This is a genomic window from Thiomicrorhabdus sp. 6S3-12, assembly GCF_017571475.1.
Taxonomy (GTDB): Bacteria; Pseudomonadota; Gammaproteobacteria; order Thiomicrospirales; family Thiomicrospiraceae; genus Thiomicrorhabdus.
On record NZ_JAGETW010000004.1, the window covers coordinates 173015 to 230685 of the forward strand.

The 57671-nt window shown below is 48.3% G+C and carries 54 protein-coding genes and 1 other RNA gene (2 of these 55 running past the window's edge); 22 read left to right on the forward strand and 33 right to left on the reverse strand.

Features of this window, described 5'->3' with window-relative positions; all coding sequences use genetic code 11:
- Positions 1–814 (reverse strand): peptide chain release factor 2 gene (prfB, locus tag J3999_RS06375; protein ID WP_208127075.1). Its coding sequence is split into 2 segments (ribosomal slippage): positions 1–741 and positions 743–814, totalling 1095 coding nucleotides; it reaches 282 nt to the left of the window's first position; the frame shifts between segments, so codons are not numbered across the junction.
- A 318-nt stretch (positions 815–1132) separates the two neighbouring features.
- Between prfB and J3999_RS06380 the strand changes: the two genes are divergently transcribed.
- The gene (locus J3999_RS06380) at positions 1133–1819 is read left to right on the forward strand and encodes a DUF5610 domain-containing protein (RefSeq protein WP_243755339.1); all 687 of its coding nucleotides are present in this window, start codon (positions 1133–1135) and stop codon (positions 1817–1819) included.
- 83 nt (positions 1820–1902) lie between these two features.
- Here the strand turns inward: J3999_RS06380 and J3999_RS06385 are convergent, their stop codons facing one another.
- The gene (locus J3999_RS06385; RefSeq protein WP_208127076.1) at positions 1903–2550 is read right to left on the reverse strand and encodes a response regulator transcription factor; all 648 of its coding nucleotides are present in this window, start codon (positions 2548–2550) and stop codon (positions 1903–1905) included.
- 771 nt (positions 2551–3321) lie between these two features.
- On the opposite strand from J3999_RS06385, the gene J3999_RS06390 reads away from it, so the two are divergent.
- The 3 genes from J3999_RS06390 to J3999_RS06400 all read left to right on the forward strand — a co-directional run bounded on the left by J3999_RS06390 (position 3322) and on the right by J3999_RS06400 (position 6187).
- Positions 3322–4722, forward strand: coding sequence for an aspartate ammonia-lyase (locus J3999_RS06390; protein ID WP_208127077.1), 1401 nt, complete (start codon positions 3322–3324; stop codon positions 4720–4722).
- Between the two features lie 89 nt (positions 4723–4811).
- Positions 4812–5186 carry a thioredoxin gene (trxA, locus tag J3999_RS06395; protein WP_173284692.1) on the forward strand — a complete coding sequence of 125 codons (375 nt, stop codon included), beginning with the start codon at positions 4812–4814 and terminating at the stop codon, positions 5184–5186.
- A gap of 140 nt (positions 5187–5326) precedes the next feature.
- Positions 5327–6187 (forward strand): SDR family oxidoreductase, encoded by an 861-nt coding sequence (locus J3999_RS06400; protein WP_208127078.1) that lies wholly within the window; start codon positions 5327–5329, stop codon positions 6185–6187.
- A gap of 21 nt (positions 6188–6208) precedes the next feature.
- Here J3999_RS06400 and J3999_RS06405 read toward each other — a convergent pair whose 3' ends face one another.
- The 13 genes from J3999_RS06405 to hrcA form a co-directional block, all read right to left on the reverse strand.
- Positions 6209–6544, reverse strand: coding sequence for a thioredoxin family protein (locus tag J3999_RS06405; RefSeq protein ID WP_173284688.1), 336 nt, complete (start codon positions 6542–6544; stop codon positions 6209–6211).
- A gap of 11 nt (positions 6545–6555) precedes the next feature.
- On the reverse strand, positions 6556–7467 hold the full coding sequence (locus tag J3999_RS06410; protein WP_208127079.1) for an ROK family protein: 912 nt from the start codon (positions 7465–7467) through the stop codon (positions 6556–6558).
- Positions 7468–7591: 124 nt separating this feature from the next.
- Complete coding sequence (locus J3999_RS06415; protein WP_208127080.1) at positions 7592–8389, reverse strand: ferritin-like domain-containing protein; 798 nt, start codon at positions 8387–8389, stop codon at positions 7592–7594.
- A 119-nt stretch (positions 8390–8508) separates the two neighbouring features.
- Complete coding sequence (locus tag J3999_RS06420; RefSeq protein WP_208127081.1) at positions 8509–8862, reverse strand: hypothetical protein; 354 nt, start codon at positions 8860–8862, stop codon at positions 8509–8511.
- 250 nt (positions 8863–9112) lie between these two features.
- Positions 9113–9589: a transcription elongation factor GreA gene (gene greA, locus J3999_RS06425; protein WP_208127082.1), complete on the reverse strand. Its 477-nt coding sequence runs from the start codon at positions 9587–9589 to the stop codon at positions 9113–9115.
- A 152-nt stretch (positions 9590–9741) separates the two neighbouring features.
- Entirely contained in the window at positions 9742–12957 is a 3216-nt protein-coding gene (carB, locus tag J3999_RS06430) for a carbamoyl-phosphate synthase large subunit (protein ID WP_208127083.1), read from the reverse strand.
- A 24-nt stretch (positions 12958–12981) separates the two neighbouring features.
- Entirely contained in the window at positions 12982–14115 is a 1134-nt protein-coding gene (gene carA, locus J3999_RS06435; RefSeq protein ID WP_243755340.1) for a glutamine-hydrolyzing carbamoyl-phosphate synthase small subunit, read from the reverse strand.
- Between the two features lie 334 nt (positions 14116–14449).
- On the reverse strand, positions 14450–15247 hold the full coding sequence (locus J3999_RS06440; protein WP_208127085.1) for an NlpC/P60 family protein: 798 nt from the start codon (positions 15245–15247) through the stop codon (positions 14450–14452).
- Between the two features lie 174 nt (positions 15248–15421).
- Positions 15422–16222: a 4-hydroxy-tetrahydrodipicolinate reductase gene (gene dapB, locus J3999_RS06445; protein ID WP_208127086.1), complete on the reverse strand. Its 801-nt coding sequence runs from the start codon at positions 16220–16222 to the stop codon at positions 15422–15424.
- A 15-nt stretch (positions 16223–16237) separates the two neighbouring features.
- Complete coding sequence (gene dnaJ, locus J3999_RS06450; protein WP_208127087.1) at positions 16238–17401, reverse strand: molecular chaperone DnaJ; 1164 nt, start codon at positions 17399–17401, stop codon at positions 16238–16240.
- A 322-nt stretch (positions 17402–17723) separates the two neighbouring features.
- Positions 17724–19637 carry a molecular chaperone DnaK gene (dnaK, locus tag J3999_RS06455; protein ID WP_208127088.1) on the reverse strand — a complete coding sequence of 638 codons (1914 nt, stop codon included), beginning with the start codon at positions 19635–19637 and terminating at the stop codon, positions 17724–17726.
- Between the two features lie 198 nt (positions 19638–19835).
- Positions 19836–20417, reverse strand: a complete 582-nt coding sequence (grpE, locus tag J3999_RS06460; protein WP_371811867.1) for a nucleotide exchange factor GrpE — start codon at positions 20415–20417, stop codon at positions 19836–19838.
- A gap of 119 nt (positions 20418–20536) precedes the next feature.
- Positions 20537–21562, reverse strand: a complete 1026-nt coding sequence (gene hrcA, locus J3999_RS06465; RefSeq protein ID WP_208127089.1) for a heat-inducible transcriptional repressor HrcA — start codon at positions 21560–21562, stop codon at positions 20537–20539.
- A gap of 179 nt (positions 21563–21741) precedes the next feature.
- Between hrcA and J3999_RS06470 the strand changes: the two genes are divergently transcribed.
- Both J3999_RS06470 and recN read left to right on the forward strand, forming a co-directional pair.
- Positions 21742–22617, forward strand: a complete 876-nt coding sequence (locus tag J3999_RS06470; RefSeq protein WP_208127090.1) for an NAD(+) kinase — start codon at positions 21742–21744, stop codon at positions 22615–22617.
- Positions 22618–22735: 118 nt separating this feature from the next.
- Positions 22736–24400, forward strand: coding sequence for a DNA repair protein RecN (recN, locus tag J3999_RS06475; RefSeq protein ID WP_208127091.1), 1665 nt, complete (start codon positions 22736–22738; stop codon positions 24398–24400).
- 105 nt (positions 24401–24505) lie between these two features.
- On the opposite strand, the gene fur is transcribed toward recN, so the two are convergent.
- Positions 24506–24913, reverse strand: coding sequence for a ferric iron uptake transcriptional regulator (gene fur, locus J3999_RS06480; protein WP_208127092.1), 408 nt, complete (start codon positions 24911–24913; stop codon positions 24506–24508).
- A 351-nt stretch (positions 24914–25264) separates the two neighbouring features.
- Here fur and J3999_RS11875 point away from each other — a divergent pair, with 351 nt between their 5' ends.
- Positions 25265–25534, forward strand: coding sequence for an outer membrane protein assembly factor BamE (locus J3999_RS11875; protein ID WP_243755341.1), 270 nt, complete (start codon positions 25265–25267; stop codon positions 25532–25534).
- 83 nt (positions 25535–25617) lie between these two features.
- Here the strand turns inward: J3999_RS11875 and J3999_RS06490 are convergent, their stop codons facing one another.
- Positions 25618–25899, reverse strand: a complete 282-nt coding sequence (locus J3999_RS06490) for an RnfH family protein (RefSeq protein WP_208127093.1) — start codon at positions 25897–25899, stop codon at positions 25618–25620.
- Positions 25900–25945: 46 nt separating this feature from the next.
- Positions 25946–26389 (reverse strand): type II toxin-antitoxin system RatA family toxin, encoded by a 444-nt coding sequence (locus J3999_RS06495; protein WP_208127094.1) that lies wholly within the window; start codon positions 26387–26389, stop codon positions 25946–25948.
- A gap of 227 nt (positions 26390–26616) precedes the next feature.
- Here J3999_RS06495 and J3999_RS06500 point away from each other — a divergent pair, with 227 nt between their 5' ends.
- Positions 26617–27363: a hypothetical protein gene (locus J3999_RS06500; protein WP_208127095.1), complete on the forward strand. Its 747-nt coding sequence runs from the start codon at positions 26617–26619 to the stop codon at positions 27361–27363.
- A gap of 136 nt (positions 27364–27499) precedes the next feature.
- Positions 27500–27979 carry an SsrA-binding protein SmpB gene (gene smpB, locus J3999_RS06505; RefSeq protein ID WP_173284648.1) on the forward strand — a complete coding sequence of 160 codons (480 nt, stop codon included), beginning with the start codon at positions 27500–27502 and terminating at the stop codon, positions 27977–27979.
- A 70-nt stretch (positions 27980–28049) separates the two neighbouring features.
- On the opposite strand, the gene J3999_RS06510 is transcribed toward smpB, so the two are convergent.
- Together J3999_RS06510 and J3999_RS06515 are read right to left on the reverse strand one after the other, a co-directional pair.
- Positions 28050–29276 carry a diguanylate cyclase gene (locus J3999_RS06510; protein ID WP_208127096.1) on the reverse strand — a complete coding sequence of 409 codons (1227 nt, stop codon included), beginning with the start codon at positions 29274–29276 and terminating at the stop codon, positions 28050–28052.
- A 13-nt stretch (positions 29277–29289) separates the two neighbouring features.
- Positions 29290–29457: a hypothetical protein gene (locus tag J3999_RS06515; RefSeq protein WP_208127097.1), complete on the reverse strand. Its 168-nt coding sequence runs from the start codon at positions 29455–29457 to the stop codon at positions 29290–29292.
- Between the two features lie 199 nt (positions 29458–29656).
- Here J3999_RS06515 and ssrA point away from each other — a divergent pair.
- From ssrA to J3999_RS06555, 8 genes are all read left to right on the forward strand, one after another.
- Positions 29657–30013: a transfer-messenger RNA gene (ssrA, locus tag J3999_RS06520) on the forward strand.
- A 387-nt stretch (positions 30014–30400) separates the two neighbouring features.
- Entirely contained in the window at positions 30401–31744 is a 1344-nt protein-coding gene (locus J3999_RS06525; protein WP_208127098.1) for a V-type ATP synthase subunit B, read from the forward strand.
- Positions 31745–31746: 2 nt separating this feature from the next.
- Complete coding sequence (locus J3999_RS06530) at positions 31747–32361, forward strand: V-type ATP synthase subunit D (protein WP_208127099.1); 615 nt, start codon at positions 31747–31749, stop codon at positions 32359–32361.
- A gap of 1 nt (position 32362) precedes the next feature.
- A complete protein-coding gene (locus J3999_RS06535) occupies positions 32363–34120 on the forward strand; it encodes a V-type ATP synthase subunit I (protein WP_208127100.1) in 1758 nt (585 codons plus the stop codon).
- Positions 34108–34554 carry an ATP synthase subunit C gene (locus J3999_RS06540; protein ID WP_173284622.1) on the forward strand — a complete coding sequence of 149 codons (447 nt, stop codon included), beginning with the start codon at positions 34108–34110 and terminating at the stop codon, positions 34552–34554. The genes J3999_RS06535 and J3999_RS06540 overlap by 13 nt, the downstream gene beginning before the upstream one ends.
- A gap of 19 nt (positions 34555–34573) precedes the next feature.
- Positions 34574–35239, forward strand: coding sequence for a hypothetical protein (locus J3999_RS06545; RefSeq protein WP_208127101.1), 666 nt, complete (start codon positions 34574–34576; stop codon positions 35237–35239).
- Positions 35240–35247: 8 nt separating this feature from the next.
- Positions 35248–35907, forward strand: a complete 660-nt coding sequence (locus J3999_RS06550) for a hypothetical protein (RefSeq protein ID WP_208127102.1) — start codon at positions 35248–35250, stop codon at positions 35905–35907.
- Positions 35900–37681: a V-type ATP synthase subunit A gene (locus J3999_RS06555; protein ID WP_208127103.1), complete on the forward strand. Its 1782-nt coding sequence runs from the start codon at positions 35900–35902 to the stop codon at positions 37679–37681. The genes J3999_RS06550 and J3999_RS06555 overlap by 8 nt, the downstream gene beginning before the upstream one ends.
- A 145-nt stretch (positions 37682–37826) precedes the next feature.
- Here J3999_RS06555 and J3999_RS06560 read toward each other — a convergent pair whose 3' ends face one another.
- The 8 genes from J3999_RS06560 to J3999_RS06595 are packed head-to-tail and all read right to left on the reverse strand — an operon-like array spanning position 37827 to position 45200.
- The gene (locus J3999_RS06560; RefSeq protein ID WP_208127104.1) at positions 37827–39062 is read right to left on the reverse strand and encodes an NAD(P)/FAD-dependent oxidoreductase; all 1236 of its coding nucleotides are present in this window, start codon (positions 39060–39062) and stop codon (positions 37827–37829) included.
- A gap of 1 nt (position 39063) precedes the next feature.
- On the reverse strand, positions 39064–39468 hold the full coding sequence (locus J3999_RS06565; protein WP_208127105.1) for a RidA family protein: 405 nt from the start codon (positions 39466–39468) through the stop codon (positions 39064–39066).
- A 42-nt stretch (positions 39469–39510) separates the two neighbouring features.
- Positions 39511–39831 carry a 2Fe-2S iron-sulfur cluster-binding protein gene (locus J3999_RS06570; RefSeq protein WP_208127106.1) on the reverse strand — a complete coding sequence of 107 codons (321 nt, stop codon included), beginning with the start codon at positions 39829–39831 and terminating at the stop codon, positions 39511–39513.
- Between the two features lie 47 nt (positions 39832–39878).
- Positions 39879–40706, reverse strand: coding sequence for an ABC transporter ATP-binding protein (locus J3999_RS06575; RefSeq protein ID WP_208127107.1), 828 nt, complete (start codon positions 40704–40706; stop codon positions 39879–39881).
- Entirely contained in the window at positions 40703–41602 is a 900-nt protein-coding gene (locus tag J3999_RS06580; protein WP_208127108.1) for an ABC transporter permease, read from the reverse strand. The genes J3999_RS06575 and J3999_RS06580 overlap by 4 nt, the downstream gene beginning before the upstream one ends.
- Positions 41599–42840 (reverse strand): DUF1116 domain-containing protein, encoded by a 1242-nt coding sequence (locus J3999_RS06585; protein WP_208127109.1) that lies wholly within the window; start codon positions 42838–42840, stop codon positions 41599–41601. Before J3999_RS06585 ends, J3999_RS06580 begins: the two co-directional genes overlap by 4 nt.
- Positions 42841–42850: 10 nt before the next feature.
- Entirely contained in the window at positions 42851–44104 is a 1254-nt protein-coding gene (locus J3999_RS06590) for an NAD(P)/FAD-dependent oxidoreductase (RefSeq protein WP_208127110.1), read from the reverse strand.
- Positions 44105–44135: 31 nt separating this feature from the next.
- Positions 44136–45200, reverse strand: coding sequence for an ABC transporter substrate-binding protein (locus J3999_RS06595; protein ID WP_208127111.1), 1065 nt, complete (start codon positions 45198–45200; stop codon positions 44136–44138).
- Between the two features lie 596 nt (positions 45201–45796).
- On the opposite strand from J3999_RS06595, the gene J3999_RS06600 reads away from it, so the two are divergent.
- Complete coding sequence (locus J3999_RS06600; RefSeq protein ID WP_208127112.1) at positions 45797–46402, forward strand: TetR/AcrR family transcriptional regulator; 606 nt, start codon at positions 45797–45799, stop codon at positions 46400–46402.
- Positions 46403–46767: 365 nt separating this feature from the next.
- Here J3999_RS06600 and J3999_RS06605 read toward each other — a convergent pair whose 3' ends face one another.
- The 3 genes from J3999_RS06605 to J3999_RS06615 all read right to left on the reverse strand — a co-directional run bounded on the left by J3999_RS06605 (position 46768) and on the right by J3999_RS06615 (position 50184).
- Positions 46768–47082, reverse strand: a complete 315-nt coding sequence (locus tag J3999_RS06605; RefSeq protein WP_208127113.1) for a hypothetical protein — start codon at positions 47080–47082, stop codon at positions 46768–46770.
- 277 nt (positions 47083–47359) lie between these two features.
- Entirely contained in the window at positions 47360–49270 is a 1911-nt protein-coding gene (locus J3999_RS06610) for a diguanylate cyclase domain-containing protein (RefSeq protein ID WP_208127114.1), read from the reverse strand.
- Entirely contained in the window at positions 49267–50184 is a 918-nt protein-coding gene (locus tag J3999_RS06615; RefSeq protein WP_208127115.1) for an ABC transporter substrate-binding protein, read from the reverse strand. Before J3999_RS06615 ends, J3999_RS06610 begins: the two co-directional genes overlap by 4 nt.
- Positions 50185–50719: 535 nt before the next feature.
- Here J3999_RS06615 and J3999_RS06620 point away from each other — a divergent pair.
- Both J3999_RS06620 and J3999_RS06625 read left to right on the forward strand, forming a co-directional pair.
- Positions 50720–53719, forward strand: coding sequence for a methyl-accepting chemotaxis protein (locus J3999_RS06620; protein ID WP_208127116.1), 3000 nt, complete (start codon positions 50720–50722; stop codon positions 53717–53719).
- 156 nt (positions 53720–53875) lie between these two features.
- Complete coding sequence (locus J3999_RS06625; protein WP_208127117.1) at positions 53876–55276, forward strand: sensor domain-containing diguanylate cyclase; 1401 nt, start codon at positions 53876–53878, stop codon at positions 55274–55276.
- 83 nt (positions 55277–55359) lie between these two features.
- On the opposite strand, the gene J3999_RS06630 is transcribed toward J3999_RS06625, so the two are convergent.
- Both J3999_RS06630 and J3999_RS06635 read right to left on the reverse strand, forming a co-directional pair.
- Positions 55360–56091, reverse strand: coding sequence for a DUF4395 domain-containing protein (locus tag J3999_RS06630; protein ID WP_208127118.1), 732 nt, complete (start codon positions 56089–56091; stop codon positions 55360–55362).
- A gap of 286 nt (positions 56092–56377) precedes the next feature.
- The gene (locus J3999_RS06635; RefSeq protein ID WP_208127119.1) at positions 56378–56623 is read right to left on the reverse strand and encodes a hypothetical protein; all 246 of its coding nucleotides are present in this window, start codon (positions 56621–56623) and stop codon (positions 56378–56380) included.
- Positions 56624–57013: 390 nt separating this feature from the next.
- Between J3999_RS06635 and J3999_RS06640 the strand changes: the two genes are divergently transcribed.
- Together J3999_RS06640 and J3999_RS06645 are read left to right on the forward strand one after the other, a co-directional pair.
- Positions 57014–57256 (forward strand): hypothetical protein, encoded by a 243-nt coding sequence (locus J3999_RS06640; RefSeq protein ID WP_208127120.1) that lies wholly within the window; start codon positions 57014–57016, stop codon positions 57254–57256.
- A 324-nt stretch (positions 57257–57580) separates the two neighbouring features.
- A protein-coding gene (locus tag J3999_RS06645) for a helix-turn-helix transcriptional regulator (RefSeq protein WP_208127121.1) crosses the window boundary here: on the forward strand, positions 57581–57671 show its beginning. The gene runs 185 nt beyond the window's last position; only the first 91 of its 276 coding nucleotides appear in the window; the start codon lies at positions 57581–57583; the stop codon falls past the right edge of the window.

Below are 57671 nucleotides of genomic sequence, written 5' to 3' on the forward strand. Positions count from 1 at the left end.
AGTGACCGTATTGGTCGGCAAGTGCGTAATACGAACCGCTGATTCGGTTCGGTTAACGTGCTGCCCCCCGGCACCGGAAGCGCGATACACATCAATACGCAAATCCGCCGGATTGATTTCGATTTCAAAACTATCATCGATTTCCGGTGAAACGAATACCGACGAGAATGACGTATGGCGGCGGTTTGAAGAGTCAAACGGCGATTTACGTACCAGACGGTGCACACCGGTTTCCGTTCGCAACCAACCGTAGGCGTAATCGCCCTGAACGTGAATTGTCGCCCCTTTGATGCCGGCGACATCGCCATCGGTAATTTCGACAATCTCCGCTTTAAAGCCGTGCGAATCGGCCCAACGCAGATACATACGCAAAAGCATATTCGACCAATCCTGCGCTTCGGTACCGCCGGAGCCGGCCTGAATTTCCAAGTAACAGTTATTGGCATCCAGCTCGCCGCTGAACATACGCTGGAATTCCAGCTTATCGATCAACTCGCCCAGACGATCGCACTCTTCGATTACATCGTCGACCATCTCCTGGTCTTCTTCCATCTCGGCTAACTCAAGCAGCTCTTGAGCCCCCGAGCAGCCCTCTTCCAGCTCATTAATAGTGGTGACGATGTTTTCCAGCTGTGACTTTTCCCGACCTAGAGCCTGCGCCTTTTCAGGGTCATTCCAGACATTCGGGTCTTCCAGTTCCATATTGACTTCTTCAAGACGTTCCGCTTTTACGTCGAAGTCAAAGATACCCCCTAAGCACAGAAGTACGCTCTTGGTAGTCCTTAATGCGATTATAGACAGGATTCAGTTCCATAAATTCAACCTTAGTTTTTACGACTGGCACCGGTTCGAGGTGAGATTTACACTACTGCGAACCCTTGTAATACCGTATTTTTTAAAATGCGCGAATCATACCAGTTTTCAGGAGAAATTTCTCTGCTAATTCCGATCCAGAAGCAACAAATAATGATGAATTTTTCTCAAGTTTTTCAAACAATTGCCGATAAAAAAGTCACTTAGTAAAAACAGTAACAGAATTCCGCTACTGAACGCCATGATTGACAACTGTCAATTCAAGCGTCCGGCAAAAGAGTACACTAAGAGTTACATTTAAAGAGATGAGGTCATCGCAATGGATATCAAAGCATTTGGCGCTCTGCAAGCCTATCAAAAAAGTAACGATGCCGCTCAGGACAACCGTGGTCGTGGTATCGACAAGTCGCTGGTTTTGCCGGAGCAGGCTTCCGAACAGGCCAAAGAGCGTGTCGCGACCAATCCGGCAGCCGTTAAGTTCGAGCAGCAAGCCAACCTCGTTGCCACACTGTTCGGAGATAAAACACAGGCGCCTCAGTCGGCGCTGAAAATCAGTTTTCAAAGTGCGATCGAAGAAATCAACAAACAGCTTCGTATCGACCTTGGACTGGACGAAGGTGCTGCTGATCCAATCAGCGCCGAAGCTCTGCAACAGCAAGGCGGCATGGATTATTGGAGTCCGGAAAACACGGCTCAGCGCATTGTTCAAGGCAGCACCGCTTTCCTGAGCGGTTTTCAGAATGCACACCCTGAACTTGAAGGGGAAGAGTTGATCAACCGTTTTATGGAAGTGATCGGTAACGGTATCAGTACCGGTTTTGAGCAGGCTAAAAGCTTTCTCGGCGATCTCAATGTAATGAACGATGAAATCGCAGGAACGATTAACCAGACTTATGAACTGGTGCAATCCGGTCTGGAAAATTTCCGTAATGACTATCTCGGTATCGAAACGTCTGTAGAAGCTGATGAAGAGAGTCCTGAAAACACATCCAGCAGCAATTCTTAAATTTCCCGGTACTTTCACAGATAAAATAAAAAAGCCCCTTTCGGGGCTTTTATTTTATGCAGTGCTAAAACTAAAAACCCAGCCTACTCGATCTCTTCGAGTCCGACACGGGTCAAGCCCGCTTCATTGGCGTATTTAGTCAATTCCGCCGTCGAATCAATTCCCAGTTTAGACATCAGATTTTCACGATGCTTGGAAACTGTTCGGTCGGAGATCTCGAGGATTTCGGCAATTTCTTTGGTCTTATAACCTTCCGCCACCAATTTAACCACCTGTTTTTCACGTACCGATAAACGGCGATTTTTCAAACCTTCCGCCGCTTCAAGCGATGGCTGAATTTCAGAGTGGATAAAGGTGCCGCCATGGTAAACATCGCGGATGCCGTTGGTTAGTTCTTTGGGAGAAACGGATTTCATCGACAAACCGGAAATTCCCAAATCCAGAACATCCCGCCATACACTGAGCGTTTCAGCGGCGGTCAGCACGATTACCTTGGTATCTGCATAGCGCTTTTTGATGTGATTAATAACATTCATTCCGCTTAGCTTGGGCATAGACAGATCCAGCAGCAGAACATCCGGAGATTTGCTGCGAACCAATTCAAGACACTCCAGTCCATCTTCCGCTTCACCGATAACTTCCAGATCATCATGTGCTTCAAGAATCGATTTAAAGCCTGCGCGTACTAATGAATGGTCTTCCGCCAATACAATTGTGATTTTTTCTGACATGAAAATACTCTTTTTAAACTATTTCACTATCTGATAGCGGTTAAAAGAACACCGCGCAAACCAAATACGTAGAAGTTACTAGTAATTGAATTATTCCCAAGAGAAGCAAAATCCTCAAGGAATTTTCGAGCAGATAAAGCGGATTTAAGCCGTTTTTATGATCTCAGTAAACTTTACTCACGCTTGCCGAATGCAATTTCTCGGAAAACATACTTTTAAACGGCCAACTTTCAAGAATAAGCAAACATTTAAACACTCATAAAGTTTTCACCGCCAGGCCGGGAAACAGTCAAAAACCTACTGATCAAATTATACCACCCGGGCACGAAAACAGATCGATTTTATTATTATTTTCAATAATATACGCTCAATTTAAACAGGCCGGATTCCCTGAAAAATCTGCAGGCAATCACGTCAGACCAAAGCGGCTTCTTGAACTTCGATCACGCTCCAGCCAGCAATCCAAACAATCTGAACCTAACGCAATGCGGTCTATCTCTGCAACTTTATGCGCCCAATGTAACGGACTTTATAAGCAAAGAGTCCATTTCTTTTACCATAATTTACTCAAATCAATTTATTTCTGAATTTACCGCTCAATACGGCTTGAATAACCTGATTCACAGCAAATCTCACTAGGTTTTTAGTCTGAGACTGCGTAAAATATGCGCATTTACTCGCCTCTGATTTGTCAGAACCTTTGAAATACCCGAGCTAAACCCGATTTTTTAATCTAAACGGCAACGCTTACATTTAAAAAGACGAAATACCATGACACATTCCTCAGCTAAAACCCGCACAGTCAAAGACAGCATGGGAACCTTGGAAGTTCCTGAAAACGCCCTTTACGGAGCTCAGACGCAACGCGCGATCAATAATTTCCCGATCAGTGGAACGCCGCTGCCGACCAGTTTTATCAAAGCGGCCTGCTTTGTTAAATTCGCCTGCTCCGACGCCAACCGCGAACTGGGGCTTTTAAGCGAGGAAAAAGCGGAAGCGATTCAGGCGGCCGCGGATGCGGTGATCAAAGGCAGTTACCTGGATCAGTTCCCGATCGACGTATTCCAGACCGGTTCCGGAACCAGTACCAATATGAACGTTAACGAAGTCCTGGCCTCTCTGGCACAAAAACTGACCGGTACCGAAGTGCATCCGAATGACGACATTAATATGAGCCAAAGCTCCAACGACGTTATCCCAACCAGTATTCACGTAGCCGCAGCGATTTCATTGGAAGAACAGCTACTGCCTGCCCTGCGCCATCTTTGCGATGTCATCAAAGATCGTGAACAGGAACTGGATAGCGTGGTAAAAACCGGAAGAACCCATCTGATGGATGCCATGCCGGTTCGACTCAGTCAGGAACTTTCCGCTTGGCGTGCGCAAATCGAAGATAATATCGCCCGTCTCAAAGATACCCAGAAACGAATTGAGAAATTGCCTCAAGGCGGCACCGCGGTCGGTACCGGTGTCAATGCGGATCCGCAGTTCAGCCGACTGGTCTGCGCCAATCTGGCAACGATTACCGCCATTCATTTCGAACCGATGGAAAACCTGTTTATCGGTTTAAGTTCGCAGGACAGTGCACTGGAACTCAGCGGTCAGTTGAATGTACTCGCCGCCAGCCTGATGAAAATCGCCAATGACCTGCGCTGGATGAACTCCGGGCCATTAGCAGGTCTTGGAGAAATTCAACTGCCAGCGCTACAGCCGGGAAGTTCCATTATGCCAGGCAAAGTCAATCCGGTTATTCCGGAAGCGGTGTGCATGGTTGCCGCTCAGATTATGGGTAACCATACCGCCATCACGGTCGGTGCCCAAGCGGGTAACTTCCAGCTAAACGTCATGCTGCCGATGATTGCGCTCAACCTGCTGCAAAGCATCGAAATTGCGGCTAATGCCAGTACCCAACTGGCAGATCTGGCCATTAAAGGCTTCACCGTCAATCAGCAGAATATCAACCAGGCTCTGGAAGTTAACCCGATTCTGGTCACCGCCCTGAACACACTGGTGGGTTATGAAAAAGGCGCGGCCATCGCAAAAGAAGCCTATGCTTCCGGTCGCCCTGTTCTGGAAGTCGCTCTTGAAATGACCGAACTGGATGAGGCGACACTTAAGCAGTATCTCAATCCTGCTCTGTTGACCGAAGGTGGAAATCCTAAGGTAGATTAAAGGCTGAAACGCAGCCAATTTATGCTTACAGGCAATATTTGAGTTGTTACAATGTTGCCTGTAATTTTCAAAACTTAAAAGGAACCACTATGGCCGTTATCGATCTAAAAACCGAGCAATTTGAAGACACAATTAGCAATAACGACATCGTTATTTTTGATTTCTGGGCTGAATGGTGTGGTCCTTGTAAGCAGTTTGCTCCGGTATTTTCGGAAGTGGCGGAAAAACACCCTGATATCAAATTCTGCAAAGTTAATGTCGAAGAAGAAGAGCAACTGGCGGCAATGTTCCAGGTTCGTTCCATTCCGACTTTGGTCTTTATGCGCGAAAAAATCGTTGTTTTCTCAAACCCAGGCGCCATTCCGGGGAACGCACTGGAAGAAGGTATCAAACAACTGCGTGAGCTGGATATGGAACAGGTTCGCAAAGATGTCGCTGCTGCCCAGCAAGAGCAACAACAATAAGCTATTGTTCGCCGAAAAAGCCGCAATTGCGGCTTTTTTTATATCTGCGCTGAGCACTCATAGCAAATTGCCCTCTCGCTTAATCAATTCTACTTAGTTGTAGTAAAATACAGCTTATTAAAGATAAATCAGAACGCTTCATGAACCAACGCCTTTTACCCCCAAGTACAATTTTAGTCACCGGCTGCTCCAGCGGCATCGGTTACTACTGTGCAAAACAGCTTGATCAAGCAGGTTACAGCGTTATCGCATCCGCCCGTGATCCACTGGATGTTGAACGTTTGCAAAAAGAGGGATTCACTGCAATCCAACTCGATCTGGCAGACAGCGAGTCGATTAAAACGGCGCTTGAACAGGCGCTGCAATTAAGTGGCGGCAAGATCGACGCCTTATTCAACAACGGTGCTTTCGGACTACCGGGCGCGGTTGAGGATTTAAGTCGCGACGCTATGCGTCACCAGTTTGAAACCAATGTCTTCGGAACCCAGGAACTGACTAACAGAATCGTGCCGATTATGCGTCAACAGGGACAGGGAAGAATCATCTACAACAGTTCTATTCTGGGATTCGCTGCGATGCAATATCGCGGGGCCTACAATGCCAGTAAGTTTGCGATCGAAGGGTTTGCCGATACTTTGCGGCTGGAGGTCAGAAAAGACAATATCCAAGTCAGCTTGATCGAACCGGGACCGATTCTATCGGATTTCAGAAAGAATGCCTTTGAACAGTTTAAAAACTGGATTAATCCGGATACCAGCGCGCATCAGGCGCAATATCATGCCATGATAAACCGTCTGGAAACGGTCGGGCCGAGCGCGCCTTTCACACTGGGACCGGACGCCGTCTACAAAGCCCTTATTCATTCTTTGCAAAGCAAACGGGCCCGGATTCGCTATAGAGTGACAGTGCCGACCAAAGCATTCGCCATTTTGAAACGCCTGCTTCCTAACCGGACACTTGATAAATTGTTAACCAAAGCGGGCGGCGACGGTAAACGCTAACCCGCCTGAAAATCCCCGGAATCAGGCTTCGCTGAACAGCATCTGATACGGTCGTTGAATATCGTCACGCAGCTTCTGCAAACTGAAGCTGCGCACCTCTTCGATAAATTTCTGTCCGGTAAAATACACCTGTACCACCGGCAGTGAAAAAATACCTTCCTGCGAACAGACTTCGGTTGTTTTATGACAATCGATATAGGCCATCTGCATTTTTGGATAATGCTCGGAAATCTGGTCGATCAACATCGGTTTAATCGCATGGCAGACATTACACTCGCTACCGCCATATAAAACCAGCAAAGCCTCGCTCTGCTGCTTTAAGTTCTGCAACTCTTCACACGTCTCGATATTCAGCATATTATTCCTTCTTACTTACTATCCGCTAAAACGGTATTTGCCAACCACGCCGCACCGCGCACTCCGCTTGAATCACCGAAGGCGGGCGGCAAAAGTTGAGTTAACACGGGCTCATCACTAAAAACCCACTGATCCCAGATTTTCGGTACCTCTTCATACAAGCGATCTATATTCGACATGCCGCCACCGAGAACAATAACATCCGGGTCGAGCAGATTGATCACCGACGCCAAAGCCTTCGCCATCCAGATCATATAATCCTGCAACATCTCTTCGGCCAGCGGATCCCCTTGCCCGGCTAAAGCGACAACCTGTTCGGCCTTGAGACTTTGTCCGCTGCGCAGCTGAAAATGCCTTTCAAACGCACTGCCGGAAAGAAACGTCTCAACACAGCCTTTCTGTCCGCAATAACAGGCAAATTGCTGTTCTGTACACGACCAGGGCAATGGGTTATGACCCCACTCACCTGCCACCAGGTTTACGCCATTCAGGGCTTGACCGTCAACCACAACACTACCGCCACAACCGGTGCCGATAATGATACCAAAAACGACTTTGGCTCCTTTTGCACTTCCGTCCACCGCCTCGGAAAGCGCAAAACAGTTAGCGTCATTGGCAACCAACACCTCTCGGTGAAGACGTCGTTGAAGATCCCCTTTCAGATCCTGGCCAATCAGGCAGATGGAATTGGCGTTTTTGACCAAACCTGTCGTATTTGACAAAGCACCGGGAATACCGACACCAAGCGAACCTTTTCGTCCCAGCTGCGTCTCGCACTCCTCGACCAGTGCAACCATCGCATTCACAGTAGCGGCATAATCTCCCTGCGGTGTCGCAATCCTCTGCCGATAAATTTCGTTACCGGAGCGATCCAAGGCAATAATCTCAATTTTAGTTCCGCCTAAATCAATTCCAAGCCGCATACGGATCCTTTATACACTACAAATGGATAAAAAATAACAGCAACGCCGGCGTACATCAGGTAGAAACAAATCCTCCTTGTTACCGTGAGACAGAGAATTGCCAGAGTTGCAGAAAATCAGGAGATCACAAAGATTCCAGCCATTGGATCTCTTGTTCGCTAAAGCCGGCCTGACGTCGCGCATCAATATTAAAAGGTCCACGCAGATCACCGTAAAAATACTGCTCGATAATTTCCTGAAAGGTCTTGAAAGGATTGACCCCTCTCTGCTCGCAAAGGTAACGGAACCAGCGCGTACCAACCTCAACATGACCGATTTCGTCACGCAACAGTATTTTCAGAATTTCTACACCGCGTTTATCACCGATGGCACGTAATTTCTGTATCATCGCCGGAGTCACATCCAGCCCCCGGGCCTCCAGAGTTCTTGGCACCAGCGCCATCCGCACCAGAGGATCATGATCCGTCTGGTAAGTCGTCATCCACAGGCCGTCATGCGCCGGAAAATCGCCATACTCATAACCCAAGTGAAAAAGGTGTTCGCGCACCATTTGGAAATGATAAGACTCTTCGCCGGCGACTCCCAGCCAATCACCGTAGTATTGTCGCGGCATGTCCTGAAAACGATAAATCGCATCCAGAGCGAGATTAACGGCGTTGAATTCAATATGGGCGATGGAATGCATCAGAGCCGCATGCCCTTCTATTGTCCCCAACCCTCGACGGGGCAATTTTTTCGGCGGAACCAGTTCCGGCTTTGACGGACGACCCGGATCAGGAATACGAATGACCTCTTCAGTTGGCGTTAAATCGAAACGATCTTCGGTCCAATCCTGTAAAAGCTGATCTAACTGCTGCACTTTACGACTGAGATCCGACTCCTGAAGACAGGTCAAAACGGTGCTGAAAAGATTTTTGCTCATTTGGGATTCTCTTGGATTTCCAAATTATGTTAAACAGACGAATTTTACGATAAATGAAAAACAAAAAGCCGGTCAAAAGACCGGCTTTTAGCGCAATAACTGTATTCTTTCCGTTTTAATTAACGGTAGTAGGCTGCCATCAGGTAACGAGTACCTTTAAACTTCTTAGCGTCGATAGCATCCATCAATTTAGACCACTTTAGGCGATCTTCTGGAGTCATAACCGAAGAAGGGTTAACAGCAACAGTTTTGTCACCGTATTTTGCTTCGATTTTATCAACTTCAGCATAGCATTGCTCAACAGTAGTTTTTTGTTCTACTGCTTTTGCTGCTGTACTACCATCTTTCTTTGCGGTTGCGATTACGGTTTCCGCATCCGCCAGACACTGACTGTATGCATCTTCAGCTTGTACGTTAGCTGACATAGCTACCGCTGCTGAGATGAATAGAGCTTTCAAAGTCATCTTTTTCATTTAATGTAAACTCCGAGGTTTTAATCGTTTTCGCTTAAACGCGTCAATTCTGACTCTTTTCACCCCAAATTGCAACCCGCTTGATGTTAGAAAATAATGAAATGCTTATAAACATTATTTATCCAACGAACAGCTAATCTATCATCTAAAAAACGTACGTAAATTAGTTCATATTTGCTGTGATAAAAAGCGTCACTTATCAACGCAATCTGCGCAAACAACACATCACCATCAGACACAAACAGTGTCTTTAGATATATTGCACCTCAACAATTTCATAGTCGATATTACCGCCCGGCGCCTGAACCTGCACTTCATCGCCTTCTTCTTTACCGATCAAAGCACGCGCCATCGGTGAACTGACAGAGACTTTGTTATGTTTGATATCGGCCTCTTCGTTTCCGACAATTTTGTAGGTCACTTCCTCTTCGCTATCAAGATTGAGCAAAGTCACGGTCGCGCCAAAGACCACCTTGCCATTGTCCGGCAGTTTGGTAACGTCAATAACCTGAGAATGCGAAAGAATGCCTTCAATTTGCTTGATACGCGCTTCCACCAGCCCTTGCTGTTCGCGTGCTGCATGGTATTCCGCATTTTCTTTCAGATCACCGTGCTCACGAGCTTCGGCAATCGCTTCAGTGATGCGCGGACGCTCATCTTTTTTCAAACGGTTTAATTCTTCTTTAAGCGCATCAGCGCCCTCTTTGGTCATCGGATGTTTATTCATTTTCTCTCCTTTAACGGCAGTCTGTTTTCATTTTGCCATAAACACAAACGCCAAAGCATCTGCTTTGGCGTCCGGGTTGCATACTTCCATGAAATTCAGTCGTTTATCTAAATCTTATGGAAATCCTCCCGTGCGTGTTAACCAAATAAAAGTTAGTGCATATCCTGCAATCGGGTTACCGGCTGATCATCCAGATATTCCATTGCCGCAACCATTGCGAAAGCACCGGCAATCGTCGTGGTATAACAGGTTTTATGCATCAGTGCTTCGCGGCGAATGCTCGACGAATCCTGAATACTGACCGAACCATCGGAAGTATTAACGATCAAATCGATTTCTTCATTGACGATCGAGTCGACGATATTCGGACGGCCTTCAGTCACCTTGTTTACCGCTTCACAGTCGATTCCCGCTTCCTGCAAGGATGCCGCCGTTCCACGAGTTGCAACGATCTTGAAGCCGCGGTCGATCAGCTGCTTGGCCAAATCTACAACACGGACGCGATCCGCTTTACGCACACTCAAGAAAGCTGTTCCGGAACGAGGAAGAACTGTACCCGCAGCCAGCTGTGCTTTGGAATACGCCTGAGCGAAGTTATCGCCCACACCCATAACCTCACCGGTCGACTTCATCTCAGGCCCAAGAATCGGATCCACACCCAAGAACTTGATGAATGGGAAGACCGCTTCTTTAACCGCGTAGTTGGATGGCTTCACTTCGGTGGTAAAGTTCTGATCCTTAAGTTTCTGGCCGACCATGCAGCGGGCGGCAATTTTCGCCAGCGGATGACCGATCGCTTTGGAAACAAACGGTACCGTACGCGAAGCACGAGGATTCACCTCAAGCACGTAAATGTCATCGCCTTTAACCGCGAACTGCGTATTCATCAGACCGACAACGCCCAATGCTTTGGCCATCTTCTCGACCTGATCACGGATACGATCCTGAATCTCGTCGGAAATACTGTACGGAGGAATCGAACACGCCGAGTCACCTGAGTGGATACCCGCTTGTTCGATGTGCTCCATGATTCCGCCGATAACGACCTGCTCGCCGTCACAAACAGCATCCACATCCAACTCGACCGCATCGTCAAGGAAACGATCCAGAAGAACCGGTGAGTCGTTGGATACCTTGACCGCTTCGGTCATGTAACGGCGCAGGTTGCTCTCGTCATAAACGATCTCCATACCGCGACCACCCAGAACGTAAGACGGACGAACCACCAACGGATAGCCGATTTCATTCGCCAGAATAACTGCCTGTTCGGTTGAAGTTGCGGTACGGTTTGGCGGCTGCAGAAGGTCAAGATCATTCAGAATCTTCTGGAAGCGCTCACGGTCTTCGGCTAGGTCGATTGACTCCGGAGAAGTACCGATAATCGGAACACCCGCTTCTTCCAGATCTTCCGCCAGTTTCAAAGGCGTTTGACCGCCGTATTGAACGATAACGCCTTTCGGCTGCTCGACTTCAACGATTTCCAGCACGTCTTCCAACGTCAGAGGCTCGAAATACAGACGATCCGAGGTATCGTAGTCAGTTGAAACCGTTTCCGGATTACAGTTAACCATAATCGTTTCGTAACCGTCTTCGCGCATCGCCATAACCGCATGAACACAGCAGTAGTCGAACTCGATCCCTTGACCGATACGGTTCGGACCACCGCCCAGAACCATGATCTTATCTTTATCGCTCGGCTTGGCTTCACACTCTTCATCGTAAGTTGAATACATGTAGGCGGTTGAAGTTTCAAATTCCGCCGCACAGGTATCGACACGCTTGAAGACCGGACGGACATTCAACGTATGACGGAACTTACGGATAAAGGCAGCATCCGTATCCAAAAGCTGAGCGATACGGTTATCGGAGAAACCTTTCTGCTTCAGTTTACGCAGGTTCGCTTCATCCAAAGCGTCAAGACCGCGCTGCTTAAGATCGTCTTCAAGATTAATAATCTCTTCAATCTGCGCCAGGAACCATGGGTCAATCTGACAGGTATCGAAGATTTCTTCGAAACTCCAGCCGGCACGGAAAGCGTCGGCAACATACCAAAGACGCTCAGGCCCCGGGTTACGCAGCTCTTGGCGAAGCGTATCTTTAACTTCACGCTCATCCATATTGACCAAATCAAGAATTTCATCAAAGCCACTCTTATCGGTTTCCAATCCACGCAACGCTTTCTGCAGCGATTCCTGGAAGTTACGACCCAAAGCCATAACTTCACCAACCGATTTCATCTGCGTAGACAGACGCTGTTCCGCCTGCGGGAATTTTTCAAATGTGAAACGAGGAATCTTCGTAACCACATAATCGATAGTCGGTTCGAAAGACGCCGGAGTAGCACCGTTGGTAATATCGTTCTGCAACTCATCCAGCGTGTAACCCACTGCCAGCTTGGCAGCCACCTTGGCAATCGGGAAACCGGTCGCCTTGGATGCCAGCGCCGACGAGCGCGAAACACGCGGGTTCATTTCGATAATGATCATGCGCCCGGTATCCGGGTTGATCGAGAACTGAACGTTCGACCCACCGGTTTCGACACCGATCTCGCGCAGTACCGCCAAAGAAGCGTTACGCATGATCTGATACTCTTTATCGGTCAGCGTCTGTGCCGGTGCTACAGTGATCGAGTCACCGGTATGCACACCCATCGGATCAAGGTTTTCGATTGAACAAACGATAATGGCGTTGTCGTTTTTGTCTCGAACCACTTCCATTTCGTACTCTTTCCAACCGATGATCGACTCTTCGATCAACAATTCTTTGGTTGGCGACAAGTCAAGACCGAACTTACAGATCTGTTCGAATTCTGCTTTGTTATAAGCGATACCACCGCCGGAACCACCCAGAGTGAATGACGGACGGATAATAGTCGGGAAACCTACGCGTTCCTGAATCGCCCACGCCTCTTCCATATTGTGCGCAACATCGGAGATCGGCATATCCAAACCGATTTTAGTCATCGCTTGACGGAAACGGTCACGGTTTTCAGCCTTATCGATCGCATCGGCATCGGCACCGATCAACTCAACGCCGTACTTTTCCAGAACGCCTTTATCATGCAGTTCCAAGGCACAGTTAAGTGCAGTCTGCCCACCCATGGTCGGCAGAATCGCATCCGGTTTTTCTTTGGCGATAATGCTTTCAACGGTTTTCCACTCGATCGGCTCGATATAGGTTGCATCCGCCAGCCCCGGATCGGTCATGATGGTAGCTGGGTTAGAGTTCACAAGAATGACTCGGTAACCCTCTTCCTTAAGCGCTTTACAGGCTTGCACCCCAGAGTAGTCGAATTCACAGGCTTGACCGATAATAATAGGCCCAGCACCAATGATCATAATGCTTTGTATGTCACTTCTTTTTGGCATCGATTTTAATCCTATTGTTATCCGTTAAGCGTTCTTAGCGGTTTTGATATTGTCAATAAACTGGTCGAACAGAGGTGCGACATCATGAGGTCCCGGACTCGCTTCAGGGTGTCCCTGAAAACTGAATGCCAATTTATCGGTACGGGAAATCCCCTGCAGGGTCCCGTCGAACAGTGATTTATGCGTCGCTTTCAGATTGGCCGGCAAAGTGTTTTCATCAACTGCAAAGCCGTGGTTCTGAGCCGTGATCATTACTTTGTTTGAATCCATATCCTGCACCGGATGGTTTCCACCGTGGTGACCGAACTTCATTTTTACGGTTTGCGCGCCGGATGCCAAAGCCAGAAGTTGATGCCCCAGACAGATACCGAATACCGGAATATCGGTTTTCAGAATTTCTTGAATCGCTTCGATCGCGTAGTCGCAAGGCTCAGGATCACCCGGACCGTTGGACAGGAAGACACCGTCCGGGTTCATAGCCAATACTTCTGCTGCAGTCGTTTTTGCCGGAACCACAGTCAGCTTGCAGCCTCGATCAGCAAGCATACGCAGGATATTGCGTTTTACACCGTAGTCGAAAGCAACGACATGGAATTCCTGGCTGGATGAACAATCTTTGTGGCCTGCGCCAAGTTGCCAGGTTCCTTCGGTCCAACTGTAAGTTTCCGGAGTCGTCACTTCTTTTGCCAGATCCAGACCTTTTAGGCCACTGAACGCTTTTGCCTTGGCAATTGCCGCATCGGCATCAATCTCATCACCGGCAACAATCACACCGGACTGAGCACCTTTATCACGAAGCAGACGTGTCAGTTTACGTGTATCGATATCGGCAATGGCCACAACACCCTGCTCTTGCAGATAGTCCGGCAGGCTATTTTGAGCACGGAAATTACTCATGCGTGGAGGACAGTCTTTAACAATCAAACCTTGAGCCATAATACGCGATGACTCTTCATCTTCTTCATTCACACCGACATTACCGATATGCGGGTAGGTCAAAGTGACAATCTGTTTAAAGTAAGAAGGGTCTGTCAGAATTTCCTGATAACCGGTCAATGAAGTGTTGAAAACAACCTCACCGACAGTTTCGCCCTCTGCACCCAACGAAGTTCCCCAAAAAAGGGTACCGTCTTCCAACGCGAGTAAAGCCTGTTTCATTAATATGTCCATCCGAGAAATAACAAAGTGAGCAACATTTAAGCAGCCTCTATACAGGGTAGCGCCCAGCACATATAAAAAAACGGAGCCAGTCCCACAGGAACTCACTCCGTTTTTAGAATGCTGAATGACTAAATGCCATCTCCGCTAAATACCCCATATAAATCGCCTTAAGGCTTAAATTTTAGTCATTTAAAAGTTAGGCGGATTTTACTCGATTTGCGGTTTCATGTCTATAATAAATCCCGACAATTCACCCACTTCCGTCTAAGTTTGTCCGTCTGCAAATTCGACGCCGCTTTTACCTCGACGATCAGAGTTGAAATCGTCAATTTCACTCCAATACTCTTCGCGCCATATAAAACCGTTTAGCCCAGTAATTCTGTCCAATCGAGGAAATCATCACGCCGCGACTGCTGGAGGCGTGCATAAACTGCTGTTTTCCGAGGTAGATACCGTTATGAAAGGTACGGTGACCGGTTTTGAAAAACACCATATCCCCGACTTTCAGTCTGGAAAGCGATACCTTGGCGCCGGCTCGCATTTGATCACGGGTAGTACGCGGCACCGACACACCGAATTTCTGATTAAAAGCGATCTGTACAAAAGCCGAACAATCCACTCCGCGTTTACTGACTCCGCCATAACGATACGGCACGCTTTCCCACTGACGGTAATGCTGCCATAAACGGGTTGGAACAGATTCACTAATGCTCTCGACGGGAGAGCGTTTCAAATTAGACAGGGATTGCGGATAAAAACTTTGTGCCAGACGATCAAGTTTATCCTGCGCCTGTTTGCCGACCCCATCCGCGTCTTGCGTTGCCTTTTTCGCCGCCGAGACGCGTAAATCTACTGCCTCAGCTGGCATCGCGCGCTGTGCAGAATAATCGACAGTATTCTTAGACGTTTCGGAAACACGGCTCGATGCATCAAACGAAGCGGGAACGGAGGAGTTCTGTGACACCTCTTCTACCGAATAAGTTTTCCCTGTGGAAGAACAACCGGAAATAACCGAAACAGAAAATATCAGAACCGCTAACAAGCCGACAGCGGAGGAAATTTGTTTTCTACCACTGCGCTCATAAGCAAATTCCTGCCGTTTGACCTGTCCCACTTTCGTTTTCAGCATCTGTTTTTTCCGCTCGTCAATATTCCTGTGCGTATATTGCTTCAAGGTTTACCCGACTGATATTAAACAAAATATCCGTTGCGTTAAAGCCTTTACTCCCCACAAAGCAAAAAAGGAGCCCAAACCGAATGTTTAGACTCCTTTTTATATAAGGACACTGAATCAGAAGCGGCGTTAGCGCAAATTAAGCACATCCTGCATATCAAACAGACCTTTATCCTTGTCGGCAATCCAGTTACAGGAACGAGCCGCTCCCTTGGCAAAGGTCATACGGCTCGACGCTTTATGCGTAATCTCGACACGCTCCCCCTCCGTCGCGAACAGAACCGTATGATCCCCGACAATATCACCGGCACGTACGGTTGCGAAACCAATGGTATTCGGATCACGCTCTCCGGTAATTCCTTCACGACCATAAACTGCGCACTCTTTAAGATCACGCCCCAGAGTATCGGCGACAACCTGCCCCATGCGCAGAGCCGTACCTGAAGGAGCGTCAACTTTATGACGGTGATGACCTTCGATTACTTCAATATCGTAGCCTTCGTTAAGCACTTCGGCCGCTTGCGCAAGCAGTTTAAGACACAGATTGACACCGACAGAGAAGTTAGCCGCAAAAATTACCGCGATCTTTTCCGCCGCCTCATCAATCGCCGCCAGACCGGCATCATCAAACCCCGTGGTTCCAATGACGATTTTCTTATTGTGCGCGACACAGACTTCCAGGTTATGCACAGTCGTTGCCGGAGTAGTAAAGTCAATCAAGACATCAAAATCATTAACAACCTCTTCGATCGAACCAACAACCTTGACGCCTAATTTACCAATACCGGCAATTTCTCCGGCATCGGCACCCACCAGCGTACTGTCAGGACGTTCGATTGCCGCTGACACGGTCAAGCCATCTCTTTGATTAACCGCTTCGATCAGGGTTTTCCCCATACGCCCGGAGGCACCAATAATTGCAACTCTCATCTGTCAATCTCTCCGTTAATTCCAAGGACCGTCTTTCTTGTCACTCTTATCGGCATCGTCTCCGGTAAAGAAATTCTTCACCGAATCCAGCCAACCATGCTCTTTAGGCGAGTGCTGCTTATGGTGCTTGCCTTTCAAGCTGGCGTCAAACTCTTCCAGCAATTCTTTCTGACGCGCGGTCAACTTGACCGGCGTCTCGATATGCACTTGGACGATCAGATCACCAACCAGCGAAGAACGCACCGATTTAACCCCTTTCCCGCTCAATTTGAAGCGTTGACCGGATTGCGTACCGGCCGGAATTTTCAGGTTGGCTTTACCGCCCAGCGTCGGGACATCCAGAGAGCCGCCCAGCGCAGCCGTTGCAAAACTCAAAGGAATCTGACAGAACAGGTTATTACCGTCACGTTCGAAAACCGAATGTTTCTTAACATGGATGCGCACATACAGATCGCCTTTCGGAGCCCCCTGCTCTCCGGCTTCACCTTCACCTTGCAGACGAATGCGGTCGCCGGTATCTACACCTGCCGGAATCGAGACCGAAAGCGTTTTAGTGTCATGCACATAACCTTCGCCGTGACATTTCTTACAAGCTTTTTTGATGATTTTACCGGTTCCGTGACAGGTCGGACAGGTGGTATTCACCGCAAAGAAACCTTGCTGCATTCGAACCTGACCGGCACCGCCGCAAGTCGAACACACCTCTACGTCGCTGCTGGATTCAGCACCAGTCCCATCACAGACATCACAAACATCTTTGGTCGGAATCTTAATATCGATTTTAGTCCCGCTGACAGCCTGCTCAAGCGTAATATCAAGCTCATACTGCATATCCGCACCCGGTCTCGGGCCGCGATGTCCGCCACCGAAGCCACCGCCGAACAGATCTTCGAAGATATCGCCGAATCCACCGAAACCGCCACCGCCGAATCCGCCGTGACCGCCACCCTGTCCATCCAGCCCGGCATGACCGAATTGATCATAGGTTGCACGCTTCTGCGCATCGGAGAGCACTTCATAAGCTTCGGACGCTTCCTTAAACTTATCTTCGGCCTCTTTATCATCCGGGTTACGATCCGGATGATACTTCATGGCCAGTTTACGGTAGGCTTTCTTGATTTCACCTTCGGAAGCGCTCTTGGAAACCCCAAGAACTTCGTAATAATCTCTTTTCGACATAGTTTTCTTAAACTTTCTTTGTTTCGTTAAACAACAAAATTAATAAACCAAAACACACTCGATGATGTGCTTTCGTTTATTAACTTAGCCAAGTTATAAATTTCGCGGTATTTAAACACAAAAGCACGGAGATCGTGAAAATTCCAAACCGAAGTTTAAACCTTCGTCACTCCGTGCAATTGCATTTAGATTTTAAAAGCTAACGCCATTTCGTTTTTCATGAGAACTTGCAAAGGCTAGGCGAAAAATGTGAGCCTACAACGAGTAGGTGACCATTTTTTAACAACGCCCCTGCTCTGTTATCGTGAAAAACTCCCTGACATTATTTTTTATCGTCTACTTCTTCGAATTCAGCATCTACGATATCGTCGTCATCCGCCTTGTCCGAACCTTGCTGCTGGGCCTGCTCACCACCGGCTTGCTGTTGCGCTTGCGCTTTCTGTGCAATGCCCTGGCTCGCTTCCATCAGCTTCTGAACCGACTCGTCGATCGCTGCTTTATCGTCGCCTTTAATCGCTTCTTCAACCGCTTTGATCGCTTCTTCGACCGGAGCTTTCTCTTCTGCAGTCACGGAATCGCCAGCGTCTTTAATCATCTTATTGGTTGCATGCACCATGGCATCAGCCTGGTTGCGCGCTTCAACAAGTTCTTTCAGTTTCGCGTCTTCTTCAGCGTGCGCTTCGGCATCTTTAACCATTGCTTCGATTTCGTCTTCAGAAAGACCGGAAGAAGCCTGGATAGTGATGTGCTGTTCTTTACCGGTGTTCTTATCTTTAGCAGAAACGTTCAGAATACCGTTAGCGTCGATATCGAAAGTTACTTCGATCTGCGGCATACCGCGCGGCGCAGCCGGAATTTCGTCCAGGTTGAACTGACCCAGAGATTTGTTTCCGGAAGCCATTTCACGCTCACCTTGCAGCACATGAATCGTTACCGCAGACTGATTGTCTTCCGCAGTCGAGAACACTTGCGACTTACGAGTCGGAATCGTGGTGTTTTTCTCGATCAGCTTGGTCATCACGCCACCCATGGTTTCGATACCAAGAGACAGAGGCGTTACATCAAGAAGAAGAACGTCGTTTACATCACCGGATAGAACACCACCCTGAATCGCTGCACCCATCGCAACTGCTTCATCCGGGTTAACGTCTTTACGTGGTTCTTTACCGAAGAACTCTTTAACCGCAGCCTGCACCATAGGAACACGAGTCGAACCACCAACAAGGATAACGTCATCGATTTCAGAAGCAGACAGACCAGCATCTTTAAGAGCGATACGGCAAGGTTCGATTGAACGCTTAACCAAATCTTCGATCAGCGACTCGAACTTGGCACGCGTGATTTTCATGTTCAAGTGCTTAGGACCGGTCGCATCCGCCGTTACGTATGGCAGGTTGATATCAGTCTGCTCACGGGAAGAAAGTTCGATTTTCGCCTTTTCCGCCGCTTCACGAACACGCTGTAGTGCCAGCTTGTCTAATTTCAGGTCAACGTTCTGATCTTTCTTGAACTCTTCGGCGATGTAATCAACGATTACGTTATCGAAGTCTTCACCACCCAGGAAGGTATCACCGTTGGTAGACAGTACTTCAACCTGCTTTTCGCCATCCAGATCAGCCACTTCAATGATCGAGATATCGAAAGTACCACCACCCAGGTCATAAACCGCAATTTTGCTGTCGTTGGTTACTTTATCCATACCGTAGGCAAGTGCCGCTGCAGTAGGCTCGTTGATAATACGTTTAACTTCCAGACCTGCGATTTTACCGGCATCTTTTGTCGCCTGACGCTGTGCATCGTTGAAGTAAGCAGGAACGGTAATAACCGCTTCTTTAACTTCTTCACCCAGATAGTCTTCAGCCGTTTTCTTCATTTTCATTAGAGTACGAGCTGAAACTTCCTGTGGAGACAGTTTTTTATCTTTTACCTGTACCCATGCGTCACCATTGTCGGCAGCAACAATCGCATAAGGCACCATATCTTTGTCTTTGGCAACAACCGCATCGTCGGCACGTCGACCGATCAGACGTTTGATTGCGAAAAGCGTATTTTCCGGGTTGGTCACAGCCTGGCGTTTTGCCGGATCACCAACCAAAATCTCGTCGTCAGTGTAAGCAACGATCGAAGGCGTGGTACGCGCACCTTCCGCATTCGGGATAACCTTAACTTCTTTCCCTTCCATTACCGACACACAAGAGTTGGTTGTACCCAAGTCGATACCAATGATTTTAGCCATCTGATTTCTCTCCAGTTTTATAGGCGTAAACACGAAACCGTGTTTGAGCCGTTGGCAAATTTTGACAATTCTTTATGAATTCAAATCGTTTAAAAATTACGTTTGAACTGTTTATAGGGGTGCTCTTTCAGGATTCAAGGGAAAAATGCATTTTTTTATCATTTTTTCTCCTCATCCCGACAGCTTCGGCAAAAAACCTTATTGAGCGACAATGACTCGCGCAGGTCGAACCAGACGGTCATTAAGCTTGTACCCCTTCTGGATTACATCGACAACCGTTTGCGACTCGTGATCCGGTGACGGAATCATGGTCATCGCTTCATGATCCTGCGGGTTGAATTTTTCCCCTTTCGGGTCAATACGCTCGACACTGAATTCGGCAAGCACGTCCAGCATCTGTTTAAAGGTCATCTCAACCCCTTCCTTGATGCTTTCTTTGGTCGCTTCCTCTTTGGAGGCTGCTTCAATCCCCATTTCCATTGAATCCATAGCTGGAATCAGCGCATCAACGAATTTTTTAAGTGCATATTTATGAGCTTCTTCTAAGTCCAGACGTGTGCGACGGCGCAAGTTTTCCATATCCGCCTGCAGACGAAGTGCCATATCTTTATGTTTGGCCGCCTCATCCTTCGCTTCCGCCAACATTGATTGGATATCGTTATCAACTGCCTTCTGAGCCTCTTCCAGCTGCTCTTCACTCTGCTGCATCGCTTCTTCCGCTGTTGCAACCTGCTCTTCCACTTCCTGTTGATTCATCTCTTTCTGGTTTTGTTCAGCCACGACTTATTCCTATCTTTGATGTTTAAAATTTCTAAATGCTATTGAATTTCAACCGATGTTCAGCACATCGGCTAAATAGTTGTTCTGTATTTGACTAGGGTTTGACATGGGGTCATCTACTATTTTTTCAAGAGGGAGCTTAAAATTTTCCCGGTCAAATCGACCTGAGGCACCACTTTCTGGTAGTTCATCCTGCTCGGTCCTATTACACCGAGTACGCCGAGCACTTCATCTTCAACCGCATACGGCCGGGTAATTAAACTGCATCCCTGGTAGACCTCATTACCGCACTCACTGCCGATAAACACTTTTAACCCCGGCGCCTGCAGGCTTTTATCAAACAGTTCCAACAACCCCTGCTGCTGATTAAAGGCGTGATAAATACGTTTGAGTTTCTGCGAATCCGCAAATTCCTGATAATCCAGAAGATTGGTTTTGCCGGACACTACCAGAGATTGTCGATCGCTGAGCTGACGACTCAAAAGGTCATCGGTCGATTTCAACAACGAACTGTACGGAAAGTCTCCCTGCAGCTGATTCTGTTCAACCGCCGAAGAAAGCTTTTCCCGCGCCTGAACCAGGCTCAATCCCAGGCACTGCTGATTCAAGAAATTAGCCAGTTTTTGCAACTGATCGGATTGAATCTCCCGATCCAGTTCCACGATGCGATTCTGGACATCCTGATCTCCGAATACCAAAACCACTAGAATGCGTCTTGCCGACAGCATTAGAAAATCGACCTGTTGCAGTTTTTCCTGAGTTTTGGGCGGCAGCATCACCAGACTCGCCATACCGGTCAGGCCGGAAAGCAGCTTGGACGCTTCCTGCAAAAGACGATCCTGATTAAGATCGACCGACAACCTTTGACGCAGATCCTGCTCATGTACCTTGCTCGGCTCCTGATAGGTCAGCAGAGTATCGACAAACAATCGATACCCCTTATCGGTAGGTACCCTTCCGGCGGAGGTGTGCGGCGAGTGCAAGAACCCCATCTTTTCCAGATCCGCCAGAACATTGCGCACGGTCGCCGAACTTAAGGCGACTTCCGGCAGCTTGCTCAAGGTGTTCGAACCTACCGGCTTGCCATCGCTAAGGTATAATCCCATCAAGTTTTTAAACAACATTTGATAACGATCATTTAACATACGTAAACCAACTTAATTGAAAGCAGAGCCTTGAGATGGACAGATTGAATTTTGCTATTCTCCTATAATTGGGAACAGCAAGCTTCGAGAGTGTCTAGCACTCCCCTAGCACGAGTGCTAAATTATAAATTTATCCCCCTCTTATTCAAGCCTTGAGGGAAGTGAAGGAAAAGAAAATCATGTTTACGCGAATCGGTATTTTTGGCAAATACGACGGCATTGCCTGCTGGGATACGATTAATCGCCTGCTGCAGCATTTGCTTAGCCGTGACAAAACGGTCCTACTGGACTCTGCTTCCTGCGCCGACTTCCCGCATCAGAGATACGGCGTTGAAGTCATTGACCGTCTGGAACTGGTCAAGCATATCGATATCGCCATCGTTGTCGGCGGAGACGGCACCTTTCTCGATGTCGCCCGCTCCGTGGTCGATCACGACATTCCGATTCTCGGCATCAACCTGGGACGCCTCGGGTTTTTGACGGACATCTCGCCCAACGAGATGCTCAACACGCTGGATGAAGTCATGGTCGGCCAGTGTGAATACGAACAGCGCAACCTGATTCATGTACAGATACGAAAAGACGGCGAACTCGAATTCGATCAGCTCGCACTCAACGACGTCGTGATCCATAAAACCGACTCGCCGCGAATGATTGAATTCGAAACCGAAGTGGACGGGCGTTTTCTGAATACCCAGCGTTCCGACGGCATGATTATCGCCACCCCGACCGGTTCTACCGCTTATGCTCTGTCTGCAGGCGGCCCGATTCTCGACCCTCGTCTGGATGTTCTCAGCCTGGTTTCGGTCAACCCGCATACCATGAGTACGCGTCCGTATGTCATCCCGGGCAGCAGCGTAGTGCGCATCTACCCGCATAAAAACTGCAACGGCATGGCGCACATTATCTGTGACGGTCAGCTGACTCACCATATCGGTCAGGGACACGAAACCACAATCAGCCGACATAAAAAATTCATTCAGATGATCCACCCTAAAGGGCACGATCATTTTGAACTTCTCAGAGCAAAATTGCGCTGGGGTGACAAGCTGTAAAAAACCTTTGGATTTTGTAACTGTTTTCAAGTAATCTAAAGCCGGAATGAAAATTCTCCCGGTTTTTTCGGCTGAGAAAACCTCCCGCAACGCACTTTTTTGATCTGGAAATAGACGCATGTTAAGCGAGTTGTCAATTCAAAACCTGGCTTTAATTGAAAAGCTGAACTTAAACTTCAGTAACGGCTTCAGCTCTCTGACGGGAGAAACCGGAGCCGGAAAATCCATTCTGCTTGATGCCCTCGGCCTGACACTCGGAGAACGCGCCGACAGCTCCCTGGTTCGCCACGGCAGCAAAAGAGCCGACATCAGCGCCGCATTCGATTTAAGTCAACTTCCGCATGTTCAACTGTGGCTGCAGGAAAATGAACTGGACGATGAAAACTCCTGCCTGCTGCGCCGCACCGTTAGCGCCGAAGGTCGTTCCAAAGCCTACATCAACGGCATTCCCGTAGCGGTTGCCCAGCTTAAGACTCTCAGTAATCTGCTGATCGATATTCACGGCCAGCACGAACACCAGTCTCTGCTGCACAGCGGTAAACAACTGGCGCTCCTGGATGCATTCGCTGCCCATACAACTCTGCTCGAGCAGACACGCGACAGTTTCAAACAGTGGAAAAGCCTGCAACAGCAGCTGAGCGCTCTGGAACAGCAGCAACAGGACTTTCAAAGCCGATTTGAACTCCTCAGCTTTCAGCAGCAGGAATTTGCCGAACTGTCCCCGGTCGAGGACGAATTCGAAGAACTGGAACTGCAACAGAATCAACTTTCGCATGCCAGCGAGATCAAACGTCGCGGTTTGAACGCCTACGACCACCTTGAAGCCGAACAAGGTGCCAGCGATCAAATCAATCATGCAATTCACCATCTGGAAGAAGTGGTGGCTTTCTGTCCGCAATTTGAAGCCCCTTTGGCGCAGCTCAACAGTGCATTAATCGAAATCCAGGAAGCGGCTGCGGAAATCCAGACAACCGCTGAAAATATCGAACTCGATCCGAATCAGCTCGAGGCTGTCGAAGAACGTCTGTCCGCCCTGTTTTCAATCGCCAAGAAATATATGATTGAGCCGTCCCAGCTGCCGCAAAAGCAACAGCAGATCGAGGAGGCTCTCAATACTCTGCAGCATTCGGGAGAATCTCTAGAACAGCTGCGTCACGAAATCAAGCAGCAGGAAGCGGACTTTCACGCTAAAGCGCATAAGCTTCGCGCTTCACGCCAGAAAGCCGCCAAGAAGTTAAGCCGACAGATTACCGAAGGCATGCAGGAGCTCGGCATGGCCAACGGCGTTTTCGAAGTGGCGCTTGAAGCGAGTAAAACACCGGCCCAGACAGGCGTCGACCAGATCGACTTCAAAGTATCCGCCAACAAAGGACAACCGATTCAGCCGCTGGCAAAAGTCGCCTCCGGCGGAGAATTGTCACGCATCAGTCTGGCGATTCAAGTGGCGACCGCTGAAGTCGCACAATTGCCGACCCTTATTTTTGACGAAGTGGATGTTGGAATCGGCGGCGGCATCGCCGAAGTTGTCGGAGAGAAGATGCGCCAACTGGGAGAACACAAACAGATTCTGTCGATCACGCATCTGGCGCAAGTTGCGGCTCACGGCAATCACCATTTTAAAATCGCTAAAAGCACACGAGCTGAAATGACCCATACCGAGGTAAATTATCTGGATTCATCACAGCGAATCGAAGAACTGGCGCGTATGCTCGGCGGTATGAAGATCACCGAACAGACGCAGAAGATGGCCCAAGAGATGCTCTCCCAGGCCCAGGAAAAATAGAGCCACATACAAAAAAAGCGGCTGCCTTATCAAGGTCAACCGCTTTTCCGCTTGATTTATTGCCCCCTTCCAGAGAAGAAAGCAATAACTTCAATCCAAGCCCTATTATTCTTCTTTATATGCGCCGTAAATCACCAGATTATGACCGGATAATTCATACCCCAACTCTTTGGCAATCTCTTTGATGCGCTCTTCGATAGTCGGATCAACGAATTCGCGTACGCGACCGGTCTTCATACAGACGATATGGTCGTGGTTATCTCCGGTATCCAATTCAAAGATAGAGACATTATTTTCGAAGTTCAAACGGCGAACAATTCCCGCCTGTTCAAACTGGGTCAAGACGCGGTAAACAGTCGCCAATCCGACCTCTTCGCCCTGCTCTAACAAAATCTTGAAAACATCTTCAGCCGACAGATGATGATCTTCGCCAGCGCTTTCCAAAATTTCCAATATTTTCAGTCTAGGCAAAGTGACTTTCAAGCCCACTTTTTTTAATTCTGCACCGCTCATCAAAACCTCTATATTGATACACTTTCGCCCCGACAATACGCGGGGTATCGAATTCAAACATTAAACGTCTAAGCAGACATACAATCCTGCTAAAATCCGCTTAACAAGATTGAAAAACTCATTATGTGTGTATAATAACCCAATTCCGATTTTTTTATGTCGAAAAAAGCGATCAAAACAAGAATCTAAATGAGAATCACACCCATGCTTTCACAAGCCCAGGTCCCCGCAAATAAACCGTCCCGCATTAAAAAACTTATCCTCACCGGATTACTCTTCAGCACGATTGGAGCCTTGAACGGCTGCTCTGCGTTTAAACCTTATGAAGTTCCGGTTACACAGGGAAATGTCATGACCGAGGAGTCGTTAGACCTGATTCAGGAAGGTTTAAATCAAATTCAGGTGAGAAAGTTGTTAGGACCGCCGATCGGACAAAACACTTTTAACCCTTACCACTGGGAATATCTGTTCTACACAACGGATCCGAAATCCGACCTGGCGGTAAAACGGCATCTTGTGCTGCAGTTCGATGAGAATTTTTATTTAACCAAATGGGAATCACATCCGATTCAGGTGCAAATGAAAAAAGACGACAGCTTTTTGGGATTGGGCTGGTTCTGACGTTTTCGACAAAGGCCTTCATAGCAAAGGCTTCTAAATAAAAATGCAGCTTAAAGGCTGCATTTTTTATATCCAGAGAAAACTTACTTCAGCTTTCCGTCACGCTCTTTAGTAACCTTTTCACGCCGACGCTCACGCGGATCCGCCTTCAAAGGTCGGTACACTTCAATCCGATCGCCTTCGCGCAGAATCTGATCATGTTTAACAGGCTTGCCGAAGATACCGACTTTCTCGATATCCAGCTCAGGAAAGCGACGCAGCAGTTCGGAAACCTGCAACGCCTCTAAGACCGTGCTCCCCTCTGGGACGTCCTGTTCGTACAAAAACTGCTCATCCGGTAAGGCGTAGGCTATTTCAATTTTCACGATATTCACCTTAATTCATCGTCTTGTATCGGCCGCAAACGCGCCCTTAAGCAAAAGGATTCGGATAAATCACTTTCGCTCGTTCACAGAAAGAGTCCACCAGCGTACTGGCGATCTGTTCGAAAATCGGCCCGATAGCCATATTCAATAAGCCGCTGCTGACTTCAAATTCCACTTCAAACAGAATTTTGCAGGCGTCTTCATCCAGCACCTTAAACTCCCACTCGCCTCTTAACGACTTGAAAGGGCCGTCGAGCAATTGCATTTCGATACGCTTACCGTCAACCAGATGATTTTTAGTAGTAAACGTCTGCTTGATGCCCGCTTTGGCTATGGTTACCGAAGCGGACATACTCGAACCGTCGCAAGATTTAACTTCCGCCGCTCCGCACCACGGAAGAAATTCCGGATAAGCCTCGACATCATTGACCAAGTCATACATTTTTTTGGCCGAATACGGCAATAAGGCACTACGGGTAATTTTTTTCATTCGCTAAAGCGTCCTTCCTTCAACGGCTTTCAGGAAAACCTCAAGAGCCTATGATTTGCTTAAGCGTGCCTAACTACTTAGACTAAGTAGATGTTCGGCCGCACAGCGTTAAAATTCAAGGCACAATAGTATAACAAATTCCCTCGCCGACCGATCAAGGGACGCGCTGAAGCGCCGCCCATTTATGCAACACAAAATAATGAAAAAAGATTTTAGTGGAGAAACCTATGAAACACTCGAGCAAACGGCAAGGCATCTTCTCTCTTTGGGCACTTTTTATATTACCGACCCTGAGCATCGGCCCGGCTTCGGCTGCAGAAGAACTGTTAACCGAAAACGCCAATTGGCCGCACGGTTCCTGGCAACTGGAATACGAATACGACGATTTCAGTGAAAAAATTCATCACGCCAAACTGACATATGCCCCGCAGAACTTCGCCACGCAAAAAGCCTTTCTTATTCGCTGTCAGCCTTTCTATACCAATTTCAGCACCTCTTTTCTCGAAGAGAAAAACAACCTGATGGAAAACGGCAAACTGCATAACGACTCTTCCAAATACGCCAAGCATGGCTTTATCTACGATCAGAAGCGAAATCTTAAGGTTGAAGTCGCCGGCCGCTCATTCAGCGAAGACGTCTCCGTCGGTGGCCAGGTTCGAGCACTGAGCAACTGGTTTCCTCTTAATGACAATTTCAAAACCGCAAACGAGGACAAAGTCAGTGTCAGTTGGCACGCCTCAATGGTGTTTAAAGAGATTCCTTCATTTACCAGCACCAAGAATACCGACTTGAGCCGTAAACTGTTCAAGACATTCAAAACCGCTATCGAAAAATCAACGCCGATCCAGTTTCAATTGGACATGCCCAACGGCATACAGCAAAAATACCGTCTGGATGTGCAACGCCTGAAAAATTTTGCACCGCCTGAAGTTCTGGATTTCTGTCTACTACGTAGAACTTTGCGTGACGATTAGAGCGCAACTGCCTCAATAAACTGCGTAAAAACCAAGCGAGGCGATGTTATAATCGTCTCCCATTTGGAACTTGACGCTTGTGGAATATCCGACTTTATCGGCAATCCTGAGCAAACGATTTAGAGATAGGTAAGGCATGGCAAAAAAATCGAAAAAGAAAACGCCTGCAAATGTCATCGCGCAGAATAAAAAAGCCCGTTTCGACTACTTTATTGAACAGGAATTCGAAGCCGGTCTGACACTTGAAGGCTGGGAAGTCAAAAGCCTGCGCCAGGGTAAAGTGCAAATCAACGAAAGCTATATCCTGCTCAAAAACAATGAAGCCTGGCTTTTCGGTGCTTTAATCACGCCTCTGATCACCGCCTCAAGCCATACCAAGCAAGACCCGCTACGATTGCGTAAACTGCTGATGCACCGCCGCGAAATTGACCGTCTGATCGGCGCCGTTGATCAGAAAGGCTTTACACTGGTGCCTTTGAACCTGCACTGGTCCCGCGGCAAGGTGAAACTCAGTCTCGGCTTGGCTAAAGGTAAGAAAATGCATGACAAACGCGCTACCGAAAAAGAGCGGGAATGGAATCGTGACAAACAGCGCTTAATGAAAATGACCCGCTGACCATCATTTCTGCACAATAAAAAACCACCGTTCAGGTGGTTTTTTATTTCCGGCAACTAAACGCTGTTGATTATGAACAGACGATAACCCGGTTACGTCCTTCATCTTTTGCCTGATATAAGGCGCTGTCCGTTTGCTCAAACCACTCTTTCGACGACCATCCCTGCTGCAGCTGACAGATCCCGAAACTGGAGGTAAGCGTGATATTTTTCGGCCAAACATTCTCTTCGACTTTTTGGCGCAATTTCTCAATCACGATAAGCGCCTGATTCACATCGGTCATAGGTAGCAGGATTGCAAACTCCTCTCCGCCCCAACGCGCCAAAGAATCCGTCTGCCGCAGATTTTCTTCCATTAACTTATAGAATTCCTTGAGGATATCGTCGCCCGTTAAATGACCAAAGGTGTCATTAACCTCTTTGAAATGATCGATATCGCACAATACCAGACAGACCGGATCCTTATGACGGTTGAACTCTTCGATAGTCTGGAAGATAAACTCATCAAAAACACGACGGTTTAGCGCACCGGTCAGCTGGTCGTGGTTAGCCTGCTTCTCCAGAGACTGTTGACGGGTAATATTTTCCGCAATCAACAGATAACCGGTTTTGTTGGAAAACGCATCGTATTCCGGGCGAATCATCGCATCCAGCCAATAGCTTTTCGGCCCGACTTCCGAGTACAGAATCCCTCCCCAGAATTTACGTTCCGACAACCAAACCTGGGGGTCGTTGCTCAGGGAAATCAATTTCAAATCCGTATAATTCTTGCCGACGATATTGCTGACACTACGCCCCAGAATGCGCGATATCGCCAGACTGGCGTAAGTGATCTGACCATTAAGATCCATTTTCAGCATTGGAACGCTGCTGTCGACAATCTTCTGCTGATATTCCAGTTCGCGGTTAAGGTGATGAATATTCTGCTCGGATCGTAAAAAAAACTCCTTCACAAAATACAACATAATGCTGATAACAATCAGCGCTACGGCAATATTGGTATAACTGCCTTCAAACGATGCCTCGGCAAACCAGCCTGGCAGCAATAGAGGAATCAACAGAATCACCAGCCAGACCAGCTGATGCGTAAAACGGTTGATAAAAATATTGAGTATCGGCAGAACCAGTACCCAGTAGTAAATCTGCTGCTGTCCTTCGGAAACCGCAAACAGACTGAGCAGATAAAGAATATACAGCGAACTGAGCAAAATCAGGGAAGAAAGGCCATCGGAATGCTTCTGATGAAAATGATAACTGGCGAGAAAACCGAACAGGGAAATCGAAAATGCCGTCACCATTGCCCAATTTTCCTTAATCAGGAAATGAAAAATCAGCAACATCAACACCGGCATAAACAGAATTAAAACAAACCAGCGAATTCTCGCGGCCAACCGTTGCTGATAACTTAAAACGCCCTGCTGTAACAATTTCGGCATCATTCCCTTGTACCATTTGATATCGAGAAACCCGCATCGCCATTCAATCGCTCCATACGACATCCAAATGCTAGGCGGATTTCATTTAAGACCTATGAGGTAAAGATAATTTAAGCACTGACAAATGTCTATTCCTTTCTCGGAAAGCGCTGAATCTCGAAATAAATCTCTAAAGTGTCGCTGTAATCCCTTGAAAATTTCACTATAATACCCATCTTTAAATAAACACCGATCTTTCTATTGGGGCTGCACTGGTTTCGACGGGGAGTTCAAAGTTTAAAATGCATGTCGTGCCTGAATGATGCACGTAAATCTTTATTTCACTTTTGTTATAGTTGCAAACGACGATAACTACGCTCTAGCGGCTTAATCCCGCTAGTGCAGGCTAGACCCGTTGCCTTTGGCCCCTAGCCTGTATCGACTTACAAAGGATCGTGTTGCGTGCGTGTTTGGGTACGTACCACTAAACTTAACAAACTCGCTTGGTGTGATCCCTGCTGGTCGGGCAGCATTCAAGTTAAATTAATAGACCAAATAAACATGTAGATTTTTAGATGGCGGCTTTGCGGACGGGGGTTCGACTCCCCCCAGCTCCACCAATTCTGAAGCCCGAACGATTGATTAGGAATCGTTCGGGCTTTTTTATTTCCATTCTCTTTCAAACAATAAATTCTCGACTGTTATACGCTCTGCATTTGATCTGATCGTATTGCACCTGAAAAGCCTTCTGAATCAACATTCGCCTAACAATTCTCAAGGCCATGCACGCTCACTTGCGCCCCATCATTTTTTAATGAAAAAACGCTTGGCATAATCAACCTGTTGCTAGTTTTGACCTATGTGAACAATGGCAATTTTTACGTCGTTTTATGGTTCCTTCTTTGCCTAACTCACCCGAAAAACTACTTAGCCTATTAAAAACCTTGCCACCATATAAAAAAAATTGTTAACTATAAATTCCTTAGTTTTTCAAAGGGGAAAAACCTGTGTTGAATAAACTGGCTCGCTATACGCAAGTGGTCGAAATCATTGGCGATATCATTAAGGTAAAAGCTGACAATATCGCCTATGGTGATTTGGCCATAGTGGAGAACCACGATGGCGAGCAATCGTTGGCTCAGGTAATACGCCTGGAAGGCGATGTGGTTTCCATGCAGGTTTTCTCTGGTGCCCGCGGCTTGTCGACCAAAGCTCAGGTGCAGTTTCTCGGCCACCCCATGCAGGTGACCTATTCCCCGAATATTCTTGGTCGGGTATTTGGCGGTTCAGGAACCTCTCTGGACAGCGGCCCTTCTCTTGATGCCGATCCTCAAGTCGATATTGGCGGCCCGACGGTAAACCCTGTCAAGCGCGTCCTTCCAAGCAAAATGGTACATACCCACATTCCAATGATCGATATGTTCAACAGCTTGGTGGAAAGTCAGAAGATTCCGATTTTTTCTATTGCCGGCGAACCCTACAACCATTTGCTGGCGCGTATCGGTATTCAGGCGGAAGCGGATATCGTGGTGTTTGGCGGTCTGGGCCTGATTTACGACGACTATCACTATTTCCGTAAAACGTTTGAAGACGAAGGTGTATTCGCGCGTACGGTTATGTTTGTCAATCTGGCTTCCGACCCGATCGTAGAACGCCTGCTGGTACCGGATATGGCGCTTAAAGTGGCCGAGCGCTTTGCCGTGGAAGAAGGCAAACGGGTTCTGGTGCTGATGACGGATATGACCGCCTATGCCGATGCCATGAAAGAGATCGGGATTGCAATGGAATATGTCCCTTCCAACCGCGGCTATCTGGGCGATCTGTACTCGCAGCTGGCAGTGCGTTACGAACGCGCCTGCGATTATCAGGGCGCCGGTTCTGTCACCATCCTAACCGTCACCACTATGCCGGGGAATGACGTGACACACCCGGTACCGGACAATACCGGTTATATCACCGAAGGTCAGTTTTATCTGCACGACGGCATGCTGGATCCCTTCGGCTCACTATCACGTCTTAAGCAACAGGTGATCGGCAAGGTAACCCGTGAAGACCATTCGCAGTTAATGAATACCATGATCCGCTTTTATTCGAACGCCAAAGAGGCCGAGAAAAAGCGTGCCATGGCTTTTGAGCTGTCTGACTTTGACGAGCGTTGCTTGCAGTTCGGTGAAATGTTTACCGAAAACTTTATGGACATCGACGTATCCCTTCCTTTAAACGACGCATTGGATCTTGGCTGGCAAATATTGGCGCAATGCTTCTCTCGAGACGAGTTACTGATGAAAGAAGCGCTGATCGATAAATACTTCCCTGACGATGACGAGCAGACACAAGACAAGGCGAGCTGATTATGGCGGCCAAAATTGCTTTAAACAAAACCGCCCTAAAACAATCCCGCGACAAGCTGGGAATGTACAAACGCTATCTGCCTTCTTTGGACTTGAAACGTCAACAGTTAATGCTTGAATTACAAAAAGCCCGGGCGGAAACCGATGCGCACCTACAGGCAATAGAAGAGCATCTGGCACAGGCGCAAGATTGGATCGGATTGCTCGCCAATGCCGACATCAAAGTAAACGGTCTGGTAAAGGTCACCGGCATTGATGAAGCCGAGCAGAACCTGCTCGGCGTCACCCTTCCATTATATGTAGACACCCATTTTGCTTTGGAAAGTTATTCCATGCTGGCTAACCCTTACTGGGTCGATGCTCTGGTTGAAACGCTTAAAGAAGTGGCCATTCTGCGTGCTAAAGCGGCCGTCGGCGATAAGCGAACGGCCATTCTGCAAGAAGCGGTGCGCAAAATAACTCAGCGGGTCAACTTGTTCGAGAAACGTCTGATCCCCGAGACCAATGACGATATACGCAAAATCAAAATTTTCCTGGATGATTCGGATCGGGCCTCGGTGATTCGCGCCAAGTTCGCTAAGAAGAAAACCTTAAGCTCAACCACTGGAGGAGCTTAAAATGTCCATCGTACGCCTGAATAAAGTCACATTTATGGGCCCTTTGGCCCAACGCAGGGAAGCACTGGAAGAATTGCAGGAGCTGGGATGCATGCATCTGCTGGACCTGAACCCTGAGCTACAGGATGAAATTCCGGTATTTATCTCCAAAGAAGCCCGCGAAGCTTATCGTTATCTCAGCGGCTGTCCGTCCAAACTGCGTCAGAACCATGATGAAAAGAACTTCGATTTCGATCAGGTACAGACCCTGACTCTGGATATCAAAAAACGCATTAATGATCTGGAAAACGAGCAGGAATTTTTACGCAAGCGCATCAAAGAGCTATCGCCGTGGGGCGAGTTTGTTTTACACCCCTATCAGGAGCTGGAAGAGCGCCGTTTCTGGTTCTATATCGTGCCGCACTACAAAATGGACGAGATTGAAAGCAAAGAAGAGCCCTGGCAAGTGGTTTTTAAAGACAACCGTTTTAGCTATGTCGTGTTCATTGCGGATGAAGAACCCGTTAAAATGCCGGTACCTCGAACGCATACCGGGAATGTCCCCTTATCGGAACTGCAAGAACGTCTGGATGCCAGCGAAGTCGAACTCGAAGAGCAGTTCTGGCAAAGGGTTGGACTCACCCGCTGGATTGACCTGTTTGGCAAACGCATTGACGCCGCAGACGACAGAGCGTCTCTTGCTCTGGCAGAGCAAATGACCCAGGTCGACGGCGAAGTATTTATCGTTCAAGGCTGGGCACCGGTGGATCAACATGAAACACTGAAAAGGTTGGCTAAAGAAAAAGGTCTGGCCGTTCACCAAATTGAAGCCGATATCAAAGATCGTCCGCCCACACTGATGAAAAACACCGAGAAACTCTCGGCGGGTGAAGACATGGTGAATTTCTACTCCACCCCGGCTTATTCCCAATGGGATCCATCCGGTATATTGTTTGTCTCCTTCACCCTGTTCTTCTCGATGATTATTGCCGATGCCGGTTATGGTCTGATTTTCGGTCTGATGCTGCTGCTCTATTGGCGTCCCTTGTCCAAAGGAAAATTCTCGCGCTTTAAATATCTGTTTGCGGCACTCGTCGCCGGAACCATCGGCTATGGCGTCATGGTCGGCAGTTATTTCGGCCATACGCCAGCCGAAGAGAGCTTCTGGCATCATTTGAAAATACTCAATATGAACGACCATGGCCAGATGATGGCCGTATCCATTCTGCTGGGTGTCAGCCATTTGATTCTCGCCAATGCGATGCAGTTCTGGCAGAACCGCGACCGGGAAAGCGCCAAAGCGAATCTGGGTTGGATTGCGGTTTTTGTCGGCGGTCTGATTGTCTGGCAAGGAAGCAACAGCGGATTCGTTGTAATGGGATTGGGCGGATTGACGATCCTGTGGTTCAGCAGTCCGAACGACAACGCTTTGAAACGCCTCCTTGGCGGCCTGATGGCTCTAACCAATGTATCGCAAGCCTTTTCTGACGTATTGAGCTACTTACGCTTATTCGCGCTGGGGCTGGCAAGTGCCCAGCTGGCGATCACCTTCAATGAACTGGCATCCGATGTGATGCAAAGCATGCCCGGTATCGGCGTGTTCTTCGCGATTCTTATTTACATTCTCGGTCACGGTTTAAACCTGCTTCTTGCCATTATGAGCGGCGTGGTACACGGGCTGCGTCTGAACGTCATCGAATTCTTTAACTGGGGGCTGAAAGACGAAGGCTACCCTTTTCAACCTTTTATTAAACGCGAGGTAAAACAATGGAAGCGCTAATCACCACCTTAGGCTGGATTGGAATTTATGCACCGATGGCTCTAGGGGCCATCGGCAGTATTATCGGCTGTGCCCGTGCCGGTCAGGCAGCCTGTGGCGCCTTGCTGGATACGGAAACGGGACATGGCCGCTTTATCGGTGTATCGGCAATGCCCTCATCTCAGACCATTTACGGTATCGTCATTATGTTTACCCTGGAACGCGCAGTAACCATCGATAACGCTCCCGGCCTGTTCGCGATAGGCGTACTGTCCGGTTTTGCACTGCTCTGGAGTGGTATGCGTCAGGGTGATGCCTGTGCTTCAGCCATCCATGTCAGTAAGAGCAAACCGGAAGTGTTTGGTCTCTCGATTGCGCCGGCCGCCATTGTTGAAGGCTTTGCGGTATTTGCCTTCATCTTCGCCCTGGTTATCAGTGGCGGAATTCCAGCCTAGCCGCCAGAGGAGATAGTCTATGTCTAACGAACAACTCTCTTCCGGCGTGCAGGATCTGGTAGATCGTTTGCGGGAAAAAGGGATCGAAGAAGGTCGTCATCAAGCCGAAGAAATAACCAATAACGCCAAAAAAGAAGCGCATGACATTATCACCTCAGCCAAACAGGAAGCCGAATTGATTATCAGTCAGGCGCGTCACGAAAGGGAACAATTGGAAAAAGCGGGACGCGATGCCATGAATCTGGCAGCCCGCGATGCGATTTTGGAACTTAAAGAAACCCTCTCCCACCAGTTCAGCGAGCAGGTACATGGTTTGGTATCCCATCACTTACGCGACGAAGATCTGCTGCAAAGAGTGATCCTGGAAATTGCCGGCAAAGCCCGCCCGACGCAAGAAACCGCTACCTTCGAATTACTGCTGCCGGAAGACGTCATCGGCTTAAAAGAACTGCGCCTGCATCCTGAAAACGTTCAAGAAGGAACCTTGAGCCATTTCGTACTCTCCGTCTCGGCGGAAATGCTACGCGAAGGCGTCACGATCGGCAGCCATGCCGGTGATGGTGTACGCATCCGCCTGGTGGATGAAGATATTGAAATTGATCTCAGCACGCAAGCCATAACGACCCTATTTCTGGAACATCTGTTGCCCCGCTTCCGCGCTCTTCTCGAAGGCAGTATTAAATAGGTATGACTATGCAAAGCCACCAATACTTCACGCTCATTTCCAGTCTGCCCAATCTACCCGCACGCTTTGACACGCCCAACTATGAGCCGATTAGCCAACTGCGTCTGGAGCAACGCCTGCAAATGCTGGAAAAAGAAGATGCGAAGACACTGGCGGCATTACAGAAATTTTTCCATTGGGAGCATCATCCTCAGCAGCATACTGACCTTGAAGTGGTCGAAGTCCTGAAAACATTTCTTGACGAGATTGACAACCCGCTCTCCCGCAACCTGGTGCTGCATATGATGAATGTGCGTTTCATCAATGCCGCATTACGCCTGCGCCAGGCAGGTCGGCCATTTCCGCCATCCGTCGACAGCTGGTGGCACCGCCATGTAAAGCGTCACTGGGATCAAACCGATCTCGGCATGTCGGCGCGTTACCCATGGGTCAACGACCTGCATAGTCTGCTTGAAGCCAAGGACGTAAAAGGCGTACACCACAAGACGGTCGATATTCTTTGGCAATATCTGCTGCGCAAGTCATTGAACTACACTTTCAGCTTTGAGGCGGTAATCCTCTATAACGCCCGCTGGCACCTGATTCACGGTTGGCAAAAACAGAACAGCGAACAGGGAAAAACCCAATTCAACTTACTTTTAGAAGAGGCCTTAGGTAATCATGTCTGAACAAAATATTCCTTTTGCCAAAGTCACTGGTGTAAACGGCAATATCGTTTCCATTGAACATCCTCATGGCCACCTGATGAAAAATGAAGTGGCCTATGTGCATGTCGGTGACGAACAACTCAAAGCCGAAGTCCTGCGCATCCGCGGCAAAACGGCCGACCTGCAGGTTTATGAAGAAACCGCAGGCGTCAAAGTCGGCGATCAGGTTCAACTGACCGGAGAACTGCTTTCCGCGGAACTGGGACCCGGCCTGCTCGGGAAAGTCTATGACGGCTTGCAAAACCCGCTGCATTCGGTGGCAAGCGCCCACGGTTTCTTTCTCCCTCGTGGCAAGTATTTGAATGCCTTGGACAATGTGCACAAATGGGCATTCAACCCTCTGGTTCGTTCTGGGGAAAAAGTGATTGCCAGTCAACCCATCGGCACCGTTCAGGAAGGCCGTTTTACACACAAAATCATGGCGCCATTCAACCTTAAGGGCGAAGCGGAAATCACTTGGATTCAGGGCGGCAGCTTCAGCGTCGATGAACCGATTGCCCGTATTCGAGATCAACAGGGGCGCGAAGAAGTCATTACCCTGAAACAAAAATGGCCGGTGCGCATCCCGATCCCGGAGAAACTGATTGAAAAACGCATTGCCGAACGAAAATTTCCCGATGAACCCCTTATTACCACTCTGCGTCTGATCGACACCTTTTTCCCGATTGCCAAAGGCGGTACTGCTTGTATTCCCGGTCCATTCGGAGCGGGCAAGACGGTACTGCAAAGTTTGATATCGCGTTATTCATCGGCGGATATCGTTATCGTAGTCGCCTGTGGCGAACGTGCTGGCGAGGTGGTGGAAACCATTGAAACCTTTGCCGAGATGAAAGACCCGAAAGGTGAAGGGACTTTGATGGAACGCACCATTGTTATCTGTAATACCTCATCCATGCCGGTTGCCGCCCGTGAAGCCTCTATCTATATGGGCGTTACCTTGGCCGAATACTACCGCCAAATGGGTTACGACACTCTGGTTCTGGCGGACTCCACGTCGCGCTGGGCCCAGGCGATGCGTGAAACATCAGGACGACTGGAAGAAATTCCCGGCGAAGAGGCCTTTCCTGCCTATCTCGACTCGGCTATCAAGAACATTTACGAACGCGCCGGCGTAATTGAAAATCTTGATCGTCAAAAAGGCAGTCTGACGCTTATCGGTACCGTCTCTCCTGCGGGCGGTAACTTTGAAGAACCGGTTACCCAATCAACCTTAGGTACCGTAAAAACCTTCCTTGGTCTTTCCTATGACCGTGCCTATAAACGCTACTACCCTGCCATCGATCCGCTTATCTCATGGTCGCGTTACGGGCTGCAGTTAAAGGACTATTTTGATAAACATATCGCCCCGGACTGGACAGACAGTATAGAACGAGTGCGAGAGATACTGGTCAAAGCGGAAGGTATCGAACAAATGATGCAGGTAACCGGCGAAGAAGGGATAACCCAGGATGACTTCATCCTCTTCCAAAAAGCAAAAATGCTTGATCTGGTCTATCTTCAGCAAGACGCCTTCGACCCGGTCGATGTCTCGGTTGACCTAAATCGCCAGAAAGAAAACTTCACCCTGTTGAAGAAAATTGTCGATACAGATTTTGAGTTTAATGAGAAACAGGACGCCAGCGCATTTTTTACGAAAATCACCGGTATTTTCAAGAATATGAACTACTCAGTCTATGCCTCAGGTGAGTACAACAAGCATTTAAATGAAATCAACAAGATGATTGAAGCATATTAAATACTGCTTGAATCATCTTGTTCAAAAACCGGTTTTTCTGCCTAGCAGAAATCCCCCATCAAAAATTAAACCTTAAATTCAACGAACGCTTAAAACCGGCTTGAGCCGGTTTTTTTCTCGCAAAACAGAATGTCTCCGGATCGTCTCAACCCGACTTGGGCATTACCGGCTGTGGGTATAAAGGAATACTCTCGTCGATAATTGAATCCGTGTTTACCGGAATCTGTTCGCCGATCAACCTTTTGCCCAGCGTAAAATCCATCGGACTATTGATCGCTTCCAGAGCCTGCAATCGATCTCCCATCATATGCAGAACAGAGAAACTGCCGCTGGAAGGATCACCGCGCAGCATAGAGGTGTAATCCGGCCGCACGATACCGGCAATCTGTAAACGAATATCGAACTGATCGGACCAGAACCAGGGAACTTCGCTGCGTGGCGCCGGCTTATTCATAATCTGAGCGACGATCATACGAGCCTGAGCGGTTGCATTCTGTACTGACTCCAAGCGCAAGGAAGTTTGCAATAAAGCATGAATCTGACGCGTACAATCGCCGGCCGCAAAGATGTTTGCATGACTGCTGCGACACTGATCATCGATCACAATCCCGTCGTCGCATTTCAGCCCTGCCTTCTGAGCAAGTTCGGTATTGGCAACGGCACCTATGCCAATTACCACGACGTCTGCAGGCCAGGTAAGCCCGTCCTCGGCCTCAACCGCCATCACCTGGTGTTCGCCTTGCAATGCCGACACATTGACGTTGCACACTACCTTCACACCAGCCGCTTCATGCATACTCTGATAGTATTCAGACACCTGCGGCGATGCGCTGCGCTCCATTACCCGGCTGGCGCGTTCCAGTACGGTCACATCCAGTCCTTGTTTGACACAGGATGCGGCCAGTTCCAACCCCACATAACCGGCACCGATAATTACCAACCGCCCCTTCTCAGGCAAAGCGTCCTTGATCGCCTGCGCATCGTCGATGCCACGCAAGGAAAACACATGCTTCAAGCCCACTCCTTTGATCGGCAGGTCACGCGGTCGAGAACCGGTGCTCAACACCAGAGAGCTATAACTTAATTGCTCACCGTCATCCAAGCGCACACGACACTCTTCCGCCTGAATAGATTGCACCCGACAGCCTTTTATTAACTGTATCTGCTTCTGTGCATAATAGGATTCCGGTTTGACCAGCAACGCATCGACACCAATCTCGCCATTGATAACGCCTTTAGATAGAGGCGGACGCTGATACGGCGCATAGGCTTCCTCACCGATCAGCGTGATCGTGCCCGAATAGCCTGCCTGAGCCAAACCGGTCGCGACCGTTGCACCGGCCAGTCCCGCACCGACAATAACGACACCTGCATCACTCATATCAATCAACCGGCTTTTTATAAGCAACCAGATCAATCTCGACCAGCGCGTCCCGACCCAATTCAGCCACGCCGAAAGTCGTACGACCGGGCAGATACTCTTTCTTAAAATGGCCGACAATAATCTCGTTCATGGCGTGGAAATCCCGTTTGAAATGCGTCATGTAGATACGCAGAAACATGACATTGTCAAAAGTGTACCCTGCGTGCTCAAGAATCAGTCGCAGATTCTCGAACACCAGCTTTGTCTGTGCCTGTATATCATCCGGCAAAGGCGCTTGCGGATCTTTCGGGTCGGTGGGCAACTGACCGGTTACATGCAGCCAGCCGGCCGCTTCTACCGCGTGATGATAAGGCGACGCCGGTGGCGCAGCGGTTTCGACAAAATGATGTGTAATACCTTCCAAAATCAGCTCCTTAGAAATTGCCGTTACAGTGAAAATAGAGTTTTAAATGAATTGCGATTCAGGCATCTGCAATACCAGCCCATCAAGCTCCGGCACCAGATTTATCTGGCAGGCCAGACGGCTGTTTTCCGCAAGATCGGAGCGCGAAGCCAGCAAAGCTTCTTCCATGGGAGAGGCTTCCCCCACCTGTTGACTCCACTTCGGGTCGACAAATACGTGGCAGGTCGCACAGTTACAGTTACCGCCGCAATCGCCCTCAATACCGTCGATGCCGTTATTGATCGCCGCTTCCATCGCCGTCATGCCTTCGTCGGCATCGACGGTGTAAGATGTGCCGTCAAAGGACAAAAATGTAATTTGCATTAATATCTCCTATTGGATTGATTAGTTAAATTCGCTTAAATCTACTTCTACGACTGAGCCGCGAAACCCATCACCTGAGCCAGTTCAGCTTCTGTGAATTCGTCATAGGCGACCTCTTTTTCCAAATGCGCTTCCAAGCGTTGTCGAATGGAGGCCAGCGAAGCTTCGTCGAGTCGACGAGGTCGCGGGACATCGATGTCGATGACCTCACTGATCGTGCCGGGCGAACCCGAAAACAGGACCAGACGATCCGCCAGATAGAGGGCTTCGTCGAGATCGTGCGTCACCATAATCACCGTGGCGTCGGTGGCCTGCCAGGTCATCAGCAGATAATTCTGCATAATGCGCCGAGTCTGATGATCGAGTGCGGCAAAGGGTTCGTCCATCAACAGCAGTCCCGGTTGCATCGCAAACGCACGCACCAGCGCCACCCTCTGTTTCATACCGCCGCTGAGTTCGTCCGGAACCTTGTCCGCATAGTCCTCAAGCCCGACATTCGCCAGTAGCTCCATTGCCCGTTGTCTCGCCTCCTTGCGCGGCATACCGCGATTGCGAAATGCAAAGGCGACGTTGTCGCAGGCGGACAACCATGGAAACAGGTTATAATGCTGGAACAGCAGCGCCACATTCTCCGTCGGCCCGGCCACTTCACGCCCTCCGACAAACACGTAACCTTCGCTCGGTTCATCCAGTCCCGCGGCAAGACCGAGCATGGTGCTTTTGCCGCAGCCGCTGGGACCGATAATCACCGTAAAACTACCACCGGGCACCTTGAGCGAGACATCCTGTGTCGCCTTTTTTTCGCCAAAACTTTTACTGACGTTTTCAAATACGACCTGTGTCGGACGGCGCTTTTTTTCGTTTATATTGCTCATCGACGGTACTCCCACCACAACAAACGACGCTGAATCAGCAACAGCAGTCGATCAATAACAAATCCCAGAACACCAATGGTGATAATCCCCACCATCACCAGTTTCATGTTGTACATCTGCTGGCCGAGAATAATCAGATATCCGAGTCCGGAATTGATACCGGCCATCTCTCCGGCCAGCACCGCCATCCACGCGGCAAAGAAACTCATGCGTGCCATGACCATTAAATCGGGCGCGGCTGCCGGGATAATGACACGAGTCCACATATGCGTGCTGCTGGTTCCAAGACTGCGCCCCACTTTCAGCATCTCTTCCGGAACACTGTCGAAAGCGGCGACCGCCGAGACCGTCATCGAGCCGAAAATCGCCATAAAGACCACAAAAATCGCTGCCGGTGAACCGATCCCGACCAGTGCGATGGCAAACGGAATCCAGGCCACAGGAGAGACCGGAGCCAGAGTCTGTACAATTGGAAAACAAACACGGCGCAACGGCTTATAACGTACGATCAGCGCACCAACCAGCAGTGCCGCCAAGATCCCCAGAAGATAACCGATAGCGACGCGGCTTAAGGTATCGAAAATAGCGCCCAGAAATGTCGTGCGCTGTGCGCCGATGCCAGCCGGTGCGGGTCCCTGCAATAGATAAGGTATGGTTTCACTCGGAGGCGGCAAAATCCGCGGATTAAGCACTTCGGTATAAGCCCCCAATTCCCAAAGCGCGGCAATCAGCAACCAGGCGAACAGCAACCAACCCGCTTCGCTCCAGGCCAATCGCATGCGACTGGGTTTCACCGTGATGCTGCGAGATGCACGTGTTTTCGGGGCAGCAGAAGCAGTGGCTTTTTCAGCTGCGGCGTTTTCAAATATTTCGGACTCGGGTCGATTACCGGTCATACGCATTTCTCCAATTGTTGCGGGGTGACACTGTCAAGGTAGTTACAGGCCTGAGTAAAACAGTCCAGCGGCGCATCCACTGCACCGATGCCGATCCAGCCGGTCATACCGTTCCGATGAGCGATTCCGGTATGAATACGTACCCCGCTGCGACTGCTGACTACGCGGTAGGCATCCAACCCCAGACCGAGGCCATCATCACCGGCTAATACCGGGTGTATTTGCGAATGAGCGGCAATAAAAAAACTGCGCTGCAAACGCCCGGCGTTTACCGCCACGGACCAGGGCGTCTTTAAAAGTACGGCCAGCTGCGGAGCACAATGCGCTGCGGTACCGCCAAGTCCGAAGGCTTCCATAATGGCACTGTCACCGAGATCGGCCTGCGCATCCTGGAGAGTGAATGGCGGATAAAATCCACCATCGGGAATTCCGGAAGGCGCACAGAACCATTTCTCGCCGGTGCCCGCCAACTGAATACCACACTTATTACCGTTACGGGCAATCGCCACTACAATGCTCGAACCGTCAATGCCCCGCGCCTGATCCAGGCACAGTTTGGCGGACGCCATGGCGTAATTGAGAAAATGCTGCGGGTTGGCGAGCAACCAGCTGCGCACGTCCGCGTCCAGATCGGGAAGCGCCTTGATAAAGGCATACATTCCGCCGACATTGCGTTGATGCACATCGTCGCCGAGCGTGACACCTTGCGCAATTAACGGCAGTACGGCCAGCCCCTCCTCAGGCAAACAGTCCGCTATAGCAGGAGCCACGCGGTTTTCTACGAAGGCCAGATGTTCGGCGACCTGATCGTCATAAACGCCGAAACGCAGTGCGCGGCGCCCGCCTTCGGCAAAGGTCGCATAACAGACGCCGTCACCAGCGTGGTTTTCCACCCGCATCAAAGGTTGTGACGGCCGAACCACTCCGGCCATCGGCGAGACGGTGCCCAATTCGTGATTGCTGCGCAATCTGATCTCGCGACTTTCGATCATAGTGCGCGCCTCGTGAATTGTTTTCGCCCAACCCTCGATCACGGCCGCACCGGCCAACGCACTCAGGACCGTTGTCGGCAGGATTTCGTCATCGGCGAAAGGCGGACCGGCATGCCCCAGCTCCCGCTCCCGCAAACCGAGTGCGGTATGCGCCGGCTCTATGCCGACGAGTACCGGTTCGCAGGCGGCAATGTGATCCAAAGCTTGGCGATTGGCCGCGCTGAGATTGTTTATCTGCTGTACCATTACGCCTTCCTCAAGCCGTAACTGCTAGCGGAACAGAACTCTCTTCTTCGAAAGGTTCCAACACCGAGTCGACGCTCTCCCCCATTATTTCGGCAAGGAATGGCGCGCGCGGAATGACATCCTTCCACGGGCTCGAGGTTCTGCACCACACATCGCCCAGTTTGCGAGCCAGAATCGGGTCGGCTATTGCCGCATCCATGACTTTGCGCATACCTTCGTCTGAAGGAACCTCTGCCAAATGCTTACAGAACGCATACAGTTCGCGGGACACACTTTCGCGCCATTTCGGATATTCAGTACGATAATTGCCTGCCAGAATCATCGGCGCGACCGCTTCACTGGCATGCAAGGCATCGCCAATTCCTTGTGCGCCGGCGGGATGTTTGAAATGAGAGGCGTCGCCGACCAATAGCCAGCCGGGACCGACGGAATCGCGGTAATAGCCTTCAAGTTTCGGCGTACCTTTGACACGAGTCACTTTCTCCGCATTTTCCAGACGCGACCAGAGTGCAGGCATCGACTTCAAACGCTCCATATAGAAGTCGTCCATGTTTTTGATTTTCGGACGTTCGCTTAGAGGGCCGTTCATGGTGACAACGTGATAACCGTTGTCGGCGGGAAAATGCGCGTGTACCCAAGGCGGTTCAAAGAAGAAATCCTGAGTATTGCGTGTATCAACCCCTTTCCAATAGGCAAAATACAACATGGTATCGGTAGGCATAACCTTGTGCTTTTGCGCGCCGACCAGTCTGGCGACGGTTGAATTGACACCGTCGGCACCGGCGACCGTGTCCGCTTCAAACTGAATTACCTGATCACCGTTTTTGGCGACAAAACCGCTTACCGGATCGTCTTCGCTACCGGAACCGAGCAGTTCGGTCACTGTCCAGCCTTCGTAAATATCCGCCCCCTCTTCACGCGCCTTGTTAACCATAATGGCGTCCAAAGTAATACGCCGCACGCAGATGGCCCAATCGCGGCCGTCCACCGGCGTATGTGGAGCGACAAACATGCGGTTTTCGTGAATCCATGAGGTGTACAGCGGCGGCGGACCGTTATCGAGAATTTCCTGTAAAACCCCGAGGCGCTCGAAACGCTTCAGAGTATTCGGATACACCACATGGGTGGACATAATGTCTGAAGGGAAAGTGGCGCGGTCGACCACCGCAACCTTCTGCCCCAATCTTTGCAGCTCAATCGCCAGCGACGCGCCGGCAGCACGCGCGCCGACGATCACTGTATCGTATCGTTTGACTTCACTCATTTAATAGCTCCCTGTTCGTCTGCCATAAACATCACACAGGTTGATGACTGAGGTTAAGCACTTCATCGGCGATATTGGTATCGAAGTAACCGAGTTCGATCAGATACTTAACACCCTTGCGGATACCGGAGACACCGGCGGCGTTAATTAACGGATCCGGCGACTGGCGTTTCAACGCAATAGCAAGTATTTCACGAGGCACACCGTACAAAGGTTGCAGATCGTCCAAGGCCGCATCGAAATCGTTATAGAAAGACTCGGCTGACTCACGCAATACCGCCATGTAATCGGTGGCCATAGCACTGTCCTTTTTCAGGAAACCTTCAGTTGCGGTGATCACGCAATCCGGCGCTTCCGGACCCCAGACATCGTTACTGTCAGCCAGATAAATACCGCCTGCTTCCTTCACCACCATTTCGGCGTACGGCTGAGCCAGCGTACACACATCCACGGAACCGTTAATAAGCGCTTCCCCCATACCGACCATACTCGGGAAAAAGGTCATTTCGTAATCATCGTAGGAGACGCCGTTCTGAGACATCACGCCATGAGCGACCAATTCAAGTGTATCCAGACGTAATGTCCCGACACGCAGTTTCTTACCGGCTTTTTCGATGAATTCGTTTACGTTGGCAACACTGCCCTTGCGAGCGACCAGCTCAATACCGGCCAGACCTGAACCGCCGATAATGCGTAGATCTTTGCTGCCTTCGGCATAAGCGGCCATGGTTGTCGTCCAAGGGTTGTGCATCATGTGCAACTCGCCGGCAACCAAAGCGCGAATGTTATCCGCCGGGCCATTGAACTGAACCAGGTCAACCTTGAGTCCGGCCTTGGCAAACATGCCGCGTTTCTTCGCCAGTAATACATGTGAGACACATCCTGCAGGTAAATGACCGACTTTAAGAGTCGTACTGGAAACGGCAGCTTCCGCTCGACCGGCTGTCGCAAGCATAAGTCCGGCGGCCGGTGTCAGCGCAAGCGCCGCACAACAGGAACAACCGCTACGCAAAAAGTCACGTCGGCCGTGACCCGCTTCATCAGTTTTGCTAACAACATCGGTAGATTGAAACCACTTAAATAGATCGCTTTTCATGGGGTGAGACTCCTAAAAAAATACAAGTAATTAATCAGACAGTCATTACCTGGCTGCCTCGTTGGACGGTGGAAAACAAGTAGACCAATCGGTCTATCTATCAGTAAACAAGAGACATGCCAACACTAAAACAATCAAATAAGATATTGATATACAAGGATTTATAATTATTAACCAAGAAAATAACTGTGACAAAGAAACATAAAACGCACGATTAATGAGCGCCTAGTAAAATTGCGCACCAATATGCAACACCATTTCAGGATTTAATTTTTAAACGCCGCAAAGCCTCAAACGGCAGCGAAGATTGACTAACCGTAAGGCCCTCCTTAAGATAGCGAAATTAAAGGCCTGAGTTCCCCGAGGCAAAACATGTGAAACCATCGAAGAACGATAATGAAAACCGCACTTCACCGAAGTGCGACGAATCAAAGGTCACCAGATGTATCAAAGATAAAAATGTCGACGAGGAAAGACCGGATACATTATTGAAAAATGAGTCCTTAAAGCACCGAGCCAAATACATCTTGCCGGAGCACGCTAGGTTTTAGAGTAAAATTCAGAGTGCAAGGTTTACAAAAGTCAGGAGAATCGGCTTGAAACACGCATGCTACCAACGCAATGCTAACAAAACGGATATCGGCTCTTCGGAACGTCTGTTATCCGTAGCCAATGAACTGTTCTGCCGTGACGGCATCCACGCTACCGGTATCAAGAAAGTACTGGATGAGTCCGGCGTCGCACGGCGAACACTCTATAAACACTTCAACTCCAAAGAAAATCTGGTGCGGGCTGTTCTCGAAAGGGAGAGCGCATTATGGCTCGACTGGTTCCGTGATTTCATCAATAATGCCGCCGACACACCGCGTGATCGATTACTGTGCATTTTCGATGCCCTCAAAGTGTGGTTCGAAGACGAGTCTTTTTTCGGATGCGCTTTTATTAATGCGGTGATGGAAAATCACAAGCAGGATGAATCCATACGGGAACTCGCTCTGCAACATCGGGAGAATACCAACCGCTTTATTGAAGAGCTGGCCACAGCAGCCGGAGCCAATGCCCCTCGCCTGCTTACCGAGCAGCTCGGGATACTTGTCGACGGCGCCATTGTCGGCGCAGTGACGCTACAGAACTCGGAACCTGCGACACATGCCAAAATGGCCGCCCGGATACTGATAGAGGCAGCAATTAAACAGGAGTGATTAGACGCTCCGCTGAAAATTTCTTTGCGACTGCTTTAAGCAAAAAGGAGAAGAAGACGGAATTAGCGATCTTTTGCCTATTCGTGTCCAATAAAAAACCGGCCTTAAGCCGGCTTTTTTATACTTTACAGCAGTCTGTTGGATTACTTGGACGAGAATGAACGATTACCCCCTGACTCGTCATTGCTCACCGGAAAAGTTGGCGTCGATTGCAAAGCAAAAAGGGTATGCTAAAAAATGAAACTGGAACTTTAAAGTTCTTGCGCAACCCAATCACACACCTGCAACAGGCATGCTGTTCAAAAGCTCTCTTCAAAGCTGAAAGAGGCCAATATCAACTTAATATTGAATTAATACCGCATTAATTAATATCGCTGAACCGATAGCTCGAACATCAATTCATTTCGCTCGTTGTTCAAGGCGTGCAGCTTCTTATGATCAAACAAATTGGCCGTATTGGTAATGATTGCCCGTAGCGGCCGAATTGATTCGAAGTCGATTAGATCTAAACGCGCTTTTATCTGTTCGATCCGCTCCTGACTGATCGTTCTGGAGTCTTTTTGCTTGACCAGCGCCTCTCTTTCCGTTTGCGTGATTTCAATCCAATCATGGCTTATCAAGTGCTCTTGCCCTTCCGGGATGACAAAAACCTCATTATGCGTATCTTTATATAATTTCATACCTTCTCCCCTTAAGCTCAAGCACGGCCTGATCGGATTAACTTCGCGATGCGGACCGTTTATTTCTGCTTTAAAAGTAACGCCGGCGATGCAATTCGTACAGAGTAAAACACTTCAAAAACTTACGTTATCAATGACTTAGATCAATTCATAAAAAATTGAGGCGCGAATTCGATTAAAAGTTTTTTTCACTTCGAATATAAATTTTCAATGAATAACGAGGAATGCGCAGATTGCGCTCACTTGGGAACAGCATGACAGACTCGGCCAAGCGGGTTCAGTGATAGAAATTAATGCGATTTTTACCGGAATTTTTCGCTTTGTACATCGCTCTGTCGGCTTGGTTAATAATCGATTCGACGGAAAGTTTTGAATCAGGCTGAATCTCTCTGATACCGATACTGCATGAAACATGCATGGTATTGCCATCGATACTGACCGCTTCGTTGACTTTATGCAGAATCCTTTCGCTGATGGCATACAACTGCTGAGAATCTTGAAAACCGCTTAACAGCACCAGAAACTCGTCCCCCCCCATACGGGCGACAAAATCGGTAGATTTCGTCGAATCGGTCAAACGACGGGCAATGATTTTCAGTAACTCATCTCCGGCGTGGTGTCCGAAACTGTCATTGACCTCCTTAAAACCGTCCAGATCAATAAATAACAGTGCCAGCTTGGTTTTCTTATTGGCATTGAACAAGGCGGCTTCCAGATGTTCTTCAAAGTAATTCCGTCCCGGCAGCTCTGTCAAAGAGTCGAACATTGCCGCCCGCTTGAGCTTTTCTTCAAACGCTTTCTTCTCGGTCACTTCGACGTGAGTACCGCCCATCAAAAGTGCATTGCCGTCTTTTGACCGGGTAATGACTTTGCCTCGAGAATGGATCCATATCCAGCGTCCTTTTTTATGCCTTAAACGCAGATCCATTTCATATTCATTTTCCTTACCGGCCAGGTTATCCTGAATTTTACGCTTCATTTCCAGAAGGTCATCCGGATGTACCAGCGAGGCGAATTTTGCAAAATTGAACGGCTGCAATTCATCCCGCGTATAGCCGATCTGAGTCACATAATGCTCGTTGATCTCCATACGGTCTTTTGCAAGATCCCATTCCCAGGTTCCTACCCGGGTTGCAGTGATAATATTCTCCAACCGCTTGTGGTTCATCATGGCGATGCCGCGATACTTTTCCGATTTCCACAATGCGAAGACGATTGCAAAAACCGCAAGCAACACAAAAGAAATCACGCGCCAGTAGGAATTCCATATCTCGCTGAATGACGGTTTTTGCACCACATCATAAGGTTCAAGACGCAACTCTCTGAGCATCATTTCAAAAGGCAGATAATTCAAGGGCGAAACAAATCCCTGAATCCCGTCGATCTCATTTTCTGCAAACAGCGAGCGGTTGATTTTAAAAAGCGAGGAAGCGATTTTTCTGGAATCGTCGGAACCGACATTCGGCATGATAATAAAAGCCCATTCCGGATAGAGGTGCGTCGACAGGATAAACGGAAAACTTTTCAAATCGCGTCGATTAATGATCTGCACTTCATCCAACGAACTCAGTTCTCCGCGTCCGAGCCAGTTTTCAAGGATTCCGGTGCGCACAAAACCGACATCGGCTTTGCCGGAAAGTACCGCTTCCATGACATGATCATTGGAACCGACTTTCATAAAATCCAGCTGCTGGTAACGAATACCGGAACTAACAAGTTCGTATAAAGGAATGCGAAAAGCACCAGAGTTGCTTTCGGAAGGAATGGCGATTTTCGCTTTTCTAAGATCCTTCAACTCTTTGAATTTACTCCCTTTACGCGAGATAATCACGCCGCCCAGACTGGAAGTACCCACCCCGTCACGATAACGTTCCAGCGTAGCGGTAATGCCACTGATAAAACTTTCATGACGGATAATCTCGTATAAAGACGGACTGATCAGCAGCATATCCACTTGTCCGGAACGCACCGCTTTACGGATCTCCTGATTACGCATTACAACCAGTTTGACCTCAATCCCGTCAATATCGCGACTTAAAAAGTCCGCGATTGGAGAAAACTCCTGAAAGGTTTTTTCCTTTGACTGATAGGCGTAAACGCCTAAAGTCAGAGTCTTCGACTGAGCCCCGATTGACTGAGCGATCAGAATTCCGAATAAAAATAAGATAAAAAAAACAGGTCGCTTCACAAACATTGATCCGTATGCACCGCCTTATCCGGAACGGTTTTCAACAGTCCGGATGCTTTTAGAATCAAAGCGATCTCGCGCGTTTTTTCAAAAAAACGGTTATCACCAAACATTTGCAGATTGATCTCTCTGGACGGCAGCGTAATTCCCCCGAGAGAAGTCAGCACTTCTTCATGGGTAAAACCTAGGTTGTCGGCAATCTGATAGCTACTCTCCTGAAAATTATCTTTGATCAGACTGACCCCGGCGAAATGCGCATCGACCAGTTGTTTAATACTTGAACAGGCATTCTCAAGCACATTCGAATCGACGGCTAACACATCGACAATCACTTCCGGCATTTGCGAACTGTTGAAGACCTCCTGCGCACCTGAACGTAAAATCTGCGTCGATACCGGATCATAGGTAACGATCATGTCCGCCTCGCCGCTTTCCCAGAAACGATACTGCCTATCAAGCGAGATATGTTTGAGGACAACATCGGACTGTTTGACCCCGTAATGTTCCAGGAACTTGTACAACATTAGTTCGCCGACACCGCCCCTTTCATAAGCGATGGTTTTTCCGATGATATCCTCTTTGCGGGTTATCGCCGTTCTGGCAAGTACCTTGTCGGCCCCCGAAGAGATATCGGTAATTAAAACTACGCTAAGCGATTTGCCCTGATCTCGCAGCGAGAGTACTTCATCCAAGGTCAGATAGCCTGCATTAATCTCGCCGTCGAGCAGCTGTTGCTTGGTTTGCAAAGCGGTTTTATTTTTAATCAGATGAATATTCTGCGGCAGAAGGCCATTTTGCTGCGCAAGATTGATCGGTTGATAGCCGATCCAAGGATGGACGCCGACATGCAACTGCGTTTCTCTGGAGCAGCCCAGAAAGGAAATTAACGTCAATAAGATAAGCAGAACTCTCATACTTTTTCCGATCCCAGACTTTATTCATCAAAAGTAATACAACGTTTGCACGGGAAATTATGATAATACAATAAGTTACAACTATAACCCCACCTGTTAAAAGGTTAAAGAAAAAGCGTACAAAATACGCAAAATTTGTAGGCACAAGGGGTTAGCCGGACTCTTAGTCGACTCTTCAGAAACCATACAATCCCCCTTATCTCAACGATTGAGCCAAAACATATTGCGATCCAGAAGTGCATTGCCCGTTATCTGTGCAGGGCTGCTTAATGCAATCCCTGCTGCGTGTAACAGACAGCTGATAATTAAAAAGATTAACCTGCATTAAGTTTGCTTAAAAATTTGCCTAAAAACCTTTTATTCAAAAAGGGATTTTGCGGTTTAATGGGCTGTAATCTGTAAAGCCCCTTTAGAAATCGTATGTAGAGACGTTAAAAAACATGAGCCACGCCGTTTTTCGTTTCGTTTAAATAAAAGCGTTATTTACGGCAACTCTACAGGCGGCAAACAACTATTAATTAAAAGGTTTTTGGAAATGCGTAACAATCAGCCGGTCACTCAAAAAGAATATGTCATTAAAGAAGGAGACATACTGGTTTCCGAGACTGATCTGCAAGGTAATATTGTCTATGCAAACGAGACCTTTATCGAAGCCAGCGGCTATAACTACGAAGAGCTGATGGGACAACCGCATAATATCGTCCGTCACCCGGACGTACCGCCGCAGGTATTTGCCGATTTCTGGAAGACTCTGCAAAAACGACGTCCCTGGCGCCAGATTGTCAAAAACCGTCGAAAGAACGGCGACCACTACTGGGTCGAAGCCAATGCAACCCCGATCATTAACGATGGTGAAATCACCGGTTATCTGAGCTTCAGAACTCCGGCCAGCCGTGAACAGATTCAACAGGCGGAAGCGGCCTATCAGGCCATTGCCGACGGCAAAATCAAACTCTATCACGGTGAAGTGGACGGAATCTGGAAACGCCTGAATATTTTCGCCCACTGGCCGCCTCTGATCACCCTTATTCCGGCCACTCTTCTGGCAATCGTGATCGAGGTCTATGCATCACTGTACGGATACCGACCAGGCTGGCTGAATTCACTGGTGATTTTCCTAACAATACTGTCAACCATCCATGTCGTTTATTTCCTGTCGCGAATCGAAGACGGTATCAAAGCGATCGACCGTATTGCATCGGGTCACCTTACCGGATACGTCAATACGCATGGCGAAAACAGCGCCGGTACAATCAATCGGCGCATTAAAACACTGCAAACCCGTCTCGGTGCTCAGGAAAACGAAGTTCTGACGACGGCACGTCGCTCATCCCGCCTCGAGGCCGGGCTAGACAACCTGAACGCCAATATTATGCTGGCTGATCAGACCGGCACCATTATTTATTTCAATGATTCGCTCAAGCAATATCTGAGCACTCTGGAACCGGAAATCCGCAAAGAGGTTCAAGACTTCAATCTCAACAAACTGCATGGAAAACCGATCGGGTGTCTGTTCGATAAGAACCCGCATATTCTTGAAGCCATCTACTCTTTAAAACACGCCGAACAGTTTAAATTCGAATTTTTCGGTGCTCAGCTGCAACTGCAAATTACGCCTATTGTGGATAAGAAATCGCAATCCCCTCTGGGCGTCGTAATCGAATGGCAGGATATTTTTCAGGAAATTTATGTCCAAAACAGTATTAAAAAGCTGGTTACCGACGCCAAGCAAGGGCGACTTCACTCTCGCGTCGATACAGATCGCCTGAGCGGTTTCTATAAAGAGCTTAGCGATGAAATCAACGAATTAATGGAAGATCTGCAGCATACATTGCGCGATATATCCGCTCTGATCGGAGGCCTTTCACATAAAGACCTGACCATGCAACCTCAAAGCGAACACCACGGGCAATACGGCTGGACAATCAAAAACCTGGTAAATGGCATCAACTCGCTGCGCGAATCTTTCTGCAGCGTCAACACTCAGGCCGAAGAGGTCAATGACTCGGCGCATCACGTAGCCATCAGTAACGAAGAACTGTCAGGTTCAATCAAATCCCAAGCAATGGAGTTGCAGAAAACCGCTTCCGCGATGCGTCAGCTGACCGATAAGGTCAACCAGACTGCCAAACAGGCGCAAAGCTCCAACCAACTGGCGCAACAAACTCAAAATGGCGTTAAATCCGGTAATCAAAGCATGCAGGAAGCAATTGAGGCCATGCATGAAATCAGTCAGGTCAGCCACGAGATCACCAGCATCGTCGCTTTGATCGACAGCATCGCTTTCCAGACCAACCTGCTGGCCCTGAACGCAGCCGTTGAAGCGGCGCGCGCCGGCGAACACGGTCGCGGCTTTGCCGTGGTAGCCGGTGAAGTCCGCTCTCTGGCACAGAAATCCGCTGATGCCGCACGCGATATTAAGGGATTGATTGACCGCACTTCGGAAAAAATCGAACAGGGAACCCAGAAAGTACAAGTGACCGGAGACTCTCTGAACGAAATTATCGAGCAGGTTCAGGAAATGAGTGAAAACATCGCTCAGATCTCGCAAAACACTCAGGATCAGTCGCAACAGATCAATCTGGTCAACCAGTCGGTGATCGAGCTCGACAAATCAGCGAAAAACAACGCCACACTGGTGATGGAAAATTCGTCTTTGGCGGATTATCTGGGAGAAGTCGCTAAAAATATGGATGACCTCGTCGGCAGCTTCGAACTTGGCGATTGCGAATCGGATTTCAAACAGACCGAGAAAGAAAAAAATAATGCGCCATTGATTCTCGTTGTCGATGACAACATCTCGAACCTTAAAGTCGCCACCATGATTTTGAAAAAAACCGGTTACCTCACTAAAACGGCGACCAATGGCCGTGAAGCGCAGACACAGTGTAAGCGTTATAACCCGGATGTCATTCTTATGGATATCGAAATGCCGCTCATGGGCGGCTTGGAAGCGAGCAGACAGTTGCGCAACAGCGGTTATGACAAACCGATCATCGCCTACACCGGTCATGGAGACGACTTTATTGAGCAGGTTAATCAGGCCGGCATGAACGATCTGTTGCATAAACCGTTGAAACCGGAAGAACTGAACGCGAAACTTGAAGCCTTCAACTGTTATCCGAATCCGCAGATTTCCGAAATTGCATTGGAAAAACGTGCGCACATTATCGAGCAGTCGACTCAGGCCAAACAGTTTAAAGCCATGATTGATGCCCATAAAGAGTGGAAAAAACAGATTCGCAGCTATATCGACGGCTCCGATATCGGCGTGAGTTACGATAAGGCGATCGATCATACCGCTTGCGCTCTGGGACAATGGCTCTATCAGGGCAATGGTCGTCAGCTGCAGAATGATCCGTTAATCGCCAAACTGACCGATGAGCACATGCAGATGCATCAGATGATCAAGCGAATTATGGATGCCTTCTCGATTGACGACTATGCGACGATGGAACAGTCAATCGAGCAGATGGATCTGTTAAGTGATAATGTGGTTGAAATTCTGAATCAATTGATCGATCAGGAAGCTTGATGGAATTGCAGCGCAAGCGCTGACACTGCAACTATATGACAGTCCCGGAATTCATAGCGTTAAGGGTAGGATTTTTTAATTTTACCGACAAAAATCCGGGCAGCCGTTACAATGGTAAACGGGTACATTTTTAATCAGCGTTTAAGAAAAAACTATATGCCAAAAATACTCAGCTGGACGAAAGAGCATAGCCTTTATCAGGAACAGATCAACCGGATCCTTCTGCGTTTTATTTTACTGGTTGCCGCCCCATCCCTCCTGCTTCTGGCGGCGATCTCGTTCGTCAATCAGAACTATGTTTTTACCGTAATCAATTTAATCAGCTTAGGGATCGTCGGTTTCGCCTTCTCGCTGTCCAGTAATAGCGAGACGAAAAACATCTCCAAAGATGTCACCCTGGCGGCGATCTATATCCCCTATCTGACGACACTGTTTTATCTGGACGCGCACCATTTGGGCTTTCTGTGGATTATGCTGATCCCGATCGTACTGGTATTTCTTAACTCGCCAAAAGAACTTCTCTTCTGGTCAACCGCCCTGTTCGCCCCTCTGATCCTTGTCGCATTGATCAATTATCTGCAACTCGCTCAGACCAATCTCCACTATACCCAGGCAATCAACAGCGCAATCGGCCTATTGATCGAAGGCGTGTTTCTGTTTTACATCAAACACACGATTTTCAGTGACCAGCTGAAACTGAAGTATAAAAACCGTCAGCTGGAATTCAATAAACAGCTGATTGACGAAAAAGTGCCGATTTTATCTCTGGACGTTAATGGCAAGATCATTAAAGCCAATAGTGCATTCATGGAAATTACCGGTTACCGCCAAATGGCACTGATCGGAAAAACACTGGATCAGCTTGATATTCTGAATGAAGAACTTGATCACTTCAGTTTAAGTAATATTCTTAAAAATAAGTCTTGGAGCGGAGAACTACACGGGCGACGCCGCAGTGGCGCGCAATTCTGGATGAATGTCACCATTCGCGAGGAGTTTAACTCAAAGTTCGAAAAAATCGGTTTTATGGCGCTTTGCGAAGACATCACCTCGCAACAATTGCTTAAACTGCATGCCAATCACGACCAGCTTACCGGCGCTCTCAATCGTCGGGTATTCGATCAGTTTATTCAGAAGTCGGTTCATGAATTCCAACGCTATCGCGAACCATTCAGCCTGATCATCTGCGATATCGACTACTTCAAGAAAATCAACGACAGCTTCGGACATAATTTCGGTGATGAAATCCTCAAACAACTGTACAGTGAACTGAGCAAAATCTTGCGTGGCTCGGACAGTATCTGCCGCTGGGGTGGAGAAGAGTTCGCCATTCTGCTACCTAAAACCGGACTGGATTTGGGCGTAAGAGTCGCCGAAAAGGTACGCCAGCATATCAATACCACCGAATTCGCCGGCCAATACCCTCTGACAATCAGTCTCGGTGTGGCAGAAATACGAATCGACGAAAAGGCCGAAGACTGGTTTGCCCGTGCCGACCGGGCTCTGTACGATGCAAAAGAAAACGGTCGCAACAAAGTCAGCTTCAGTAGCCACTGAAGCAAACCGAAGCGATAAAAAAAGCCGGTTTTACAGACCGGCTTTTTTGTGCGGAAGTGTTGGACTCCGATTCGATTACGGACTCATTTCTGTGCCGCTAAACGTTCCTGATTCTTGCGTGCGATCTCATCCCAATCGATATTGTTACAAGCTTCGCACTCCTCTTTGAAGACACCGAGTTTAACCAGTAAAGAATACACCTTACAGCCGACACAGAAGCCGAGAACCGTCTCCATCCACATAAAGCCCAGACAGATCCAAACCAAAGTCAAAGGAATCCATGGCGACATGTAATTGACCGTGGTCGGCAATAGTGTCGAACCTGCAAGGGTATTAACCCAATTGGCAAATACGTCTGGATTAAAAAAGACCAGACAGACGGAAATAAAAGTCGCGCCGATGCCCCAGGCAAAACGCTTCGGAACAATCGGTTTCCAGACCGGTTTGGTATTTTTAGCTAAGATCGTCGCCAAAAGAATCGCCGGCGATAACCGGGCACTCCAGACAAACATGCCTGCAAGCATTTCAAACAAGGCGTAGAACAGCACCCAGGTCTGTACGGTGTAATCGTAGCTTTTCTTAATTGCCTCGACAGAATAGATAATATTGTAATCCCAATCCATATCCCCGCTATCTACCGCGGTATTGCCATCGACAACCCAATGCGAAACGAAAACGGCGTCATACAGAGTAAAACTCATGTAGATCGGAACGAACAGAAGAATACCCGCACGAATCCTGATCGCAATATCATTGATATATACAGGGGATTCTTTGGGGTCGCGAAACCATAGATTCTTCAATACAGAAAGCATAAAGACTCCTTAAAATTGTCTGCCAAAAGTTAAATTAGACTATTAGCAAATAATGAACTCGTCATAATTAGACAACTTAGGAGTAAAAAATCCTAGAGAAAATGAGATAGAATTTTTTAATTCTGTAATTAAAAACGGAAATTAAGTTCAGCCAAATCAGGCTGAAACAGGCATGTTTTTGCGCCGTTAAGGCAGGGAAATTGAGTAACAAAAAAGCCAGCAACCTAACCTCGATAGTCCGTTACCGAGGCGCGAAACGGCTGCTGACGAAAACACGGTATATGTTTTAAGAAGCCGATTCTTTATTTAAACTGCTCGCACTTTGCGCCACAGCCGGATCGATATTAAATCCGTAAGCAATCATTTCCGGCCACACTTCCTGCAGCTTTTCGATATTGGAAGATTTCATCGTGCTGGTTCCATTAAGAAAACGGAAAAAGGCACTCGGAGTAATTTCCGCAACTTCCGCAACACGATGCTTAATGATCCCTTTGGCTTCAATATAACTTTTAACTCTTTGATTAAAACTCATATCTGATCTCCTATTTATTCCCAAAAGACGGTAGAACTCTTACGGTTCCACTCTGTACACTTTTTTACAATTTCAAGATATCGCAGAGCCCTATATAAAAAAAGAGTGAAAAAAATTCACTCATTGTTTTTACCTATATCGTCTCTTTAGATTATTTAAAGCCCGTAACAAGCATTAAATACACGATTGAAACCAGAAAAAATTTAGTCAGAAATGGTTATAAAATGCCAACGCTCGTCCCATAAACACGGCAAAAATCTTACGACTTTCCCCATACTTATCTCTATACAAATTTATTCAGTTCATTACAATTTGCTTTGACTTCTTAAGCAGATCTACTTACTGTATTTTATGCAATTGATTGAAAACACATTGAGGGAAAGAAATACGATGGCACTATATAAAAGAATGCGTAAATACTTACAGATCAAGCAACTTTCAGCACAGCAGGTTGCATCTGAAGCATCCATTTCACTGGTCGACCTTGAAAAGTTTTTGCAGGGCTTAGACGCGATCGACTCAAGCCAGATGGAACAGTTGAACCGTTGCTGGCCGGAAATGATCGCTTACGGATTCGATATCGACATCAGCCTATGTACGGAAAACCAGCGAATCCCTGTCCACACCTCATAAGCGGATTTCTCTTTTGTTAGCAATCACTTATAACAAACGGACAATTTAGCGCCAAGATGAGCGGATTTTTTTCGCATTATTGAAATCAATCCCGCGAATAAAATATAGATCGTTGAATTTCTTATAAAAATTCTCTTTGAAACACTGAGATGCGGTGTCTTTTCCGCTATAATGCACCGAATAAACGAATTAGATTAATTTTGTGAAACTTAGTGTGTAGTTAACTATCCAAAAAAATAAAATATACGATACAAAAAACGCTACATTACTTAAGGGTTACAATCGACTCACAATAAAAAGCTTTTAAGGTGTAAGGAGTATTGAATGAAACTTCATGAGAGAGTGAAATTCTATATTGAATGGAAAGGAATCACAAAAAAACGCGTTGCCGAAGTGGCCGGAGTCACTCAAAGCG

Bases quoted from the DNA above. Each gene is read 5' to 3' on its own strand.
- J3999_RS06580 (WP_208127108.1), bottom strand. From the start codon at position 41,602: ATGACCGGTAATCGACCCGAGTCCGAAATATTTGAAAACGCCGCAGCT.
- J3999_RS06400 (WP_208127078.1), top strand. From the start codon at position 5,327: ATGAACCAACGCCTTTTACCCCCAAGTACAATTTTAGTCACCGGCTGC.
- J3999_RS06535 (WP_208127100.1), top strand. From the start codon at position 32,363: ATGTCCATCGTACGCCTGAATAAAGTCACATTTATGGGCCCTTTGGCC.
- J3999_RS06495 (WP_208127094.1), bottom strand. From the start codon at position 26,389: ATGAAAAAAATTACCCGTAGTGCCTTATTGCCGTATTCGGCCAAAAAA.
- J3999_RS06405 (WP_173284688.1), bottom strand. From the start codon at position 6,544: ATGCTGAATATCGAGACGTGTGAAGAGTTGCAGAACTTAAAGCAGCAG.
- J3999_RS11875 (WP_243755341.1), top strand. From the start codon at position 25,265: ATGACCGAGGAGTCGTTAGACCTGATTCAGGAAGGTTTAAATCAAATT.
- carB (WP_208127083.1), bottom strand. From the start codon at position 12,957: ATGCCAAAAAGAAGTGACATACAAAGCATTATGATCATTGGTGCTGGG.
- J3999_RS06630 (WP_208127118.1), bottom strand. From the start codon at position 56,091: ATGCTTTCTGTATTGAAGAATCTATGGTTTCGCGACCCCAAAGAATCC.
- J3999_RS06585 (WP_208127109.1), bottom strand. From the start codon at position 42,840: ATGGTACAGCAGATAAACAATCTCAGCGCGGCCAATCGCCAAGCTTTG.
- J3999_RS06440 (WP_208127085.1), bottom strand. From the start codon at position 15,247: ATGCTGAAAACGAAAGTGGGACAGGTCAAACGGCAGGAATTTGCTTAT.
- J3999_RS06530 (WP_208127099.1), top strand. From the start codon at position 31,747: ATGGCGGCCAAAATTGCTTTAAACAAAACCGCCCTAAAACAATCCCGC.
- recN (WP_208127091.1), top strand. From the start codon at position 22,736: ATGTTAAGCGAGTTGTCAATTCAAAACCTGGCTTTAATTGAAAAGCTG.
- J3999_RS06605 (WP_208127113.1), bottom strand. From the start codon at position 47,082: ATGAAATTATATAAAGATACGCATAATGAGGTTTTTGTCATCCCGGAA.
- J3999_RS06590 (WP_208127110.1), bottom strand. From the start codon at position 44,104: ATGAGTGAAGTCAAACGATACGATACAGTGATCGTCGGCGCGCGTGCT.
- dnaK (WP_208127088.1), bottom strand. From the start codon at position 19,637: ATGGCTAAAATCATTGGTATCGACTTGGGTACAACCAACTCTTGTGTG.
- hrcA (WP_208127089.1), bottom strand. From the start codon at position 21,562: ATGTTAAATGATCGTTATCAAATGTTGTTTAAAAACTTGATGGGATTA.
- J3999_RS06540 (WP_173284622.1), top strand. From the start codon at position 34,108: ATGGAAGCGCTAATCACCACCTTAGGCTGGATTGGAATTTATGCACCG.
- J3999_RS06545 (WP_208127101.1), top strand. From the start codon at position 34,574: ATGTCTAACGAACAACTCTCTTCCGGCGTGCAGGATCTGGTAGATCGT.
- J3999_RS06420 (WP_208127081.1), bottom strand. From the start codon at position 8,862: ATGAAAAAGATGACTTTGAAAGCTCTATTCATCTCAGCAGCGGTAGCT.
- J3999_RS06615 (WP_208127115.1), bottom strand. From the start codon at position 50,184: ATGAGAGTTCTGCTTATCTTATTGACGTTAATTTCCTTTCTGGGCTGC.
- dapB (WP_208127086.1), bottom strand. From the start codon at position 16,222: ATGAGAGTTGCAATTATTGGTGCCTCCGGGCGTATGGGGAAAACCCTG.
- J3999_RS06550 (WP_208127102.1), top strand. From the start codon at position 35,248: ATGCAAAGCCACCAATACTTCACGCTCATTTCCAGTCTGCCCAATCTA.
- J3999_RS06560 (WP_208127104.1), bottom strand. From the start codon at position 39,062: ATGAGTGATGCAGGTGTCGTTATTGTCGGTGCGGGACTGGCCGGTGCA.
- dnaJ (WP_208127087.1), bottom strand. From the start codon at position 17,401: ATGTCGAAAAGAGATTATTACGAAGTTCTTGGGGTTTCCAAGAGCGCT.
- J3999_RS06575 (WP_208127107.1), bottom strand. From the start codon at position 40,706: ATGAGCAATATAAACGAAAAAAAGCGCCGTCCGACACAGGTCGTATTT.
- J3999_RS06570 (WP_208127106.1), bottom strand. From the start codon at position 39,831: ATGCAAATTACATTTTTGTCCTTTGACGGCACATCTTACACCGTCGAT.
- carA (WP_243755340.1), bottom strand. From the start codon at position 14,115: ATGAAACAGGCTTTACTCGCGTTGGAAGACGGTACCCTTTTTTGGGGA.
- J3999_RS06620 (WP_208127116.1), top strand. From the start codon at position 50,720: ATGCGTAACAATCAGCCGGTCACTCAAAAAGAATATGTCATTAAAGAA.
- J3999_RS06390 (WP_208127077.1), top strand. From the start codon at position 3,322: ATGACACATTCCTCAGCTAAAACCCGCACAGTCAAAGACAGCATGGGA.
- J3999_RS06415 (WP_208127080.1), bottom strand. From the start codon at position 8,389: ATGAGCAAAAATCTTTTCAGCACCGTTTTGACCTGTCTTCAGGAGTCG.
- trxA (WP_173284692.1), top strand. From the start codon at position 4,812: ATGGCCGTTATCGATCTAAAAACCGAGCAATTTGAAGACACAATTAGC.
- J3999_RS06380 (WP_243755339.1), top strand. From the start codon at position 1,133: ATGGATATCAAAGCATTTGGCGCTCTGCAAGCCTATCAAAAAAGTAAC.
- greA (WP_208127082.1), bottom strand. From the start codon at position 9,589: ATGAATAAACATCCGATGACCAAAGAGGGCGCTGATGCGCTTAAAGAA.
- J3999_RS06500 (WP_208127095.1), top strand. From the start codon at position 26,617: ATGAAACACTCGAGCAAACGGCAAGGCATCTTCTCTCTTTGGGCACTT.
- J3999_RS06635 (WP_208127119.1), bottom strand. From the start codon at position 56,623: ATGAGTTTTAATCAAAGAGTTAAAAGTTATATTGAAGCCAAAGGGATC.
- J3999_RS06555 (WP_208127103.1), top strand. From the start codon at position 35,900: ATGTCTGAACAAAATATTCCTTTTGCCAAAGTCACTGGTGTAAACGGC.
- J3999_RS06640 (WP_208127120.1), top strand. From the start codon at position 57,014: ATGGCACTATATAAAAGAATGCGTAAATACTTACAGATCAAGCAACTT.
- J3999_RS06510 (WP_208127096.1), bottom strand. From the start codon at position 29,276: ATGGTGACGGCATTTTCGATTTCCCTGTTCGGTTTTCTCGCCAGTTAT.
- J3999_RS06515 (WP_208127097.1), bottom strand. From the start codon at position 29,457: ATGGCGATGCGGGTTTCTCGATATCAAATGGTACAAGGGAATGATGCC.
- J3999_RS06385 (WP_208127076.1), bottom strand. From the start codon at position 2,550: ATGTCAGAAAAAATCACAATTGTATTGGCGGAAGACCATTCATTAGTA.
- J3999_RS06595 (WP_208127111.1), bottom strand. From the start codon at position 45,200: ATGAAAAGCGATCTATTTAAGTGGTTTCAATCTACCGATGTTGTTAGC.
- J3999_RS06625 (WP_208127117.1), top strand. From the start codon at position 53,876: ATGCCAAAAATACTCAGCTGGACGAAAGAGCATAGCCTTTATCAGGAA.
- smpB (WP_173284648.1), top strand. From the start codon at position 27,500: ATGGCAAAAAAATCGAAAAAGAAAACGCCTGCAAATGTCATCGCGCAG.
- fur (WP_208127092.1), bottom strand. From the start codon at position 24,913: ATGAGCGGTGCAGAATTAAAAAAAGTGGGCTTGAAAGTCACTTTGCCT.
- J3999_RS06410 (WP_208127079.1), bottom strand. From the start codon at position 7,467: ATGCGGCTTGGAATTGATTTAGGCGGAACTAAAATTGAGATTATTGCC.
- J3999_RS06470 (WP_208127090.1), top strand. From the start codon at position 21,742: ATGTTTACGCGAATCGGTATTTTTGGCAAATACGACGGCATTGCCTGC.